Origin of the sequence: Pseudonocardia petroleophila (assembly GCF_014235185.1) — a bacterium.
In the GTDB taxonomy this organism is placed as follows: Bacteria; Actinomycetota; Actinomycetes; order Mycobacteriales; family Pseudonocardiaceae; genus Pseudonocardia; species Pseudonocardia petroleophila.
Map to the genome: position 1 here is coordinate 5,363,452 of NZ_CP060131.1, position 55,206 is coordinate 5,418,657.

Genomic DNA, 55,206 nt, shown 5'->3' on the forward strand with positions numbered 1-55,206 from the left:
GCGGTAGTCCTGGCGCATCGGGGACCAGTCGATGCCGTAGCGGTCACCCAGCGCCGCCTCGGCGATCCCGGTGATGATCGCGACCTCCGAGCGCAGCAGCGGGCCGGCGGGCGGCAGCGGGCCACGGCTGGAGTGCACCGAGCACGTCGAGTCCTCGACGGAGATCCACTGCGGGCCGGTGGCCTGGACGTCCTTCTCCGTGCGTCCCAGCGTCGGCAGGATCAGGGCGATCTCGCCGCACACGAGGTGGCTGCGGTTGACCTTCGTCGAGATCTGGACGGTCAGCCGCGTCCTGCGCAGGGCCGTCGCCGTGACGTCCGTGTCCGGGGTGGCCTGCGCGAAGTTGCCGCCGAGCCCGACGAAGACCTTGACCTTCCCGTCGCGCATCGCCCGCACCGAGTCGACGGTGTCGAGCCCGTGCTCGCGCGGCGGGTCGAACCCGAACTCCGCCTGCAGCGAGTCGAGGAAGGCGTCCGGCACCCGCTCCCAGATGCCCATCGTGCGGTCGCCCTGCACGTTGGAGTGCCCGCGGACGGGGAACAGCCCGGCCCCGTCGCGCCCGATGTTGCCCTGGGCCAGGGCGACGTTGGTGATCTCCTTGATCGTCGCGACGCCGTTGCGGTGCTGGGTGACGCCCATCGCCCAGCAGAACACGGTGCCCCGGGAGTCGCGCAGCATCTCCGCGGCGCGCGTGATCTCCTCGCGGGTCAGCCCGGTGGAGGCCAGCACCGCGTCCCAGTCCAGCGCCTCGACGTGCTTCTTCCAGGCGTCGAAGCCGGTGGTGTGGCGCTCGATGAAGTCGTGGTCGAGGGCGTCCCACTCGACGAGCAGCGACCCGATGGCCTGGAACAGCGCGAGGTCGCCGTTGATCCGGATCGGCAGGTGCAGGTCCGACAGCGCCGTGCCGTGACCGACGACGCCGCTGGGGCGCTGCGGGTTCTTGAACCGGGTCAGCCCGGCCTCGCGGAGCGGGTTGATCGTCAGGATCTTCGCGCCGCGCTCCTTGGCCATCTCCAGGTGCGTGAGCATGCGCGGGTGGTTGGTGCCGGGGTTCTGCCCGGCGATGATGATCAGGTCGGCGGTCTCCAGGTCGCTCATCACGACGCTGGCCTTGCCGATCCCGATCGACTCCTGCAGCGCGATCGACGTCGACTCGTGGCACATGTTCGAGCAGTCCGGCAGGTTGTTCGTGCCGAAGGCCCGCGCGAGCAGCTGGTAGGCGAACGCGGCCTCGTTCGACGCCCGGCCCGAGGTGTAGAACGTGGCCTCGTCGGGGCTGTCCAGCGCGCGGAGCTCGCGCCCGATCAGCGCGAACGCGCCCTCCCAGTCGATGGGCCGGTAGTGGGTGTCACCCGGCTGCTTGACCATCGGGTTCGTGATGCGGCCCTGCTGCCCCAGCCAGTACTCGGAGCGCTCGTCGAGCTCGGCGATGCTGTGCCGCGCGAAGAACTCGGGGGTCGCGCGGTCGGTCGTCGCCTCCTCGGCCACGGCCTTGGCGCCGTTCTCGCAGAACTCGGCGAACGAGCGGTGCCCCGGGTCCGGGTCCGGCCACGCGCAGCTCATGCAGTCGAAGCCCTCGGCCTGGTTGAGCTTCGTCAGCGTGCGGGCGGTGCGGGAGGCCCCCATCCGCTCGAACGACCGCTTGAGCGACACCGCGACACCGGGCACCCCCGCCGCCCAGTGCTCCGGGTGGGTCACGCGCAGGTCCGACTCGTCGTAGTCCGTGGTCCGGCGCTTGGGCTGCTTCATGGGGTGGACGTACCCGCTGCGCCGCCGCGCAACCCGGAGAGGTCCGGATTCCCGGCCGTCCGGCGCACCGGGCTGCGGGTCCGGGGCGTAGCGTCCGGTCACCGGCAGCCCGACGACCCGGGGCCGACGGCCCGGGGCCGGCGGGCGGGTCGCCGGAATCGGAGGCTGCGCCGTGTCGACCGTCCTGCCCGACGCGGCGGTGCTGCGCCGGGCCGTGGAGTACGCGATCCACGCGCCGTCGGTCCACAACGCCCAGCCGTGGCGGTGGCGGATCGGCCCGGACGGCGTGGACCTGTTCGCCGACCCCGACCGGCGGCTGCCCGCGACCGACCCCGACGGCCGGGACCTGCTGCTCAGCTGCGGCGCCGCCCTGCACCACCTGCTCGTCGCGCTCGCCGGTCTCGGGTTCTCCGCGCGGGTCACCCGCTTCCCCGACCCCGAGGACTCCGGGCACCTGGCCCACGTCCGGCCGACCGACGACGTCCCCTCCCCCGGCGCGGTGCGGCTGGCCGGGGCGATCCCGCGGCGGCACACCGACCGCAGGCGGTTCGCCGCGCGCCACGTCGAGGCGGCCCTCCTCGACGCGCTGGTCCGCACGGCCGCCGGATGGGGCGCCCACCTGCACGTCGTCGGCCCCGGCGACGCGCGCCGGAGGCTGCTGGAGATCCTCACCCGCTCCGCGACCCTGCAGCGCCAGCAGGCCGGGTACGCCGCCGAGCTCGCGATCTGGACCGGCCGGCACTCCGGCTCCCGCGACGGCGTCCGCCCCGACGTCGTCGCCGCGGTCGGCGGCGGACGGCCGGACGACGTCCCGATGCGGCCGTTCCCGCGCGCCGGGCTGGTGCAGCCGCCGCACAGCGTCGAGCACGTCGACGCGTCGGTGCTGACGGTGCTCTCGGCGGCCACCGGCGACGCACTCGGCACGCTGCGCGCGGGCGAGGCGACGAGCGCGGTGCTGCTGGCCGCGACCGACCTCGGCCTGGCCACCACCCCGTTGAGCCAGCCGCTGGAGGTCGCCGGCACGCGGACCGCGATCGGCCGCAACGTCGTCGGGCCCCAGCGCTTCCCGCAGATCGTGCTGCGCGTCGGCTGGGCCCATCCCGACTCCGCGGCGCTGGTGTCCACCCCCCGGCGCGCGCTCGACCACGTCCTGCGCACCGGCTGAGGCTCACCCGCCGAGCACGCGGCGGGTCTCGCGCGCGATCTGCCGGTCCTCCCGCGCGGTCACCACCAGGGTGCGGACGCGCGCGCCCGGCGCGCTCACCTCGGCGTCGCCGCGGGCGGCCGCGTTGAGGGGGCCGTCGATCCCCACCCCGAGGAACCCCAGCCCGCGCGCCACCCGCCCGCGCACCGCCGCCGAGTTCTCCCCCACCCCGCCGGTGAACGCGAGCGCGTCCAGCCCGCCGAGCGCGGCGGCCATCGCGGCCACGCCGGCCACCAGGCGGTGCGCGTGGACGTCGAGGGCGAGCCGGGCGTCCGCGTCGCCGCGGTCCGCGGCCGCCTCGATCACCCTCAGGTCCCCGGACCCGCCGAACGCGGCGAGCCCGGAGCGGTGCTCCAGCGCGGCGGAGACCTCGTCGACCGGCAGCCGCCCGCACAGCCACAGGACCAGGCCGGGATCGACGCTGCCGGACCGGGTGGCCATGACCAGCCCGTCGAGCGGGGTGAAGCCCATCGTCGTGTCGACGCTGCGGCCGTCGAGGACCGCGGCCAGCGACGCCCCCGCCCCCAGGTGGCAGGTGACGAGCCGGTGGACCGGCCCGCCGAGGAGCTCCCCGACCCGGGTGGTGCAGGAGGCGTGGGACAGCCCGTGGAAGCCGTAGCGGCGCACCCCGAGGTGCTCGCGCCACCCGCGGGGCACCGGGTAGGTCGCGGCCGCGGGCGGCAGCGTCGCGTGGAAGGCGGTGTCCAGGCAGGCCACCGCGGGCACGTCCGGCAGCAGCGCGGTCACGGCGTCGAGCGCGGCGAGCGCCGGGGGCTGGTGCAGCGGGGCCAGGTCGGTCAGGTCCGCCAGGCGCGCGCGGACCGCGGCGTCGACCCGCACCGGCCCGGTGAACGACGTCCCCCCGTGCACGACGCGGTGCCCGACGGCGTCGGGCCCCGGCCAGCCGCGCAGCGCGTCGGTGACCTCCGCGGGGCCGACGCCCCCGGGCAGGTCCGCGCTCCGCTCGACGGCGTCGCGGGCGTCGAGCAGGCGCAGCTTCATGCTCGACGACCCGGCGTTGACGACCAGCACCCGCACGTCAGGACCGGTCCGGCCACACCCAGTCGGCGATGGCGGGGTCGTCCTCGCCGTGCTCGCGGGTGTGGGCGCGGGCGGCGATCCGGGCGTCGACCATCCGCTGCCGCACCGTCGCCCCGGCGGCGCCGAGCCCCGGTACGCGGTCGATGACGTCCATGACCAGCCGGAACCGGTCGAGGTCGTTCATCATCACCATGTCGAACGGCGTCGTGGTCGTGCCCTCCTCCGTGTAGCCGCGCACGTGGATGTTGCGGTGGTTGGTGCGCCGGTAGGTCAACCGGTGGATCAGCGACGGGTAGCCGTGGTAGGCGAAGATCACCGGCTTGTCGGTGGTGAACAGGGCGTCGAAGTCGCGGTCGGGCAGCCCGTGCGGGTGCTCGGTGGCGGGTTCGAGGCGCATCAGGTCCACGACGTTGACCAGCCGCACGCTCAGCTGCGGCAGGTGCGTGCACAGCAGGTCGGCCGCGGCCACGGCCTCCAGGGTCGGGGTGTCGCCCGCGCAGGCGAGGACGACGTCGGGGCCGGTCTCCGTTCCCGGGGCGTCGGCGGTCCCGGCCCACGGCCAGATCCCCAGTCCGCGGGTGCAGTGCGCGACCGCCTCGTCCATCGTCAGGTAGTTCAGCGCCGGCTGCTTGCCCGCGACGATCACGTTGACGTACTGCCGGCTGCGCAGGCAGTGGTCGGCCACGGAGAGCAGCGTGTTGGCGTCCGGCGGCAGGTAGACGCGGACGACCGCGGCCTTCTTGTTGACCACGTGGTCGATGAAGCCCGGGTCCTGGTGGGACAGGCCGTTGTGGTCCTGGCGCCAGACGTGGCTGGTCAGCAGGTAGTTCAGCGACGCGATCGGGGCCCGCCACGGGATGTGGTTCGTGGTCTTGAGCCACTTCGCGTGCTGGTTGACCATCGAGTCGACGATGTGCACGAACGCCTCGTAGCAGGTGAACATGCCGTGCCGCCCGGTCAGCAGGTAGCCCTCCAGCCAGCCCTGGCACAGGTGCTCGGACAGCACCTCCATCACCCGTCCGTCCGGGGCGAGGTGGTCGTCGCCGGGGACGGTCTGCGCGACCCAGGCGCGGTCGGTCACCTCGAACACCGCCTGCAGCCGGTTCGACGCCGTCTCGTCCGGGCCCATGAGCCGGAACCGGTCCGGGTTGGCGACGATCACGTCGCGCAGCAGGCCGCCCAGCACGCCGGTGGCGCTGCTCGACCCGGTCCCCGGCCGCTCGACGGGCACGGCGTGGGCGCGGAAGTCCGGCATCACCAGGTCGCGCAGCAGCAGCCCGCCGTTGGTGTGCGGGTTGGCGCTCATCCGGCGGGACCCGCGCGGGGCCAGGGCCCGCAGCTCCGGCAGGAGCGCACCGGTCGCGTCGAACAGCTCCTCGGGGCGGTAGCTGCGCATCCACTCCTCGAGCAGCGCGCGGTGGGCCGGGTCCGTCCGGGTCTGCGCGACCGGAACCTGGTGGGCCCGGAAGGTGCCCTCGACGGGGAGCCCGTCGACCTCCTTCGGGCCCGTCCAGCCCTTCGGGGTGCGCAGGACGATCATCGGCCACGCCGGACGCGTCACCGCGCCGCCGCTGCGGGCCGCGCGCTGGATCGCGGCGATCTCGTCGAGCACCGCGTCGAGGGTCGCCGCGAGCCGGGCGTGGACCGTCATGGGGTCGTCACCGGAGACGACGTGCGGCGCGTAGCCGTAGCCGCGCATCAGGTCGAGCAGCTCGGACTCCGGGATGCGGGCCAGCACCGTCGGGTTGGCGATCTTGTAGCCGTTGAGGTGCAGCACCGGGAGCACCGCCCCGTCGGTGACCGGGTTGAGGAAGGTGTTCGAGTGCCAGCTCGCCGCGAGCGGGCCGGTCTCGGCCTCTCCGTCGCCCACGACGCACAGCGCGACCAGGTCGGGGTTGTCGAACACCGCGCCGAACGCGTGCACCAGCGCGTAGCCCAGCTCGCCGCCCTCGTGGATCGAGCCGGGCGTCTCGGGCGCGACGTGGCTGGGGATGCCGCCGGGGAAGGAGAACTGGCGGAACAGCGCGCGCATGCCGTTCTCGTCGGTGCCGATCGACGGGTACACCTCGCTGTAGGTGCCCTCGAGGTAGGCGTTGGCGACGAGCCCGGGCCCGCCGTGGCCGGGACCGGTGACGTAGAGGGCGTCGAGGTCGCGGTCCCGGATCGCCCGGTTCATGTGCGCGTAGAGCAGGTTCAGCCCGGGTGTCGTGCCCCAGTGCCCCAGCAGCCGCGGCTTGACGTGCGCGGCGGCGAGCGGCTCGCGCAGCAGCGGGTTGTCCAGCAGGTAGATCTGGCCGACGGACAGGTAGTTGGCGGCCCGCCACCAGGCGTCGATCAGCTCCAGCTCGGCGGTGGTGCAGGTCGGGGTCGGCGCGGGGGTGTGCAGCACGGCCCCACCGTGACCCGGGTGGCGCGGGCGCCGGTACCGGCGAAGGTCCCCGCCCGCCGGGCCGGTCGGGCCTAGCGGGCCACGAGCTCGTCGACGACCCACCGCGCGACGCACGCCGGATAGGGCGCCGGCAGCCCCAGTACGACGTGGGAGAAGCCCGCACCGACCGCCTCCCGGATCGCGTCCCGGGTGGCGGCGGGGTCGTCGTAGGAGACCGGCAGGTGGATCGAGCGGGTGATCGAGGCCGGGTCGCGGCCGATGTCGGCGCAGTAGCGATCCAGGAGCGCGCTGCGGGCAACGGCGTCGGCGAGGTCGCCGCCCGGGATGTTCCACAGGTCGGCGTGCTCGGCGACCACCCGCAGCGTCGACGCGGCCCGGCCGCCGATCATGATCGGCGGGTGCGGGCGCTGGACCGGCTTGGGGCTGGCGAAGGCGCCGGTGAGGCGCACGTGCGCGCCGTGGGCGTCGAACGGCTCGTCGGAGGTCCAGAGCCGCCGGATCACCGTGAGCGCCTCCGCGAGCCCGGCGACGGCGTCGGCGGCGTCGTGGAAGGGCAGCCCGTGCGCGTCGTACTCCCGGCGCGCCAGCGGGTGACCGGGCCGGGACCCCACGCCGATGCCGAAGTCGAGCCGGCCGCCGGAGACGACGTCGACGGTCGTGGCGATCTTGGCCAGCACCGCGGGCGGGCGGAACCGGTTGCTGGTGACGAGGACGCCGAGGCGCAGCCGCTCGGTGTGCGCGGCCAGTGCCGAGAGCAGCGTCCAGCCCTCGAACGTCGGTCCGGCCGGGTCGCCGAAGATCGGCATGAGGTGGTCGAACAGCCACGCGTGCTCGATCTCCGGGAGCGCGTCGGCCTCGCGCCAGACCCGGAGGAGGTCGGGGTAGGCGACCTGGGAGGGGGCGGTCATGATCCCGAACCGGGTGGGGTGCGACATGGTGGGGCCTCTCTGGCACGCTCACAACAAGTGGAACAACGTTCCGTTCACACGATACGGAACCGTGTTCCGTATCGCGAGGAGGGGCGAGATGCCGAGGAAGCGGGCCGACGCACAGCGCAACGAGGCGTCGCTGCTCGACGCGGCGGCCGCCGCCTTCGTGAACTCCGGCGTGGGCGTCCCGGTCCGCGACGTCGCCGCGGCCGCGGGCGTCGGCGTCGGCACGATCTACCGCCACTTCCCGACGCGGGCCGACCTCATCGTCGCCGTCTACCGGCACCAGGTGCAGGCGTGCGCCGAGGCGGGGCCCGCCCTGTTGGCGGGAGGCGCGGGCCCGCACGCCGCGCTGGCCCGCTGGATCGACCTGTTCGTCGATTTCCTGGTCACCAAGCATGGCCTGGCCGCCGCGCTGCAGTCCGACGACGCCGCCTTCGCGACCCTGCACGCGCACTTCCTCGACCGGCTCGTGCCGGTGTGCGCCGACCTGCTGTCCGCCGCCGCCGCGGCCGGGGAGATCGCCCCCGGCCAGGACCCCTACGAGCTGCTCCGCGGCGTCGGCAACCTCTGCGCCGGCGCGGAGGACGACCCCCGCTACGACGCGCGGCGGATGGTGGCGCTCGTCATCGCCGGGCTGCGCAGCGGTCCCGGCGTGAGGCCGCTCAGCGACCCGCCGCCGCGATCTCCGCGACGATCCCGCGGGTGACCGGGGCGCCGTCGGGGGCGGCCCGCAGGATCGGGCCGGCGATGGCGTCGAGCTCCAGCACGGCCCCGGCCTCGGCGTCCTTGAGCATCGACGAGCGCATCGTCGCCGGCATCCCGCCCAGCCGGGCGCGGACGGCGGCCCCGTCGGGGGTCGCCCCGGACGCCGTCGCGGCGGCCACGGCCTCCTCCACGAGGGCGTCCAACCGCGTCGACCCGGCCTCGCGGGCGGGCCCGATCGGCTCCATCGCGCGCGTGGTGAGCAGCGCGAACGGGCCGAGGAAGCACAGCTTGCGCCACAGCAGGGTGGCCTCGTCCGGCGCCGAGGTGTCGACGTCGAGGCCCGCGTCGCGCAGCAGCCCGCCGGGGTCGACGTCCCGGTCCCCCGCGGTGATCGCGTAGTCGGCGAACGGGGACAGGTGCTCGACCACCCCGGGCGCCACCCGCGTCGCCTCGACCGCGACCGTCATCGGCACGACGTCGGCCCGCGGGTACGCCGCGCGCAGCAGCGGCACGTGGTCGACGCCGTTGAGCAGCGGCACCACCGCAGCCCCGTCGACCAGGCCGGCCGGCACCCGGGAGAGCGCGGCGAGCAGGTCGGGCGCCTTGACCGCGACGAACAGCACGTCGACGGGCGCGGTCAGCCACGGCCGCGCGGGCACCCGTGCGGCGATCTCGCCGTACCGGCCGCTGCGCAGCGTCAGGCCGCCGACGTTGATCGCGGTGCCGGTGCGCTCCGACGCCAGCACGGTCACCTCGTGTCCGGCCTCCGCGAGCAGCACCGCGAGCATCCCGCCCACGGCCCCGGCCCCGAGCACCGCGATCCTGTCCGCCATGCCGCCATCGTCGCAGGTGCCGGGAGGCGGCCGGTCAGAACATGCCGTTGTCGTTGGCCGAGGTGGCGGGGACGACCTGCAGGACGTCCCAGTGCTCGACGATCCGGCCCCCGTCGTCCAGGCGGAAGATGTCGATGCCGGCGTAGTCGTCGCTGCCGGGCCAGGTCTGGTGGCAGTGCAGGACGACCAGGTCGCCCTCGGCGATCACCCGGACGAACCGCACGTGCTTGCCGGGGAAGTCCTCGGCCATCCGCTCGAAGTACGCGACGAAGGCCTCCTTGCCGTCGGCGACGTGCACGTTGTGCTGGGTGTAGGTGTCCCCGGCGTAGCGCTCGAGCGCCTCCGCCGGGCGGCACCGGTTGAACATCAGGTCGTAGAAGGCGAGGACGGTGTCCTTGTTGCGCTGCAGATCGGGCACGGGTCCGATCGTGCCGCGGGGCGGGCTCACAGCGTGCACCGGGCGGCGGCCGGGCTCATCGCCGGTCGACGGGGGCCGGGGTTCGGTGGGGCCGGCGTTCGGTGGGGCACGGGGGATCTCCTCGGCGGGTGGGTCGCGGCGTCAGCCGCGCGGGAGGACGGCGGCGACGGAGAGGGCGTTGGTCACGACCGCGGTCACGGTGCGGGCGACCGCTGCCCCCGCGGCGGCGGCGCCCCAGTCGCCCTGTTGGAGCGCCGCGGCCCGCGCGATGACGGGGCGGGTCCAGGGGATCTCGCGGTGCAGCGTCGGCAGCGCGCCGCTCGCCGACAGCAGCGCCGCCGACGCCGCGGTGCGCGGGTCGGGCTCCACACCGTCGACGAGCACGGCGCGCACGCGCTGCACGAGGGCCGCCCGGCGGCCGGTGTCCCCCAGCCCCAGCCGCGTCGAGGTGAACAGGCCGAGGGTCCGGCGGGTCGACCGGGTCAGGTCCCCGCGCCCGACGAGCCGGTCGAGCACGGGCCCGCGCAGCGGCGGGCCGATGGCCGCGAGCACGGTCTGCACGTCGCGCGGCTTCTCGGCCACGTGGTCCCGCGCGGAGCGCAGGAGCGCGTCCGCGGGAGGGCCGTCCCCGGCCGGGTGGACGAGGGTGCCGCGGAAGCCGGCGTCCTCGGTCCGGGCCAGCCCGAGCAGGGCGAGCTCGGCGAGCAGCGCGCCGCCGAGGAGGTAGAACAGCGTCCCCTCCCCCGCGATCGTCCCGGACGACGGGTCGAACAGCAGCAGCACGACGTCCTCGGCCAGCAGCGGCGCCGCCGATCCCGGTTCCGGGGCGCTCATCCCCGGCCGCCGAGGTGGGTGGCGAGGTGCTCCTCGATGGCGCGGAACAGCATGACCTGGTTCTCCGGGTTGTCGAAGCCGTGTCCCTCGTCCTCGGCGACGAGGTACTCGACGGGGACCCCGCGCTCCCGCAGCGGGGCGACGATGTTGTCGGACTCGGCCTGCACGACCCGAACGTCGTTGGCGCCCTGGGCGACGAGCAGCGGCGTGCGGATGCGGTCGACCATCGTCACGGGCGAGCGGCGGCGCATGTCGGCGAGCGCGTCGGGGTCGTCGGGGTCGCCGACGTAGGCGATCCAGTTGTTGGTCATGTTGGCCCGGACGAACGGGGGCAGGGTCGACAGGAAGTTCGCGAGGTCGGAGATGCCGACGTAGTCGACGGCCGCCGCGAACTTCTCCGGTGTGACGGTGATCCCGACGAGCGCGGCGTACCCGCCGTAGGACCCGCCCACGATCGCCAGGCGCTCCGGGTCGGCGTATCCCTGCGCGACCGCCCAGTCGACGGCGTCGATGAGGTCGTCGTGCATCGCCCCGGCGAACTCGCCGATCGCGGCGGTCAGGTGCCGGCGCCCGTACCCGGTCGACCCGCGGAAGTTGACCCGCAGCACGGCATGGCCGCGGTCGGCCAGGAACTGCACGGCCGCGTTGTACCCCCAGGTGTCGTGCATCCACGGTCCGCCGTGCACGAGCAGCACCAGCGGCAGGTCACGCGGCTCGACGCCCACCGGCAGGGTGAGGAACCCGTGCAGCGGCAGCCCGTCGCGGGCCGGGAACCGGACCGCCGTCGTCGGGGCGAGGGCGGCCGGGTCCAGGCGCTCGTCGCGGAACAGCAGGCGGCCCCGCCCGGTGGAGTGGTCGTAGAACCACGTCGTCGGGGGTTCGCGGTCGTGGACGAAGGTCGCGACCCAGCGCTGCTCGCCCAGGTCGGAGCTCACCCAGCCCAGCACGCCGTCGGTGAGCCCCTCCAGCGCGGCCTGGACCTGCGCGAAGTGCGGGTCGATCGCCACGACCTGCGGCCGGTCGCCGGTGAAGCGGGCGGCGAGGACCTCCCCGGTGCGGCGGCTGGCGAACACCGTCGGCGGCAGGGTGTCGGAGGCGGAGCTGAGGGTGTCCAGGCTGTGCCCGTCCACGGCGGCGACGACGGTGAGCTCGCCGGTGTCGCGGTCCAGGCGGACCAGGCGCAGGTCGTCGGAGTCGTGGTGGTCGCCGAGCAGGGCACCGCTGCCGTCGGGCAGCGGGAGGAGGAAGAAGCCCACCGGGTGCGACGGACCGTCGAGCCGGTGCAGCAGGCGGCGCACGCCGGTCGCGCGGTCGACCGCGTGGACCTCGTGGGTGCCGTCCTCGTCCTTCGACACGAACCAGGTCGCCTGCCCGTCGCGGTCGAGCAGGAAGAACTCGCTCGGGTCGTCGCGCTCGACGAGCGGGGTGGTCCGGCCGGTGGCCAGGTCGAGGCGGAACACGTCGACGAAGAGCGGGCGGGGGTTCATCCAGACGATCGCGGTGCCGGGCACCGTGGTCTCGGTGTCGACGGCGAACACCCGCGATCCCGGTTCCATCGGGGTGAGGTCGACGGCCGGGACGTCCGGGGCGTCCAGGTCGACCCGGTGCAGGTGCCAGTCCTCGTCGCCGTCGGTGTCCTGCAGGTAGACCAGCCAGCGGGGATCGTCGGTCCAGTGGTAGGTGGTGATCCCGCGGCGGGTGTCGTGGGTGACGGCGACGGCGTCGTCATGGGTCCGGTCGATGCCGCGGACCCAGACGTTGCGGCGCCCGCGGTGCGGGGCGAGGTAGGCGATCCGTGTCCCGTCCGGCGAGATCGACGCGTGCGAGAACGGCGGGTCCGCGAACAGCGTCTCGACGTCGATCGGCGCGGGCCGGGTCTGCACACTGCTCTGTTCGTCGGTCACGGCACCATCGGACACCGTGCCGTTGCGGCAGGGTCAAGCCCGGCGGCCGGACTTGACCCTGCCGTGGCGGCACGGTGTTGCGTGGATCCCGCCACGAGCCGCACCAGCACGGGAGAACCGATGACCACCGCACCGCTGCCCGATCTCCTCGACATCGACGAGTTCTTCGGCGACCCCGAGTTCGCCGTCGCGTCGATCTCCCCCGACGGCACGCGGATCGCCTACCTCGCCCCGCACCGGGGGCGGCGCAACGTGTGGGTCCGCGGGATCGGGCAGACCCACGACGAGGCCGTCCCCGTCACCCAGGACGCCCGGCGCGGGATCACGACCTACCACTGGACCGACGACCCGCGCTTCCTGCTGTACCTGCAGGACACCGACGGGAACGAGGACTGGCACCTGTTCCGGGCCGATCTCGGGCATCCGGACGAGCCGGCCGTCGACCTGACGCCGATGGACCCGGGATCGCGCGTGGTCGGCGTCGCGCCGCACCCGCCCGTCCCGGGAACCGTCCTGGTCTGGATGAACCGGCGGCCACTCGTCTTCGACGTCTTCCGGGTCGACGTCGCCACCGGCGAGACCGTCGTGCACCTCGAGCAGGACGACCCGACCACCAGCGTCCTGCTCGACCGCGACGGCCGGCCGGCCTTCCGCACGGCGCAGGCACCGGACGGGACCATCGAGTTCTCCGCCGTCGACCCCGTGACCGGGGCGGCGCGGCCGCTGCGGACCACGGGCGGCGTGGAGCACCCGATGGGCGTCCATCCGCAGCTGGTCACCGCCGACGGCCAGGGCCTGCTCGTCGGGTCCTACCAGGACTCCGACGACCTGCGGCTGGTCCGCATCGACCGCACGACCGGCGAGGAGACCGTCGTCGCCGCCGTCGAGGGCCTCGACCTCGACGTCACCGGCACGATGCTGCCCGGCGTGCTCCCGCCGACGGTGTACACCCGCCGGAACGGGGAGGTCCTGGCCGCCCGCTTCGTCGGCGACCGGCCGCACGTCGAGGTGGTCGACCCGGCGTTCGCCGAGGTGTACGCCGCACTGGAGAAGCTCTCGGACGGGGTGCTGGGCACGCTGTCCTGCGACGACGCGGAGCAGCGCTGGGTCGCCACGTTCGTCCACGACCGCGACCCGGGGGTCACCTGGTTCTACGACCACTCGACCGGCGAGGCCCGCCTGCTGTTCCGCCGCAGGCGGTCCCTCGGCCCCGAGACGCTGGCCCCGATGACGCCGGTCCGGTTCCCGGCCCGCGACGGCCTGCCGCTGCACGCCCTCCTCACGCTCCCCGTCGGGGTGGCGCCGCAGGGCCTGCCGCTGGTGCTCCTGGTCCACGGCGGGCCCTGGTACCACGACTCGTGGGGCTTCAGCCCGGACGCGCAGTTCCTGGCCAACCGCGGGTACGCGGTGCTCCAGGTCAACTTCCGCGGCTCGCTGGGCCACGGCCGCCGCCACGTCACCGCCGCGGTCGGCGAGTTCGCCCGCGCCATGCACGACGACCTCATCGACGCCGCCGACTGGGCCGTGGCGCAGGGCTACGCCGACCCCGGCCGCATCGGCATCTACGGCGGCTCCTACGGCGGGTACGCCGCGCTCGTCGGCGTCACCGTGACCCCGGACTACTTCGCCGCCGCCGTCGACTACGTCGGCGTCTCGGATCTCGTGAACTTCCTGGCGACCCTGCCCCCGTTCGCCCGGGCGGCCCTGACCAACAACTGGATCGCCTACGTCGGAGATCCCGACGACCCGGAGCAGCGGGCCGACATGCTGGCCCGCTCCCCGATCACGATGGTCGACCGCATCCGGACCCCGCTGCTCGTCGCCCAGGGCGCCAACGACGTCCGGGTCGTGCAGGCGGAGTCCGACAACATCGTCGCGTCGCTGCGCGAGCGCGGTGTCCCGGTCGAGTACCTGCTCGCGCCGGACGAGGGCCACGGCTTCGAGAACCCGGAGAACCGGGCCCGCCTCTACCGGGCCGTCGAGCGGCACTTCGCCGAGCACCTGGGCGGGCGCCGGGCGCCGGACGACGACGACCGGTGACCGGGCGGGTTCAGCCCTCCCGCTCGGCCCGCAGCACGTCCCGGGCCCGGCGGAAGACGTCGAGCTGGGCCGGGTTGTAGAGCTCCCGCATCGCGGCCGCGGCCACGTCCGAGACGAACCGCGCGCCGCGCGGGGCGTCGGTGTGCGGGTCCGCCAGCCCCGGGTGGTCTTCCTGGATCCTGCGCAGGTGCGGGGCCATGCGCTCGGCGAGGTCCTGCCGGGTCGCCTCGTCGGCGTCGGCGGGCAGCGCGTCGAACTCGCCGTCGGTGGGGTCGCGCGGCGCGGCGCGCAGCAACTCCGCGTAAGCCTCCAGCCGCTGCGGGCCGAGGACGCGGCTCATGACCGCCACCAGCGACCGGTCGGCCTCCGACATCCGCACCGCCGCGTCCGGCGGGGCGACGTCGGCGGGCCAGTCGGCCGGGACGTGGTGGCGCAGGATCAGCCCGAGCTCCGTCCGGGCCCGCTGCAGCCGCTCGATCGTCGCGGCCAGTTCGGCGTCCAGGGCCCGCAGCGCCTCGGCGGGATGGTGGTCGTCCTCGCCGAGCTCCGCGATCCGGCTCAACGAGAAGCCGAGATCGACCAGACGCTTGATCCGCAGCAGCCGGACGAGATGGGCGACGCCGTACTGCTTGTAGCCGTTGGAGCGTCGCTCGGGCTCGGGCAGCAGGCCCACGTCGTGGTAGTGCCGGACCGCCCGCAGGCTGGTCCCGGCCAGGTCGGCGATCTCACGGGTGCTCCAGGACATGGCCCCCACCCCACACCGTGCCGCAGCGGCACGGTCAAGGACGACCCTGACGGTCCGCGGAGTGGCGGTCGGTCAGAGGATGCCGAGGGCCCGTACCGCGACGACACCCCCGACGAGCAGCAGCATGAGGGCGAAGCTCCTGGTCAGGGCGTTGCCGGAGAGCCGCTCCGCGACCCGCTTGCCCAGGACGCTGCCCACGACGGCGAGCAGGGTGAAGGGGACGACGATCCGCCAGTCCAGGTCCAGCGGGGCACCCAGCCGCGATGCCATCGACGACACCGCGTTGAGGCTGATGATCAGCAACGAGGTGCCGACGGCCTGCGACACCGGCATGCGCAGGACGATCACCAGGGCCGGGACGACGAGGAACCCGCCGCCGACACCCAGGAACCCGGTCATGAAGCCGACGACGAGGCCGCTCAGAACGATCTTGGCCGCGGTGCCGAGCCGGCGGCGTCGGGTGGGCACCGGCACCGCCATGCGCACGGCGGTCGACACGGCGCCACCGGGCGGCGCCGACGAGGGTTCGCCGGCCGGCCCCGTGGTCGTCGGGCGACCGGGGCGGCCGTCGACCAGCATGGCGGCGGCGGCGAGCGCGGTGACCGCGGCGAAGGCCAGGAGCAGCACGCGCTGGTCGACGTGCCGGTTGAGCAGCGTGCCCAGGAACGCGGCGGGGACACCCAGCGCCCCGAAGGTCAACCCGGTGCGCCAGTCGATGCGGTCCCCGCGGAGGCGGGCCAGGGTGCCGGCGAGCGCGGTGATGCCGACGATGACGATGCTGCTGGTCGTCGCGCTCTGCGCGGTGAACCCGAGGAGGTAGACCAGCAGCGGGACGGTCAGGACCCCGCCGCCCCCGCCGAGCGCGCCGACGACCAGGCCCATGACCAGGCCGAGCGCCGCCGCGAGGACCGTCATCAGCCGACCGCGCCCGGTGCGCCGTCGTCGGTGGTGATCGGGAGCCCGGCGTCGGCCCAGGCCTTCATGCCACCTGCCATGTTGCGGACGTCCACCCCGGCGGCGGCGAGCGCGACGGCCGCCCTGCCCGACCGGTTGCCCGAGCGGCACACCGCGATCACGGTCCGGCTGCGCGGGACCGACGCCGGCTGCAGGTCGCCCAGCGGCAGGTGGACGGCATCGGCGATGTGCCCGATGCGCCACTCCTCGGGCTCGCGGACGTCCAGGAGCAGGGCACCGCGCGCCGCCATCTCGTGCGCGGTCATCGGATCGACCTCGGCGATCGGGTCAACGGCGGCCATCGGCTCTCCCCTGCCACATCGTGGACTGACGCGGCAAATGTACGTTCATTTATCCGGGGCAGCAAGGACCGGCGCGCACGGCTCCCACCACCTGGGCCGATGCGTTGCCCAGCGGGTCGGCGGGGTGGTCGAATGGGCCGTGACCACGGTGAAGTCCTCGACGCGCCACACGTTCTGCGTGTGCCTGCTCGCGACGGACCAGCTGTCGGTCGACGATCGTCGCTGTCGGGCGGGCCTCGAGTCCCGGTGATCCGACGGTCCGGCACGCGCCGGGACCCGGTCACCCCCCGACCAGCGGAAGCGTTCGCCCGATGAGCACGACAGACGCCCGTTCCCCCCACCCCGCGGACCGGTCTCCCGACCCGGTGGCCCGCGAGGAGCACGTCGACGGCCGTGAGTCCGTCGACGCACCGCGGCGGCCCGTCCTGGGTCGTATCGCCGACGCCGTGCGTGCTGCGCACGCGGCGTCGGTGCCGTTCTGATCCGTCCGGCCACACCGGTCCGACGACGACCACGCGACGCCGGGCGGCGTCCACCGCCGACGCGGGCACGCCCGCCGCACCGCTCGGGGCGACCCCACGTCCCACCGCTCCGGGGCGGCGTCGGTCGGCGGGATCGACGGCGTCGACGCACGGGAGCAGTCGTCCCGACACGTGACCCGGTACGCGGTCGATCCGCGAGCCGGCCGCGTCACGGCGTTCGACGCCGGGGAGCCCCTCCCCCGTCGACGCCCGATCCGCCTTGACCGGAGACCCGGGCAGCCCTACCGTCACCGTCAGATGTACGTACATTTGAACGGGGATTCCGCATGGTGAACGTCGAGGTGATCGCCACCGAGGAGCTGGGCGACCGCAGCTACCTGGCGCACGACGGCTCCGTCGCGGTGGCCGTCGACCCGCAGCGCGACATCGACCGCGTCGAGGCCCTGCTCTCCGCTCTCGGACTGACCCTGGAGCTGGTGGTCGAGACCCACATCCACAACGACTACGTCACCGGTGGCCGGCAGCTCGCCACCCGGACCGGCGCGCGCTACGTGGTCAACGCCGAGGACCCGGTCGCCTTCGACCGGGTCCCGGTCCGGGCGGGCGACGAGATCGCCGTCGGGGCGATGACGGTCCGGGTCGTCGCGACCCCCGGCCACACCTTCACCCACCTCTCGTACGTGATCAGCGACGGCGACCCCGCCGCCGCGCCCGCGGTGTTCACCGGGGGGTCCCTGCTGTACGGCAGCGTCGGGCGCACCGACCTGGTCGACCCGGCCCGCACCGACGAGCTCACCCGCGCCCAGTACCACTCGGTCCGGCACCTCGCCGAGAGCCTGCCCGGCGAGACCGCGGTGTACCCGACCCACGGCTTCGGCAGCTTCTGCTCGGCCGCCCCGACGACCGGCGGCCCGAGCGGGACCATCGCCGACGAGCGGGCGCGCAACGACGCCGTCCTCGAACCCGACGAGGACGCCTTCGTGGCCCGCCTCGTCGCCGGACTCACCGCCTACCCCGCCTACTACGCCCACATGGCGCCGGTGAACCTGCGCGGGCCCGCGCCCGTCGACCTCTCACCGCTGCCGGTGCTCGATCCCGCCGAGCTCGCTGCGCGGATCGACGCCGGCGAGTGGGTGGTGGACCTGCGCGACCGCACCGCCTACGCCGCGCAGCACCTCACCGGCAGCGTCGGCATCGGGCTGGGCCCGCAGTTCGCCACCTGGCTCGGCTGGGTCATCCCCTGGGACACCCCCCTCACCCTGATCGGCGAGAGCGCCGAGCAGGTCGCCGACGCCCAGCGCCAGCTCGTCCGGATCGGCATCGACCGCCCCCGGGGACGGGCCACCGGCACCATCGACGCCCTCGCCGACGGCCGCCCCACCCGCAGCTACCCCACCGCCACCTTCGACGAGCTCCGCACGGCGCGCGGCGAGGACCCCGTCATCGTCGACGTCCGACGCGACGACGAGTACGCCGTCGCGCACATCCGCGGCGCACTGCACATCCCGCTGCCGGAGCTGGCCGACCGCCTCCACGAGCTCCCCGACCGCCGCCTGTGGGTGCACTGCCAGAGCGCCTACCGCGCCTCCATCGGCGCGAGCCTGCTCGACCGCGCCGGCTTCGACGTCGTCCTCGTCGCCGACGAGTTCCCGCACGCCCAGGAGCTCGGGCTCACCGACTGAGGGGGACCAGAGCCGAGTCGCCGGCCGTCAGCGGGGAGCCGGTCTCACCGCCGGCCCCGTTGACCGCCCGACTGAACCGTGGTTCAGTCGTGAATCGCCGTTCAGTCATCCCGCGAGAGGCCGGCCCGAGGAGCGCACGTGGTCGCACCCGCCGGGCCGGCGCCCGTGGCCCCCGGCCGGAGCCCCCGGGTGGCCGCCCGCCAGGCCGACGCCCGGCGTCGGATCCTGGAGGCGGCCCGGGTCGTGGTGGCCGAGCAGGGCTTCGCCGCCGCGCAGGTCGCCGTGGTCGCCTCCGTGGCCGAGGTGGCGACCGGGACGATCTACCGCCACTTCCCGTCCAAGGCGTCGCTGTTCTCGGAGGTGCTGCGGGTCGTCTGCGTGCGCGAGCTCGAGGTCGTGCACGCCGTCGCGGCCGAGCACGGGCGGAGCGCGACCGACCGGATCGGCGACGCCGTCGCGACGTTCGTGGACCGGGCGCTGCGCGGCGACGGGCTGGCCTACGCCGTGATCGCCGAGCCGATGGACCCCGCCGTGGACCAGGTGCGCCTCGAGGCCCGGGCGGGGCTGGCGCAGGCCTTCGCCGGGCTGATCCAGGAGGGCGTCGACTCCGGCGAGTTCGCCGAGCAGGACGCGCGCATCCGTGGGGCGGCGATCGTCGGGGCCTTCCTCGAGGGCGTGGTCGCCCCCCTGGCCGAGCGCGCCGTACGGCCCGCCGACCGGGACGCGATCAGCGGCGAGATCGCCCGCTTCTGCCAGGCGGCGGTCGCGGGCCCACCCCCACCGACCGGACAGGACCGAGCATGACGATCACCGGCACGAACCCCGACTTCACCACGCAGCGCCCGATCCCCGACAACCTGGTCCCGGACCTGAACGGCGTGAACGCGTTCACCACGGACGCGGTCGCCGCGGGGATCGTGCGGACGCACGCCCCGTGGGCGTGGGGACGCGCCGAGGAGCTCGGGTCGAGGGTGTGGGACCCGCAGGTGCTCAAGGCCGCCCGCGACGCCCAGCGCTTCACCCCCGAGCTGCGGACGCTCGACCGCATCGGCCGCGAGGTCCACGACGTCGACTTCCACCCCGCCTACCACGAGCTGATGGCGCTGGGCTTCGGCTCGGGGACGCACTCGCTGGCCTGGACCGCGACCGAGCCCGGCGGGCACTCGGCCCGGGCGGTGCTGTCCTACCTGTGGAACCAGATCGACGGGTCGACCGCGTGCCCGATCGGCATGGCCTACGCCTCGATCCCGGTGCTGCGCGACCAGCCCGAGCTCGCGGACTTCGCCCGGGCGATCGAGACGGAGGGCTACGACCCGGCCGACCTGCCGATCGGGCGGAAGACCGCCGGCACGATCGGCTACTTCATGACCGAGAAGCACGGCGGCTCGGACCTCCGTGCGAACGTCACCGTCGCGCGCCCCGTCGGCAGGCGCGGGCCCGGCGAGCGGTACCTGGTCAACGGGCACAAGTGGTTCGCCTCGGTGCCCATGGCCGACGGCTACCTGACCGTCGCGCACACCGAGGGCGGGGTGTCCTGCCTGTTCGTCCCGCGCCGGCTGCCCGACGGGGACCTGAACCGGATCAGGATCAACCGCCTCAAGGACAAGCTGGGCAACCGCGCCAACGCCTCCTCCGAGATCGAGTACCACGACGCCGAGGCGCTCCTCGTCGGTGAGGAGGGCAGGGGGATCCGCACGATCCTGTCCTCGGCCGAGTACACGCGGCTGGACTTCGCGGTCGGTTCGGCCGGTCTGATGCGGGCGGCGCTGTCGCAGGCGCTGCACTACAACGACCACCGCGACGCGTTCGGCGCACCGCTGTCGCAGCTGCCGATCCAGGCCCCCGTGCTCGCCGACATCGCCCTGGAGTGGGCGGGTGCCGCGCACCTCGGGTTCCGGGTCGCCCGCGCCGAGGATCTCCCGGGCGACGTGTCCGAGCGCCTGGTCAGCCGGCTGCTGACGCCGGTGGCGAAGTTCTGGAACTGCCGACGGGTGGCGGGCGTGACGGAGGAGGTCATCCAGTCGATCGGGGGCAACGCCTACATCGAGGAGCACCCGTGCCCCCGCTACTACCGGGAGGCGCCGCTCAACGCGATCTGGGAGGGCACGTCCAACATGATGGTGATGGACGTCGGCCGGGTGCTGACCCGCGAGCCCAAGGCGATCGAACCGGTCCTCGACGAGATCCGGCCCGCCGCCGCCGAGCACCCGCTCCTGGCGGCTGCGCTCGACGAGATCGAGGAGCTGGTCACGGCCCCCGACCAGGTCACCCGCTACCTGGTCACGAAGATCGCGCTGGCCGTGCAGGCCGCCCTGCTCGTCGAGCACGCGCCCACGGCCGTCGCCGACGCGTTCGTCGCCTCGCGGCTCGGGACCGGGTGGGGGCCGGGCTACGGCACCCTGCGCGGTGTCGACTCCGCCTCGATCATCGACTTCGCCCGGCTCGGCTGAACCGGACTCGCTGATCCGGACCCGCCGGACCGAACGCCCTGGTCGGCAGCGCCGGGGAGGCGTACCGTCACCGCGTAGGAGAGCCGGGAAGCCTGGTCGGCACGTCGATGACCAGCGCCCTCCGGAGGCCGTCGTGCCCGCTGTCCCCGCACTCCGCACCGAGCGGCTCACCAAGCGCTACGGCCGCGTCCTCGCCCTCGACGCGCTCGACCTCGAGGTGGCGCCGGGCGAGGTGTTCGGGTTCCTCGGCCCCAACGGCGCGGGCAAGTCCACCACCATCCGGCTGCTGCTCGGGCTGGCCCGGCCCACCGCCGGCCGGGCCTGGGTGCTGGGCACCCCGGCGTCCGACGTCGCGGCCGCGCACGCGCACCTCGCGCACGTCCCCGCCGACGTCGCGCTGTGGCCCACCCTGACCGGGGCCGAGACCCTGGAGCTGCTCGCCCGGATCGGCCCGGGCACCGACCCGGCGCTGCGCGACGAGCTGGTCGACCGGTTCGAGCTCGACCCGTCGAAGCCCGGCCGGACGTACTCGACCGGCAACCGGCAGAAGGTCGCCCTGGTCGCGGCGTTCGCCACCCGCGCCCCCGTCCTCGTGCTGGACGAGCCGACCAGCGGGCTGGACCCGCTGATGGAGCAGCAGTTCCGGCTCGCCGTCGCACAGGCCCGCGACCGCGGCCGGACGGTGTTCCTCAGCTCCCACCAGCTCGCCGAGGTCGACGCCGTGTGCGACCGGGTCGCCATCCTGCGCGCCGGGCGCCTGGTCGAGACCGCCGACGTCGCCGACCTGCGCGGGCTGCACCGCACCGAGGTCGTCGCCGTCGTCCGCGGACCGGTACCGGCCCTGGCCGGGGTCCCCGGCGTGTCCGGGGTGTCCGTCGACGGCGGACGGGTGCGCTTCGACCTGGTCGGGCCCCCGGCCCCGGCGCTGCGTGCCCTCGCCGCCGCCGACGTCACCTCGCTGCGGATGCGCGAACCCACCCTGGAGGAGATCTTCCTCGGCTACTACGGCGGGACCGGACGGTGACCGCGGTCGCGCCGGTGACCGCCCGGCCGGTCGCCGCACTCGCCACCCGCCTCGTCGCCCGTGGTGCCGGCGTCGTGCTCGCCGTCGCGGCCGGCATGTCCGCGCTGGTCGCCGCCACCTACGCCGAGGTGATCGCCTCGGCGCCCGGCGGCGCGGGGTCCCTGGCCGCGCTCGCCGGCAACCCGGCCATCCGCACCCTGTTCGGCGAACCCGTCGCGCTCGACGACCCCGGCGGCTTCACCGTCTGGCGCACCGGCACCGTCCTCGCCGTGCTCGTCGTGGTCTGGGCCGCGCTCTCGGCCACCCGGATCCTGCGCGGCGAGGAGGACGCGGGCCGGTGGGACCTGCTGCTCGCCGGACGGGTCCCGGTCCGCACGGTCGTCGCGACACATCTCGCCGTGCTCCTCGGCGCCGTCACCGCGATCGGCGCCGCCGTCACCCTCGCCCTGATCGCTACCGGCACCGCACCGGGCGGCGCCGCCGTCCACGGAGCGTCCCTCGCCCTGATCGGTGCCGCGGCCGTCGGGACCGGCGCCGTCACCTCGCAGGTCCTGCCCGATCGCGGCCGGGCCGCCGCCGCGGCGGTAGCGCTGCTCGTGTCCGGGCTGCTCGCCCGGATGGTCGCCGACGGGGTGCCGGCGCTGGAGTGGCTGCACTGGGTGTCCCCGTTCGGCCTCGCCGCCCTCGCCCGCCCGTACGGCGGCGACCGCGTCCTGCCGCTGCTGGTCCTCGCAGCGGCCGTGGCCGCGCTGCTCGCCGCCGCCACCGCGCTCGCGAGCCGCCGCGACCTGCACGACGCGCCGCTCGGCACGGGCGGTCCCCGACCTCCGCGGACGCGGCTGCTCGGGTCCCTGCCGGCCTTCGCGGTCCGCAGGCTGCTCCGCCCGCTCGTCGGCTGGACCGTGGGCATCGCCGCGTTCTTCCTGCTCATCGGCCTGATCGCGGAGTCGATGACCACGTTCCTCACCGACAACCCGCTGTTCGCCGAGCTCGCCGCCCAGGCCGGTCTGGCCGAGCTCGGCTCGGTCGAGGGCTACGCGGCCACCCTGTTCGCGCTGCTCGCGATCCCCCTCGGCGGGTTCGCCTGCGCCCGCATCGCCGGCCTCGCCCGTGCCGAGTCGGCCCGGCACCTCGACCTCCTGCTCGCCGCCCCACGCACCCGCCGCCACCTGCTCGGTGCCGAGACCGCCGCCACCGCGGCCGGCGCCGTCGCGCTGACCGTCACCGCCGGACTCGCGACCTGGATCGGCACCACCGTCGCCGGGGCGCCCCTCGCCGTCGGCGCCGCACTGGCCGGGGCGCTGAACACGCTGCCGGTCACCGCGCTGGGCCTCGGCGCGGCGCTCCTCGCCCTCGGCCGCGCACCGACCCTCGTCGTCCCTGTCGGGATGCTCCCGACGGCGGGCGGGTTCGTGCTCGACGTCGTCGCCGACAGCGTCGACGCCCCGGCGTGGGTCCGCTCGCCGTCCCCGTTCGACCACCTCGCCGCGGTACCCGTCGAGCCGCCCGACCTGCCCGCGGCCATCGCGATGCTCGGCGTCGCCGCGGCGTTCGCGCTCGTCGGGACGTGGAGCCACTCCCGGCGCGACATCGGCTGACGATCGGCCGTCCTCGGTCAGCCGAGCGCTCCGCTCCCCTCGGAGTGGGCGGTCACGGCGGCCGCCGTCACCCGGCGCAGTCGTACCGCCGCCGGGTCCGTCGCGCGCGGCAACCGCGCGCCGACGACGGCCGCGGGCAGGACGCGGCCGCTCGCCGGGGTGATGACGTGCGCGTAGTAGCGGAACAGCAGGTCCTCCTCCTCGGCACCGAGATGGCCGGACGGGGCGACCGGCGCCTCCTCGACCGCCCGCCGGATCACCGCCACCACCAGCCGACGATCCGGGTAGAGCCAGGACCGGGCGAGCGGGACGAGCCGTTCCCCGTCCGCCGGATCGACGAGGATCGAGACCCACGCCGGGCGGTCGGTCTCGTCGACGTAGACTGCGGCGATCGGCCCGATCCGCCGGCCGCCGCCCGAGTAGGCGGTCGCCCGGAGCAACCGCGGGACCTGGTCACCCGTATCCACGTGGTCACCCTAGGGACGGGGTGCGCCGCTTGCGCGCCGCGCCGCAGATCGTCAGGTCGTCGTCAGGTCGGCGTGGGCCGGGCTCCCCGGCGTCAGCACGCCTCCGTCGTCGGCGGGGCGGTGGACGGCCGTTCCTCCGCAGAAGGGGTCGGGGTCGGGGTCGGGGTCGCCGGGCGCGACCGGGGCAGGCACACGGCGGACCGGTCGTCCGGGCGCTCGACCACGGTCGGTGCGGGCTGGAGGGGGCCGACGGAGATCGGTTCCAGCGGCCGGGGCTCGGCGTCGACGCCGACACCGCACCCCGAGCCGACGGCCAAGAGGGCCACCGCGACCAGGACGGACCGACAGCGGATCATCGCGGGGCCTCCGGCAGCTCGACGACGAAGCGGGCTCCCCCACCGGGACGGTCCTCGACCCAGACCGCGCCGCCGTGGTACCGCACGTGCTGGGCGACCAGCGCCAGCCCCAGGCCGCTGCCCCCGTCCCCGCCCCGGCGACCCGCCTCCGCACCGCGGGCGAACCGCTCGAACACCACCTCACGGTACTGCTCGGCCACCCCCGGACCGGCGTCGTCCACCTCGACGCGTGCCTGCCCGCCGCGGCGCAGCACCGCCACGCGCACCGGCCCTCCCCCGTACCGGTCCGCGTTGTCGAGCAGGTTGGCCACCACCCGGTCGAGTCGCCGCCGGTCGCCCTGCACGATCGGGGCCGGATCGGCGGACTCGACGACGGGCCGAGCGGACGCCCGGACCCCGACGACGTGGTCGACGAGGTCGACGAGGTCGACGAGGTCGACCGACTCGCTGGGGCCGTCGTCCCGGTCACCCGAGATCTCCAGCAGGTCCACGACCATGCGCTGGAACCGTCCGGTCTCCCCGAGCAGCAGGTCGAGGGCCCGGCCCGCGACGCCGGAGATCTCGCCGCGGCGGCGCACGAGCACCTCGGCCGCGTTGGCCATCGTGGTCAGCGGCGAGCGCAGCTCGTGGCTGACGTCCGCGGCGAAGCGGGCGTCGCGGCGCACCCGGTTCTCCAGCGCCTCGGCGGTGCGGTTGAACGTGACGGCGAGTGGGGCGAGGTCCGGGTCGCCCTGCTCGGGCAGGCGGGCGCGCACGTCACCGCCCGCGACCCGCGACGCCGCGGCGGTCAGCTCGGTCAGCGGCCGCAGCGCCCGCCGGCTGGCCCAGGACCCCAGGGCCACCCCGAGCAGCGCGCTCAGTGCGACGCCCGCGGCCAGCACCGTGCTGATGAACCGGAACGTGCGGTCGAGCTGCGAGAGCGGGAACAGCTCGACGTACGCGGTGCCGGCCGAGGTGACGGGATGGGTGACGGCGAGCACGGGCACCCGGTCGACCATGAGCCGCTGCAGCGCCGGCGTCCCCCGGCGGGCGAGCTCGCGCAGCGCGGTCGGGAGCCGCTCGGGGTCCACCTGGCGACCGCTGGTGATCCACCCCTCCGGGCGGCGCAGCAGCACCGTCGACTCCGAGTCGGTGCTCAGCCCGGTCAGCAGGTCGTCCAGTCCCTCCGAACCCGACCGCAGCGACGCCTCCACCAGGCGCACGTTGAGCTCGGCCTGCAGGGACGCGCTGGTCTCGCGCTGGCGCAGCATGTAGCCGGACGCGAGGTTCCACGTGGCGGTGGCGAACACACCGGTGAACAGCAGGGCGCCCAGACCGAAGGCCAGGGCCACCCGCCACCGCAACGACAGGCGGGTCACCCCGCCGGTCCCACCTTGTACCCCCGGCCGCGGACGGTCAGCACGCACGTCGGGGCGTCGGGGTCCCGCTCGATCTTGCGGCGCAGCCGGCGGATGTGCACGTCGAGCAGGCGGGTGTCCCCGAAGTAGTCGTAGCCCCACACCCGCCGCAGCAGCTCCTCGCGGGTCACGACCCGGCCCCCGGCCCCGGCGAGCTCGAGCAGGAGCCCGAACTCGGTGCGGGTCAGGTGCACCTCCTCGCCGCACCGCCGGGCGACCTCCTCCTCGGGGGAGATCTCGACGTCGCCGACGCGGAGCGTCCGCGGACCCTCCGGCCCCGGCTGGCGCCTGCGGAGCAGGGAGCGGATGCGGGCGGCCAGCTCACTCGCCACCAGCGGCTTGGTCACGTAGTCGTCGGCTCCCGCCTCGAGACCGGCGATCACGTCGGCGGTGTCGGTCCGCGCCGAGACGATGATGATCGGCAGATCGCCGCGGGACCGCAGCAGCCGGCAGACCTCCAACCCGTCGATGCCGGGGAGCATGAGGTCGAGCAGCACGACGTCGACGTCCGTGGTGCCGATCAGCCGCAGGGCCTCCTCGCCCGACCCGGCCTCCACGACCTCGCAGCCCTCGTCGGCGAGGGCCAGGCCCAACGCCTGGCGGATGCGTTCGTCGTCCTCGACCATCAGCAGTCGCGCATCCATCGTGCTCATACTGCCGGGCGGGCCGTCGGCCCGCCCGGAGCCGGTGCTCACGACGGCCCGCCGTCGCGGCGCTGCCGCAGACGCTGCGCGGCCAGCCGGTGCATCAGCTCCTCGAACGCGCCAGCCGGCACCTGACCGCTCAGCTCCCGCCGCGCCACGCCGACCTCGTGCCGGACGACGGTCCGCGGCAGCGCACCGGCGAACTCCTCGCCGAGCAGACCGGCCACCCGGTCGACGTCGCCGTGCTCCTCGATCCGGGCAGTCATCGCTCACTCCCTCCGTCCGACCCGATAGTGGCGCACGACGCGCCCGTCGGGGCGCCGCGGGACGCATGCGGCCGCTTCCGCAAGCAGATCGTCAGCTCGACGACTCCCGGGCCGCCGGCCGTCACGGTCCGGCGTCGACGAGCCGCGTGGTGGGGACCCGGTCGACGAGCCGGGCGACCGAGGCGGCCAGCCGCAGCGACCCGATCCCGGTCGGATGGAACGGCTCGGGGTCGGCGAGGCCCTGGAGATCGCGTCCGAGCCCGTCGGTGGCCCCGCCGCACAGCGACGTGATCCGCGGCCGGGCGACCGTGAACCCGTACTGCTTCGCGCCGGCCTCCAGCACCGAGTTGAGCCGTGCGTTGCGCACGGCCAGCAGCGCGATCTTCTGTGCGTCGAGCCCGGGGACGCCGTCGGGGCCGCGCACGTCGGGGCACTGCTCGTCGGCACCCGGCGCGAACGCGTCGTAGGAGGTCATGACGATGACCTGGGGTGCGCCCGGCAGGTCGTTGAGGTCCTGCAGGAGCGCGGCGTAGTCCTGGTCGAACGCGCCCAGGCGGTAGTCGAACTCGCCGCTGGTCAACCTGTCGTCACAGGTGGCGAGGCCGTAGCAGTACAGGAGGAAGTCCGACCAGTGCAGGTCGTTGGGCCCGATGGCGACGACGACGAAGTCCAGCCCCTGCACCTGCTTGAGGCGGCCGACCTGCGGGGGTGCCACGGCGCCGGGGAGCTGCTGGCCACCGCGCAGACCCTGGTCGATGCTCGCCCCGGAGCAGGCCAGGTTCAGCACCGGCGCAGCGAGCAGCCCGGTCAGCTCCACCGCGAGCGAGTCGGCACTGCGCCGGCACCCGAGGTCCTCCCCCGTCGCGTCCGCGGGCGGCGGGCCACCGAGCCGCGCGACCCGCGAGTCACCGATGACCGCGCCCGAGTACCCCGTCACGACCGGGCCGACCGGGGACGGCGTCACGCGGGTGGAGCCGGCGAGGTCGGCCAGCGAGGTGACGCCGGACAGCCCGTGCACGGTCCCGGCGTAGGCGAGTGCGCCGCAGGCACCCCACGCGAGGACCGAGGCGGTGATCGTGATCGCGGTCGTCCGGCGGACCGATGCGGAGCACGCGTGCCACAGGTCGGCGACCGGCACCGCGTCGCTCCCCCGGCGACGGCCCTCCCGGCGCAGCACGGCGAGCATCCGGAGGCATCCGGTCAGCGCGCTCACCGCGAGGGCGACCACCACGGCACCCAGCGCGCCCCAGAGGTACCACCGGGCGAACGCCTCGACGAGGGTGCGCGACGCGCCGGAGGCGACCTCCGCGGTGCGGGCGGGGTCGAACACCTGCATCGCGTCGGCGTTGCGCTGCACGGGGCCCAGCGACAGCCGCGGCCGCAGCGGGCCGTAGACCTGCACGCCCGTCAGGTCGAGCTCGGTGTTGCCGATCTGCACCAGCTGCGCCGGTCCGACCGCGGTGAGCTGCGGGTCGCGGGCGCCGACGCCGACCGACTGGCCGGCGATGCGCACCTGCTGGTCCGGGTTGAGCCAGACGACAAGCGGGACGCCGACGAGCACGCACAGCGCGACGGCCAGTGCCGTCGACCACGACCGGGCCGCGACGACGGCGCGGCTCATCGACCGTCGGCGGCGGGCTCGCGCGGCACGTCGGGGGTCGCGACCGGGACGTCGACGACCAGTTCACCGGCGCGCTCGAAGCCCAGGACGACCGGGTAGGTCAGCCCCGACCGGATCGGCACCCGCAGACCCGTCAGCGCCAGCAGTCGCGCGTCGTCCTCGGCGGGCACCTCGATCGACGACAGCCCGGTCTGCCCGGCGGTCAGCGTGGCTCCACCCGGGACGACGAGGCCGTCGGCCACGACGACGCCGGCGTCCGCGGCCGGGCTGGACAGCCGGACCAGCCGGTCCGCGGTCGGGCCGTTGTTCACGATGGTCACCGACAGCGGTGCCGTGTCCCCGACGCCGTACACCTCGTCGCCCGCGACCGGCGGGCTGAAGCGGAACTCCACGTCGAGCACCGAGATCGGACCGACCTGCCCCACGGCGCCCGAGGCGTGGGTGGCCTGCGTGCTCGTCGCCGCCTCCTGGCCCGCCCCGCAACCGGCCACGACCAGCAGGAGTACCGCGGCCGTCACGGCACGGACGGCGATCCGACGGATCGGCGTGGGCAGGGACGGGCGCTCGTGCACGGTGGTCGGTCCTCCAGGGTCATGGCGGGGCGGACCGGCGTCGCCGGTCCGCGCTGGACTACCCCGCCCGTGCCCTCTCCTCACCCCGCCTGCCTTGCGGTCACCTGACGGTGTGCCCGGGCCCGTGTCGGTCGGTGTCCGCGGTGGGGACCCTGTGGCGAGGAGGTGGTCCGGATGTGGTTCCCGTACGGAGCGGGCCGGTGGTCGTGGATGCACGGCGAACGAGCCGACCTCCCGGGTGAGGCGGCACCGCGGCGCCCGCACACCGGGGGCGACGGGGCCGCGTCCCCGGTCGGACCCGGCGACGGGGCGACCGACGAGACCCCGGTGTCGGCCTGGGAGGCACTGTCGATCGTGCTGGGGCTGGCGGTGCTGAGCGGAGCGGTGGCGGCGGTCGTGGTGACCGCGTTCGTCGCCGTCCTCGGCTGGCTCGTGGTCATGGCGGCGGACGAGGCGGCGCGGCAACGACCCCCCGACACCCCACCGCGGAGGTGGTGAGCCGCGCGGTCGCGGACTCTCCGGCGATCGTGCCCTCACCGGCGCAGCAGCCGACCGAGCACCCCGCGCAGCGCGCCGAGCACCGTCGCGGCCGGCCCCATCGCCGCCCGGGCGGCGGGCGCCCCACCGCACCGCTCGTTCCATAGGTGGAACGCCTCGGCCAACTGCGGATCGTCCGCGGCCAGCTGCCGCGCGATCGCCGCGAGCCGGCGCGCCTCGCGGATCCTGTCGCGCACAACCCCTCCCCGGCTCGTGCCCGGTGGACGGGTCCAGACTGCGGCATCGGGCGGTGATCGCGCCTGACGACATCCTTGCGGTCGGCCTGCTCGGGGCGCATCGTGCAGTGCGCCGCCCGCCCGCGATCCGTGGACAGCGCCCGGTGCCGGGCACCGTCCGGCGGCCGCCTGACGAACGGCTGACGATGTCGTCCGCGCTCTGGTCGGCACCCGGACCGCCCGGCTACAACTGGTGCAGCGGCCGGCGGACCCGGCGGCGTGACCCGGTACCGGGGCGGCGGACGTGCGCGAGAGCTGGGGAGCACCTCGCGGACCGGAGTCCGTGCACTCGGTGACCGGCGGGGAGTCAGCGGGGGTCCGCCGGCCGCTCGGACCGCGCACGGCTGCGCCCCGGTCGGATGCCCCGGCGCGGTACCGGCTCAGTACCAGCCGAGACCGGCGTCGAGGTCACCCTCGGGGGTCTCGCCCGCGGCCTCGGAGATCGCCTGCAGTGCCGTGATCACCAACGCGTGCTGGTCCGCGGGCAGCGCCGCGAACAGCCGCTCGACCTCCGCCCGGCGCCGCCGCGTCACCTCCGCGACGAGGTCCCGCCCGGCCGGGGAGAGCGCCACCCGCAGCGACCGGCGGTCGGCCCGCAACCGGGTCCGACGGATCAGACCGGCCACGGCGAGCCGGTCCAGCAGCCGGGTGGCCGAGGACGGGTTGACCCCGAGCGCGGTCGCGAGGTCGACCGGCCGCTGCGGCCCGCGGGTGGCCAGGACCACCAGCGCGCGGTACTGCGGCAGCGTGACCTCGCCCGCGGCGGCCAGCGACCGCGCCGCGATCGCGACGAGCGCCCGGCTCGCCGTCATCACGGCATCGACGAGCTCGCGGCCGTCGGATCCAGGGGTGGACGGCACCCCCGGCCGCGGCGTCGCATCGCTCACCGCTGCAGCCTGTCATGCCCGACGGCCGGGACGGTGGGGGCGGCCACAACTGCCGCTCCGCACTCGTTGCTCTATGCAAAGATATGTCGATGCATGCTTCTCTGCTGCACCGGCGTGTCCGTGTCGTGCACGACCTGCTGCGCGGCTCCGCACCCGGCCTGGTCGGGCTCGCGCTGCTGGTCGGGGCGGGTGCGGGCCTGGGGGCGGTGGTGTTCCGCTGGTTGATCACGGTGTTCACCGAGCTGTTCACGGGCACCACCGACTACAGCGCGACCGGCGGCACGGCCCACCCGGCGTTCCCCTGGGCGGGCGCGTGGTTCGTGGTGCTGGCCCCGGTGCTGGGCGGCCTGCTGTACGGACCGCTGGTGCACCGCTTCGCCCGCGAGGCACGCGGCCACGGCGTGCCCGAGGTCATGCTCGCCGTCGCCCGCAACGGCGGCCGGATCCCACCCCGGGTGGCCGTGGTCAAGTCCCTGGCCTCGGCCCTGTGCATCGGCTCGGGCGGGTCGGTGGGCCGCGAGGGCCCCATCGTCCAGATCGGCGCCGCGCTGGGCTCGTCGATGGGGCAGTGGCTGAGGGTGCCCCCGCACCGGCTCGGCCTGCTCGTCGCCTGCGGCGCCGCCGGTGGCATCTCCGCGACCTTCAACGCCCCCGTCGCCGGCGTCTTCTTCGCCCTCGAGCTCATCCTCCGGTCGTTCACCGCGGAGGCGTTCGGGGTCGTCGTGATCGCCTCGGTGACCGCCTCGGTCGTCGGGCGCGCCGTGATGGGGGACGAACCGTTCCTGGTCCTGCCCCCGTTCAGCGTCGGCTCGCCGGTCGAGTACCTGCTCTACGCGGCGCTCGGGCTGCTCGCCGGCCTGCTGGGCTGGGCGTTCGCCCGGTTCCTCTACCGCGTCGAGGACGCCTGCGACCGGGTGTGGCGCGGCCCCGAGTGGCTGCGCCCGGCCGTGGGCGGCCTGCTGCTGGGCGGGGTGCTGCTCGTCCTGCCGCAGATGTACGGGGTCGGCTACCCGGTCCTGCAGAACGGGATCGACGGCGGGTACGCGCTCGGCTTCCTGCTCGTCCTGCTCGCCGGCAAGATGCTCGCCACGAGCCTGACCATCGGGATCGGCGGCTCGGGCGGGGTCTTCGCGCCGTCGCTGTTCATCGGCGCCATGGGTGGCACGGCGTTCGGGCTCGTCGCCCAGGCCGCGTTCCCCGGTCTGGACATCTCCCCCGGCGCCTACGGTCTGATCGGGATGGCCGCGGTGTTCGCCGGAGCGAGCCACGCCCCGATCGCGGCGCTCGTCATCGTCTTCGAGCTGACCGGGCAGTACTCGATCATCCTCCCGCTGATGGCCGCGGTCGCGCTCGCCACCGGGATCAGCCACCTGGTCTCCCGCGAGACGATCTACACGCTGAAGCTGCTCCGCCGGGGCCTGGACATCACCGCCGAGCCGGCCCCGGACCTGCTGCGCAGCCTGACCGTCGGGCAGGCGATGGGCCCCGTGCCCGAGCCGCTGGAGGGGAGCTGCCGCGTGCCCGAGATCGTCGCCCGACTCGAGTCGGCCCGCTACGGCGCCGCGCCGGTCCGGGTCGGTGGTGACCACCTCGGCACGGTCGTCGCGGCGGACGCGCTGGCCCCCGCCGGTCCGGGTGTCACGGCCGCCGACCTGGCGCGCACCCTGCCGCCGTTGCACGCCGGGACGCCGTTGCACGACGCCGTGCCGGTGCTGCACGAACACGCGACGACCGGCCTGCCCGTCGTCGGACCCGGGGGCCGGGACCCGATCGGCTGGGTGGACCACCGCGACGTGGTCGCCGCCTGCGCCACCGCGCGATCCGCCGGAGGCGCCCGTTCCGCCGGCTCAGGCCACCGGGCTGAACCGCCGGGCCGCGACGTGTGACGGCCGCGGGGCCGGGGCCGCGAACGGCTCCTCCAACCGGTTCTCCACGCTGTTGAACACCACGAAGATGTTCGACCGCGGGTACGGGGTGATGTTCCCGCCGGAGCCGTGCATGCAGTTGGAGTCGAACAGCGTGGCCGACCCGGCCGCACCGGTGATCATCGCGATCCCGTGCCGGTCGGCAAGAGCGGTGAGGCTCTCCTGGTCGGGGGTGCCGACCTCCTGCTCCTTGAGCGAGTCCTTGTAGTGGTCGGCGGGGGTCTCCCCCACGCAGGCGACGAACTCCTTGTGCGACCCCGGCATGATCATCAGGCAGCCGTTGTGCGCGTAGTTGTCGGTCAGCGAGATCGAGATGCTCACCGCGCGCGGGGAGGGCATGCCGTCCTCGGCGTGCCAGGTCTCGAAGTCGGAGTGCCAGTAGAACCCGCCGCCGCCGAAGCCGGGCTTGTAGTTGATCCGGCTCTGGTGGACGTAGACCTCGGAGCCGAGGATCTGCCGGGCCCGGCCGGCCACGCGCTCGTCGGCGATGAGGTCGGCGATCGTGCGGCTCAGCGCGTGCACCTCGAAGACCGAGCGCACCTGCCCGGAGGACTTCTCGGTGATCGTGCGCTCGTCGGCGTGCACCGCGGGGTCGGTGGCGAGGCGGTCGAGCTCCGCGGAGAACCCGACCACCTCCTCGGGGGTGAGCAGTCCCGGGACCGATACGAAGCCGTCGCGTTCGTGCGCCGCGAGCTCCTCGGCCGAGAGCAACCCCGGTGCCGTGCTCCACACCGCGGGTTCCGCCCGGTCGATGATCACCGGGCGGTCCGCCACCCGCGTGGGGTAGCGGTCGCCGTGGCGTGCCGTCCGTCGGTCCGTGACTGCCATGCCCTACGAAGCCTCCTTCTCCTCCTCGTCCACCGTGATCAGCGGGTACACGCCGTTCTCGTCGTGCACCTCGCGACCGGTGACGGGAGGGTTGAACACGCACACCGTCCGCATCTGCGTGCGCGGACGCAGCTGGTGGCGCTCGTTTCCGTTCAGGACGTAGATCGACCCGGGCGCGAGCGCGTAGGTCGTGTCGTTGTCCTTGTCGTACAGCTCGCCCTCACCCTCGGTGATGAAGACGGCCTCGATGTGGTTCGCGTACCAGAAGTCGTTGACGGTGCCGGCCTTGAGCACCGTCTCGTGCACCGAGAACCCGACGCGGTCGCCGCCGAGGACGATGCGCTTGCTGCGCCAGTTCTCGGTCTTGACGTCGCGTTCGGTGTCGGTGATCTCGTCGAGCGTGCGGACGATCATCTACTGGGACATCCCTTCGGTGACGGCGGCCACGGACTCCGCGACGATGGCGAGACCCTCGTCGAGCTCGGCATCGGTGATGGTCAGGGCCGGGAGGATCTTCATGACCTCGTCGGACGGGCCCGAGGTCTCCATGAGCAGTCCCCGTTCGAACGCCGCGGCACACGCCTTCGCCGCGAGCTCCGGCTGCCCGAACTGCAGACCGCGCGCCAACCCACGACCCTTCGGGGTCAGCTCCACGGTCTGCGAACGCGCCGCGATCTCGGAGAACGCCTCGTGCACCCGCTCCCCCTTCGCGATCGTCGACCGCTCCAGCGCGTCGTCGGACCAGAACTCCTTGATCGCCGCCGTCGCGGTGACGAACGCGGGGTTGTTGCCGCGGAAGGTGCCGTTGTGCTCGCCGGGACCCCACACGTCGTGCTCCGGCTTGATCAGCGTCAGCGCCATCGGCAACCCGTAACCGCTGATCGACTTGGAGATGCACACGATGTCGGGCTGGATACCCGCGATCTCGAAGGAGAAGAACGGGCCGGTGCGGCCGATGCCCATCTGCACGTCGTCGACGATCAGCAGGATGCCGTTGCGCTTGCACAACGCGTCCAGGCCCTGCAACCACTCCACCCGCGCCGGGTTGATCCCGCCCTCGCCCTGCACCGTCTCCACGATCACCGCAGCCGGCTCGTTCAACCCCGAACCGGAGTCCTGCAGCAGCTTCTCCATCCACAGGAAGTCCGGCTGCGTACCGTCGAAGTAGTTGTCGAACGGCATCGGCGTGGCATGCACCAGCGGAATGCCGGCCCCGCCGCGCTTCATCGAGTTACCCGTCACCGACAACGCACCCAGCGTCATCCCGTGGAACGCGTTCGTGAAATTGATCATGGCCTCTTTGCCGCTGATCTTCCGCGCCAGCTTCAACGCCGACTCCACCGTGTTCGCACCCGTCGGACCGGGGAACTGCACCTTGTAGTCCAACCCACGCGGCTTGAGGATCCCGTCCTCGAACGCGTGCAGGAACTCACCCTTGGCCGTGGTGTACATGTCCAGCCCGTGGGTGATCCCGTCCCGGGCCAGGTACTCCAACAACGGCTTCTTCAACGCCGGCGGGTTGTGCCCGTAGTTCAACGCCCCCGCCCCGGCGAAGAAGTCCAGATAGGTGTTCCCGTCGACATCGGTGAGGCGCGAACCGACCGCGGTGTCGAACACGACCGGCCAGTTCCGGCAGTAGCTGCGGACCTCGGACTCCAGGTCTTCGAACACGGTCATCGGCTACCCCATCCTCCTACGTCCGTCGCAGGCCGGGCGGACCCCGTGGAGCGGTCCGGACCGGTGGCCCGGGAGTCCACCGAGGCGGCACGGGGTACCGCATCCGGCCCCTGATCGGTCGCCGACGCTACCCGCCGGATCCGGGCTGCCCCGGCTTCGTCAGGTCATCGCAAGGTTCGCGACGCGGCCGTCTTGCAATGCCCTGACGGTTCACGACGCCCGGCCCCGGGAGGACCGCCGCCCCGCTAGGAAGGGATCCGGCGGTCGACGGACGTCCGGCCCGAACCGGTCGGCCCGGGCCGGTGCCGGGACCCGAGCGGGCGTCCGCCGACCGTCGTCGGCCTGCGCGTCCCCGTCCTCCCCGCGACGCGGCGCCCGCGAACGGGCCGCCGCGCGGTCCGCCCCGGTTCCCGCGGGCGGGGCGGGGCGGGACACTGCCGGGATGGATCCCGATCTCGCGCACCGGCACGCGCAACGGCTGCACCGGGCGCACCGCGCGGGCGAGGTGCTCGACGCGGCGGCCCACGACGTCGCCGCCACCATGGCCGAGGCCTACGCCGTGCAGGACCGGCTGACCGACCTGCGGCTGGCCGACGGCCGGCGCCTGGTCGGCCACAAGCTCGGGTACACCTCCGCGGCGATGCGCGAGCAGATGGGCGTGGCCGAGCCGAACCACGGCCCCCTGTTCGACGACATGCTGCTCCCCGGGGTGGCCACCGGGTTCGTCCAGCCCCGCGTCGAACCGGAGATCGGGGTGGTGCTGGGTCGGGACCTGCACGGCGACGACCTGGACCTCGATCAGGTCGCCGCGGCGGTCGCCGAGGTGCGCCCCAGCCTGGAGGTCGTCGACTCGGTGTGGGCCGACTACCGCTTCACCGTCGAGCAGAACACCGCCGACGGGTCGTCGGCCGCCGGCGTCGTCCTCGGCCCGCCGCTGGACGTCGACCCGCTCGGGTGCCACCGCACGTCGGTCCGGCTGCTGCACGACGGCGTCGAGGTGGCCACGGCCACCGGGGCGGCGGCCGGCGGCCACCCGCTCGCCGGGGTCGCGTGGCTCTGCGCCCGGCTGGCGCAGGCCGGGCGCGGGCTGGCGGCCGGTCAGCTGGTGATCACCGGAGGCCTCACCGCCGCGGTGCCGCTGCGCGTCGGCGGCACCGTCGAGGCGGTCTTCGACGGGCGGACGGCGGTGCGGGTCACGCGGGACTGACGCGGGCCGATCGATCGTGACCCCGCGGTGCGTCCGCAGCTCGGAGGGGGCGCGGCCGCTGGGCTGCGCGACCCGGTGGCCCGGCCCCCGCCCGAGGCGCTGCTGGTGGCGGCGCACGCCCCCGGCGGAGGCCGGGTGCTCGGCGGTGCTCAGTCCTCCGCGGTGAGGATGTGGATCGAGCAGGCGCCGTTGTCGACGCCGTAGATGCCGCCCCCGGTGGTGTGGGCCAGTGCCACCTCCGCACCCGGAACCTGCAGCGCGCCCGCAGCCCCGGTCAGCTGCCAGTGGCACTCCGCGAGCTGGCTGGCACCGGTGGCACCCACCGGGTGGCCACGGGAGAGGAGCCCACCGCTGGGGCTGACGGCGACCCGCCCGTCGCGGTGGAACTCGCCGCCGGCGACAGCCTTGTGGGCCGTGCCCCGGTCGGCGAGGCCGAGAGCCTCGGCGTGCAGGAGCTCGGCGATGGCGAAGGCGTCGTGCAGCTCGACGAGGTCCAGATCGGCCGGGCCCAGCCCGGCCATCCCGTAGGCCGCCCTGGCGGAGCGCTCGGTGATGTCCGGCCAGGTCATGTCCCGGAACGAGGTGTGGAACCGCCCGGACCGGATCACGCTGGCCCGGATGCGGGTGCGCGGCGTCCCCAGCTCGCGGGCGAACCCGTCGCTGGTGAGCAGGACGGCGGCGGCACCGTCGGTGTTGGGGCAGCAGTGCATGAGCTGCAGCGGATCGGCCACCGGGCGGGACGCGTCGACCTCCGCGGCGGTCACCTCCTTCCGGAAGTGCGCACGAGGGTTCAGCGCGCCGTTGCCGCGGTTCTTCACCGTGACGGCGGTGAGGTCGGCGACGGTCGCGGTGGTCTCGTGCAGGTACCGCTGCGCCCGCATCGCGTACGCCGCGGGCATGACCTGGCCCTGCTCGACCTCGATGTCCGCGCTGGTCAGCGGCAGCGCCCCACTGCCGAACGCGGTCAGGTTCTCCACCCCGGCCACCAGCACGCAGTCGTACACACCGGCGGCGATCGCCTGCCACGCCAGGTGCGCCGCCGCCCCGCTGCTGGCGCAGGCGTTCTCGACGGAGAACACCGGCGGGCCCGAGACGCCGACCCGCTGCAGCACCCGCTGGGCGATGAGCGACCCGCCGTAGACCGCGCCGACGAAACCCGCCTCGACCGCGTCGGGGGACAGCCCGGCCCCGCGCAGCAGCTCCGCCGCGGCCGCGGCGCCGAGCTCGGCGGCGGGGCGGCCGGGCTGCTTGCCGAACGGGACGACCGCGGCCGCGGAGACGTAGACGGGCCTCATCGGTCCCCCTCCGGGGTCGTGACGGGACGGACCCGGTAGGACCACAGCTCGACCCCGCCCACGGTGCCGGTGGGTCCCGCGGTGAGGACCACCGGCGTCCCGGGCGCCAGCGGCGCGGGGTCGGACGGGTCCGTGCTGTCGGTGTGCGCCGTGTCGGTGTGCGCGAGCAGCCGGACGCCGTCGACGTCGACGTAGGTGAGGACGTACGGCGTCGGGAACCCGGGCGCGCCGATCCGGACGACGGTCGAGGCGTAGGCGACGCCCTCCGGCCCGGCCTCGACCGGGTCGAGGGCGTCGTGGGCGCAGGCCGAGCAGACCTCGCGCGGAGGGAACCACCGGCCCGCGCAGCGCGCGCACACGGAGATCGTGAGGACGGGGGTGCCGTCCGGGCGGAGGTCGTCGACGCCGACGAGCCTGCGCTCCGGTCGGCCGGAGGTCTGGGTGGTCACGAACGGCTCCTGGGCAGGTGGAGGTCTCCGGTCCCCGCGTCCGCGGACACGGGGACCGGAGACGGTGGGGGTCATGCGCGGACCGCGGCCACCTGACCCGACAGGGCGGCCTCGCGCAGGACGGGCAGGACGATCTGCTTGAACCGCGCCGGGTTCTCCGACATCGGGAAGTGGCCGATCCCGGTCATCGGCACGAAGTGCGAGCCCCGGACCTCGGCGGCGAGCGCTGCGCAGGCCGCAGGCGGCGCCGCCCAGTCGTACTCGGCGCTGAGGACCCAGACGCCGACCCGGTCGGTGTCGATCTCCCGCGCCGACTCGGTGAGGTCGTGCCCGACCATGTAGTACTCGAGGTCTCCCTTGAACACCGGCGGTGCGCCCTGGCTGTAGACCCAGACGGTCTCCCGGACGAACTCCTCCGGGCTGTCGGGAGCACAGAGGGTGTGCATGAGGGCGGGCTTGGTGTCGTTGCCGATCTCGGGGTGGTAGAGCCAGGGCAGGATCCGCTCCATCCCGTGCGAGTGCAGGGTCGCCTCGATCCCCACCACGGCGCGGTAGCTCCCGGGGTGCCTCAGTGCGAGGTCCGCGGCGAGGTGGCCACCCATCGAGCAGCCCATGTAGACGGGCCGGTCGAGCTCGAGCGCCTCGACGAACGCGACGTGGAACGCCAGGAGGAACTCCTCGGTGAGCGTGTACTCGGTCGTCCACCACCGCTCGGAGGTCGGCGGCAGGGACTTGCCGTGGTAGGGCAGGTCCACCGCGATCAGCCGGAAGTCGGCGGTGACGTCCGGGTCCTCCAGCAGGTGCCGCCACTGCCGGTTGTCGCACCCGGCGGTGTGCTGCAGGACCACCGGGGTCCCGGAGCCCGCCTCCTCGAAGTAGACGCGGTACTCGACGCCCTGCACCGTGAGGTAGACGTAGCGTCCCGCCACGTCGGCGAACCGGCTCATGCCGCGACCTCCTGACGCGCCACGACCTGGGCCAGCACCTCGCGCGTCCGACGGATCGCCGGGTAGTACGCCATGATCGTCTTCATGTTCCCCTCGATCCGGAAGCCGTGGTAGAGCATCGCGGCGTAGTAGTCCTGGAAGAACGGCGGTGGCACGGGGGCCAGCAGGTTCGCCCAGTGCTCGGCGGTCCCCGCGAGCTGGAAGTCCCAGGTGTCGAAGGGGGTGGCGCCCGCGTCGACGGCGGTCACCTCGCCGTCGGCGAGTCTCACGAGCAGGTTCTGCGACTCCGTGACGATCCGGAACTGGGTGTTCCAGTAGCGCGCCTGGAGCCGGAACTCCGGGTCGGCGTTGAGCGCGTCGCGGAGGCGATCTTCGTTGATCTCCATGGTTCCTCTTCGTCGTCGGTCGGCTTCGTGGCGGTCCGGGCGGCGGATGCCGCTCGTCAGTCCAGGGGGCTCGGTTCGTGGGTGCGCGCCGCCGCGATGGAGGAACCCGTGCGGCGGCTCAGCTCCATCGCCTCCTCCCAGGAGGTGTTCACCATCGAGCGGAAGGCGCGCTTGCCCCAGTCCAGGGTGATCGCGTCGAACGACCCGATGCGCTCGGCGATCTCGAACGCCCGGGGCAGGAGCCGGTCGTCGGGGACGACCTCGTTGACGATGCCCATGCGCAGGGCCGTCCCGGCGTCCACCCGCTGCGCGAGGAAGATCAGTTGCGCCGCGTGCTTGGGCAGCACCCGGTTGACCAGGGACGGCCCGGACAGCGCGGCCCACGCACCGAACGCCATCTCCGGGGTGCCGATCGAGGCGGACTCGGCCGCGATCGCCAGCTCGCTGTTGTGGACGAGCGTCGATCCCCCGCCGAGCGCGTAGCCGTTGACGGCGGCGATGAAGACGGCCGGGTGGTTGCGGATCTCCTCGTTGACCTCGGCCCAGTTCCCGATCGATGAGCTGGCGCGGCGGACCGGCTCCGTCGGCGGCAGCTCCTCGGTGAGGTCGATGCCGGAGCAGAAGCTCGTGCCGACGCCGGTGACGACCACGGCCTTCTTCTCGTGCACCGCGGCCAGCGCCGCGCGGAGCCCGTCCTGCGCGGCCCGGTTCATGGCGTTGCGCTTCTCCGGCCGGTTCAGCGTGATCACGGCCCAGTCGCCGCGGTCCTCGACCCGGACGAGCTCGTCGTCGGGGGTTCCGGCGGCCTCCCGCGGCTCCCGCGCGGTGCCGGCGGTCACGAGGCGACCCGGTCGGTGCCGAAGGCGGACCGCTGGTGGGCGAGCCCGTCACGGACGTCGTCGCCGTGCTCGTCGAGCAGGGGCGCGCGCCGGTCCGGCCGCGCCGGGGTGCGGGAGAACTTCAGCGGCTGGCCGGCCACCCCCAGCGTTCCGTCGACGCCCGGATGCTCCGTGCCGGACGGGGACGGGGAACGCGACGTCGTCCAGGCCGATCTCGCGGACCGCCCGGCCGGTGGTGTCCTGGGTCGCCAGACCGATGGCGAGCGAGAGGGTCAGGACGTGATCCCGTGGCGTCCCCAGTGGTGCTCGAAGACCCGCCCCACGACGTGGTCCTCGAACGGGCGACGCCCCTCCACAGGATCGTGCCCGTGCTCGCTCCGGATCCGGCACCTCACGAGGCCCCACGCCGATCGGTCCGGCAGGTAGCCCCTCGCACGACTTCTCACGGAACGCCCCCGCTCGCGCCGACCACGCTCAGGCCACGTCAGAAGAGTCCCTTCTGGCACATCTCGCTGCCTGTGGTCTCTGTCTGACGACCACGCCGCCACCACGCGGCGGAGGGCCTGATCATGATCAGCCGATGAGGACCTCCTTGCCGAGGTACTCCTCGATCAGCCAGATCAGACGGTTGCCATCGATCAGTTGCATCCGGCCGTGATCACGGGCCTGCTGCTCGCATCCGACGGTGAATCGGGATGTCGTGACCAGCACTCCCCAGCCGGCCCTCTTCTCCTCCATCGTCCCGGCCAGCTTGCGGTAGTGGCTGGGCCCGAGCACGTTCTCGGGCTTGCAGCGCTTGGCCTGCACGACGGCGAGGCCGCCGATGAGGTTGCTGCGATTCACGATCACCGCGTCAACTCCGTCGTCGTTGCTCTGCGTCGTGGTCCACCCCTCCGCGCCCTGGGCCTCGAACAGTTGCCGCACGAGATGCTCGAAGTTCGTCGGACTCATGTCCAACAGGTTCGGCCGGGAGTCGAGGGTCGCCACGGCGTCCAGTCCTTCCACGAAGGCGTACTCGGTGAGGTCGAAGACCAGGACCGGTTCGATCGGCTCCAGGGCGTACGGGTGGTGAGAGACGATCGCCTTGAGCCGGTGGAGGCACTGCACCGCATCGACGTTCCGCAACGCGTCCTCACGCGGGAAGTCCTCACGCGCCACGTCGACGCTCACCAGGCAGGGGTACTCCCACTCCCCCGTCGCCGGGTCGATAGCGTGGACATGTGCGTTCACACCCACCCGCACCAGCGCCTTGTCCGAGCCGAGGACGTGTCGCAGTGCCAGGACCACGACCTGGGCGACCACGCTGCGATACACCTCGGCGACCTCCCGTCGGGCTCGCGCAGCCACCCGCTCCGAGTCCGACCGCTCGACGTAGGTTCGCGACTTCACCGTGGGCACCACGTCCCGCGACCGAAGCGTCAGCTGCACCAACGCCTGTACCGCGCTGGGACTGAACACGACGTCGACCTCGTGGGGGAAACCCTCCGGCAGCAGCAGTCCGAGGAGGACGTGCCGCAGGAACGATCCGACCGCGGCCTTGTCCCGGGCCGGCAGCCCGTCGCGCATGCGATCCACCTCGGCGTTGTGCCGAGCGGCCTCGTCGAGCGCGGGTCGGGTCCGCTCATCGTGCTCCCGCTGCAGCCGCCCGACCTTCTCCAGGCGGTCGCTCTCCCGAGGACCGCACCCGCGCCGCGATCGACGCCGTCCTCCGCCCACCGCCTCAGCGGACCACCCCCGACCGGCGACCACGCCACGGACCACCGCTGGACGACACCGAAGCCACGGTGGCTCGGCCCTCGGGTGACCCCGTACCGACGCTACCCACATCGCGATAGCCCGCGGGCGCCGACGCAGGAGGCCGAGCAGTCGGCGGGCTCGCGATCGCGCTGGGACGGGCCGCACGACGGCGCGGCCGCGGTCCTCGAACTGTCCCGTCCGATCCCGCTCGACGGATCATGCGCCGGATCGTCCACAGTGGATGGGAGTCCGGCGAGATCGATCTTGCTCGACCAAGATCTTCTATTCTTGAGCCATGTGTGTGCCATGCGAGCGATCATGAACCGCGTTTCCGCAGTTCAGATCGATGGAGTGGGACGAGCTGGCCTGTAAGCCGGATCCTGTGAGCGGAGCGCCTTGCGGCGCACCGCCCGGCGACCATCCATCTAGGCCTGCCGTCGCCGGCAGGCTCGTGCGACCTACCCGCAGACTCGGACGGGCCGCCCTCGAACGCCTGCGCAGGCCCCGCCGGAGCGGGGCCCTCTTGGTCTTGCTCCGGGTGGGGTTTACCGAGCCACCCCGGTCACCCGGGGTGCTGGTGGTCTCTTACACCACCGTTTCACCCTTACCCCCGGGTTGCCCCGGAGGCGGTCTGTTCTCTGTGGCACTGTCCCGCGGGTCACCCCGGGTTGCCGTTGACAACCACCCTGCCCTGCGGAGTCCGGACTTTCCTCGGCGACGGTCCGGAGACCGTCGACGCGGCCGCCCGGCCAGCTCGTCCGCGCGCCCAGTGTAGGGACCACCTCACCCGAGGCGGGGGTCGGGGATGTTTGCCCGTCGACCGGCCTGGTCACCCGGCCGTGTGACATCTTCCCGGGACGCCGCCGCCGGACTGCTGTTCCGGCCCGGCGCCGTCGTGGAGGACGAGCCGGTCCCGGCCCCCGCGCCACCTCCGCCGGCGCGCAGCCGGGTCGGCACCGTGGTGTGCCTGGTGCTCGGTCTGCTCGCCGTCCTGCGCGTGGTGGTCGCGGCCGTGCGGCTGCCGCCGCTGCCGGCCGAGTCCCGCATCGTCGACGGCGCCTTCGCGACGATCGCCGGGCTGCCGGTCCCGGCCGACGGGCCGGGTGAGGTCGCGGCCCGGCTGCAGCTCACCGCCCACGCCGCCCTGACCGGGGCGTTCGGCCGCTACCCCGACGTGCTCGGCGGCGCCCGCGAGCTCGCGGTGGTCGCGTTCGTGGTGCTCCTCGTCGCGGTCGCCGTGGTCGCCGGGGCCGCGGCCCGCCCCGGGGCCTTCGCGGCGCTCCTGGCGCTGTTCGTCCTCGCCGAGCCCGCGGTCGTCGCCGTGGCGACCCTCGGTCCGGGCCTGCTCGGCGCGACGTGGCTCGCGGTGGGGGCGGCCCTGCTGGTGCAGCGGGCGACGCCGGTGCGCGTCGCGGGGGCCGTCGCCGTCGTCGCCGGGGTCCTGACCGCTCCCCCGCTGATCGTCGCCGTCGTGCTCGCTCTCGCCGTCGTCGCGGCCCGGGACCTGCCGACAGCGGCGCTGGCCGTCGCGTCCGTCGCGGCCGTGCTGGGCGGCACGCTGCTGCTCGTCGGGCCCGCGACGGAGGGACGGGTCCACGTCCCGCTGCTCGTCGCCGCGGCCGCGCTCGCCGTCGTCGGGATCGTCCGGGGTCGACGACGGGCCGCCGCGGCACTGGTGGGAGTGGGGCTGCTCGTCGTCGCGCTGCCCGGGGACGTCGCGCTGCCGCTGCTCGTGGCGACGCTGCTGGTGGTCGGCACGCAGGTCGTCGACGACCTCCGCGTGCCCGGCGGCGTGGTGCCGCTGGCCGCGGCCGCCGGGACCGGGCTGGCCGCGGTGGTGCTCCCCGCCGCGTGGAGCGGTCCGGGCCCGGACCGGCCGCACCGCGCGCTGGCGACGTGGATCGGCACGGCGACCGAGCCGGGCGCGGTGCTCACCGTGCCGCCGGGGGTGTGGTCGGACCTGGTCCGCGACGGGGTGCCGGCCCGGCGGCTCGGACCGGCCGGGACGCTGGTCGTGGTCGAGGGGACCTCGACGGCGCAGGACCGGCTCGCGCGGTTCAGCAACGGGTCGACGCAGCTGACCGTCTCCCCCGCGACGCCGGTCACGGCGGTGCCCGAGGGAGCGGCCCGGGCGAGGGCGGGCGCCCAGCTCGACGCCAACCCCCGCTTCGACGCCCCGGACGACGTCCGCGCCGTGATCCGCACGGGCGGCGTGGACGCCCGCGCCCTCCTGGTGCTGGGCGGGTTGGCCGGGCGCACCGACGTCACCGTCACGGCCCTGCCCGTCGTCGCGGGCGAGGACCCGGCCCGCCCGCGCCACCAGGTCGTCCTCGGCGGCGCCGACCCGGCTGCCGTCGACGTGCTGCGTGCCCAGCAGGCCCCGTTCGCGCCCCTGATCACCGGGACGCCCGACGCACTCGTCCTCACCTGGACCCTCCCGGCACCGTCCGCGGTGTTCGGCCGATGAACCGCCACCCCACGAGGGAGACCCCGCCATGACCGCTCGACCGCACCGCCTGCTGGCCGCCGGGCTCGTCGCCCTGCTGGTCGCCGCTCTCTCGGCCCTGGCGGTCCAGCCGGCCGCCGCGGCCACCGGCACGTACCTGCGCCTGGCCCACCTGTCCCCCGACACCCCACCGGTCGACGTCGTCGTCACCTCCTTCAGCGGCGCGACGTCCGAGCTCGACGGCGTGGCCTACGGCGACGTGTCGTCCTACAAGCGGATCGAGCCGGGCGCCTACACCGTGCAGATGCGCCCGGCGGGCGAACCGGACGCCGTGCCGATCGTCACGGGCACGCTGGAGGCGGAGCCCGGCCGCGCCTACACCGCCGCCGGGCTCGGACCCAACGCGCAGCTCGCCGTGAACGTCCTCGTCGACGACCTGACCCCGCCGCCCGCCGGACAGGCCCGGGTGCGGGTGGTGCAGGGGGCGGCGGAGGCGGGTGACGTCGCGATCCGCTGGAACGGCACCCCCGTGCTGGAGGCGGCGTTCGGCAGCGCCACCGAGTACGTCACGGTGCCGGCCGGACCGGGGTCGTTCGACGTGCAGCGGGCCACCGGCGACCCGGCCGCGGTCGACGTCGAGCTCGCGGCGGGCGGCGTCTACAGCGTGATCGTCGTGCAGCAGGACGGGGAGCTCACCGGACAGCTCCGGACCGACGCCCTCGGACCGGACGTGGCTCCGGCCGGCGGGATCGACACCGGTCTCGGCGGCACCGCCGCGCCCGGCGTGACCCCGGCCGTCGCCGTGGCGCTCCTGGCCGGTGCGGCCGCCGCCGGGGTCGCGGTGTCGCGCCGGCGGGCGCGCCTGCGGTGACGCGGCTCCTGGCGGCGCTGGCGCTGGTGCTCACGCTGGCCGCGTGCGGGTCCCCGCCCCCGCCACCCGCGGTTCCGGCGGCGGCCCCGACCCCCGTGACGACCGGGCCCCCCACGACGACCGGGACCCCCGCGACGACCGGGGACCCGGCCCCCGAGCGCCTGCGCATCCCCGCCATCGGCGTCGACTCCTCCTTCGTCGACCTCGGCCTCGACCCCGACGGTGCGCTCGCCGCCCCGGAGTCGACCGACGTGGTCGGGTGGTTCGCCGCCGGGCCCGCTCCCGGCGCCGACGGCCCGGCTCTCGTGGCGGGCCACGTCGACTCCCGGGCCGGGCCCGGCGTGTTCTTCCGCCTGGGCGAGCTCGCGGCGGGCGACCGGATCGAGGTGCTGCGCACCGACGGCAGCACCGCGGCGTTCACCGTGACCTCCCGGACCGACACCCCGAAGGCCACGTTCCCGACCGAGCAGGTCTACGGCCCCACCCCGGGCCCGGAGCTGCGCCTGGTCACCTGCGGCGGCTCGTTCGACCGGGCGGTGGGCCACTACCGCGACAACGTGGTCGTCGAGGCGGTCGCCGCCGACGCCGCGGAGTGGACGGTCGGCTGATCAGGCCCGCGCCCGTCCGGGTCCGGGCGTCCCGCACCGCCAGCACGCGTCCCCCTGATCCGGTGACGGCATCGCCCCGCACTCCGGGCAGAGCCGGTCGAGCCAGCAGACGGGATCGCCGCCGTCGCCGGTGTGCTCGTCGTCGGCGTCCATCAGAAGTGCCGCGGCAGCTCGCGCAGGGAACCGACGGTGAGCACCGCCGGGTCGTCGACCTCGGCCTCCTCGTGCGCCCAGGTGTGCGGGTGCGGGACGAACACGGCGTTCAGGCCGGCGGCCCGGGCGGGGAGGATGTCCGAGCGCGGCGAGTTGCCGATCATCCACGTCGCCGACGGGTCGAGGGCGAGGTCCCCGGCCAGCGCGCGGTAGGTGGTGACGTCCTTGCGCGCCACCACGTGCACGCTGCGGAAGTGCCCGGCCAGGCCGGAGATCTCGACCTTGCGCTGCTGCTCGACGGGGTCGCCCTTGGTCATCAGCCGCAGCTCGTGGCGGGTGCCGAGCTCGGCGAGCACGTCCTCGACGCCGGGCAGCAGCTCCACCTCGTGGTGGCGCAGCGCGGCCGCGAGCGCGGCGATCTCGGCGCGCTCGGCGTCGGTGACGGGTCGGCCGCGCAGCCGGGTGACGCAGTCGTGCAGCGAGCGCAGGAACACCGCGCTGCCGTAGCCGTGGGCGGCGATGTTGGCGGTCTCGATCTCCTCGCGCACGGCGCGGGCGTGCGCGGCGTCCGGGTGGGCGAGCCAGGCGAAGAAGTCCTCGCTCACCCGCTCGAACAGGACGTTGTTCTCCCAGAGCGTGTCGTCGGCGTCGAAGAGCAGGGTCAGGGCCACCGGGCGACGCTAGCGCGGGGCGCATACGGTCGCACCCGTGATCGACGTGTCGTCGCCGGGTGCGCTGGTGTTCCTGCTCGTGGCCGGGCTGCTGGCCGGGAGCGTCAACGCGGTGGCGGGCGGGGGGTCCCTGCTGGTCTTCCCCGCGCTGCTCGCCGTCGGGTTCCCGCCGCTGGCCGCCAACGTCACCAACTCGGTGGCGCAGTGGCCCGGCTACCTGGGGATCGTCGCGGGCGCCCGAAGGGAGCTGCGCGGGCAGGGCCGGCGGATCCTGCTCACCTCAGCGGTGGCCGCGGTCGGCGCGGCGATCGGCTGCGTCCTGCTGCTCGTGCTGCCCGGCGAGGTGTTCGACACGGTCGTGCCGGTGCTGGTCCTGCTGGCCAGCGTGGTGATGGCGCTCGGCCCGTGGATCAAGAAGCGCATCGGCACCCCGGACGCCGGGGCGCCGGACCGCAATCCCGCGCTGCTGACGTCGGTCTTCCTCGCGTCGGTCTACGGCGGCTACTTCGGCGGCGCGCTCGGCGTCATCCTCGTCGCCACGCTCTCGCTGTGCGTCGGGGACGAGCTGCGCCGCGTCAACGCCCTCAAGGGCCTGCTGTCGCTGGTCATCGCCACCGTCACCGTCGCGGTGTTCGCGTTCGGCGCCCCCGTCGACTGGCTCGCCGTCGCCCTGCTCGCCCCCACCACCCTGATCGGCGGGTACCTCGGCGCGAAGCTGGCCCGCCGGCTGCCGGAGAACGTGCTGCGCTGGGCCGTGGTGGTGCTCGGCGTCGGGGTCGCGGTCTACCTGTTCCTCACGTGAGCCGCAGGCCCACCCACAGCGCGAGGACCGCCGCGACCAGCCCCAGCGGGACCGTGAGCAGGCCGAGCCCCGTGAACTCCCGCACCGACGGCGCCGCCTCCGTCCCGGACAGCACGCGCCGCCACAGCAGCGTGGCCAGCGACCCGACGTAGGTCAGGTTCGGCCCGACGTTGACGCCGATCAGCACCGCGAGCACCAGGCCGGGGGCCGGGGCGTCGCCGAGGACGGCGAGGAGCACGAGCGTGGCCGGGATGTTGTTGACGACGTTGGCGAGCACCGCGGCCAGCACGGCGAGCCCGAGCAGGCCGGGCAGCGTCACCGCCGACGGCACGACGGCCGCCAGGGCCGCTCCCAGCCCGTTCTCCGTCACCGCCCCGACGACGACCCCCAGCGCCAGGACGAACAGGCAGAACAGCGGGTCGGCCGCGCGCAGCAGCGCCACCGGGCGGGCCCGCCGCGCGAGCAGGACCCGGACCCCGAGCACGACGGCGCCGGCCGCGGCCACCCACACCGGCTCGATCCCGAACAGCGACGACACCCCGAACCCGACGAGCGTCGCGGCGAGCACCGCCAGCGCGAACCCCGGCGTCGCGACGTCCGGGGCGGGCGCCGGGGCCGCCGGGGCCGCGCGCAGGTCGCCGCGGAACCACCACCGGAACGCGGCGTACTCCACGGCGATCACCACCAGCCACGGCACCGCCATCAGCGCGGCGAACCCGAGGAAGGTCAGCCCGGACGCGGCGAACGCGAGCAGGTTCGTCAGGTTCGACACCGGCAGCACCAGCGACGCGGAGTTCGCGAGGTGCGTGCAGGCGTAGACGTGCGGGCGGGCGCGGACGGCGAGCAGCCGGGCGGTCGCGAGCACGACCGGCGTCAGCAGGACGACGGTCGCGTCCAGGCTCAGGACCGCGGTGGTGGCCGAGGCGGCGACGAACGTCAGCCCGAGCAGCCGCTGCGGGCTCCCCCGGCCGGCCGCGGCCATCCGCGCACCGAGCCAGGAGAAGACGCTCTCGACCTCGGCCAGGTACCCGAGCAGCAGGATCGCGGCCAGGAAGGCGATCGTCGGGCCGAGCTCGACGATCTCCTCCAGCGCCGCGGCCGGCGTCGTCAGCCCGAGCAGCAGCACCAGCCCGGCGGCCGGGACCGCGACCAGCGCCTCGGGCAGCCCGCGCGGTTTCGCGACCGCGAACGCCAGCACCACCCCGAGCAGGACGACGGCGGCGACGCCGCCGGTCACCGCCGGTCAGGCAACGGCGTCGTCCCGGTCCTCGCCCTCCTCGTGGACCTCCAGCAGGTGGAAGTCCTCCAGGTCGAGCACGAACCCGCGGATCGGCGTACCGGGCAGCAGGAACGGGTCGCGCCGCAGCAGCGCCATGTCCCGCCGCACGCTGACCACCGGGTCCCGGAACGCGTGCGTGCGCCACGGCGGCCGCATCCCCGTCTCCTCGGCGAGCTCCTCGGCGAAGTCGTCGTCGGCGAACGTGGTGAGACCGCAGCCCGCGTGCTGCACGAGCAGGATCTCGCGGGTCTGCAGCTTGCGCTGGCTGATCGTCAGCGAGCGGATGACGTCGTCGGTGACGACGCCGCCCGCGTTCCGCAGGACGTGCACCTCGCCGAGGTTCATGCCGAACAGGGCGAAGACGTCGATGCGGGAGTCCATGCAGGTCAGCAGCGCGGTGTGCAGCGCGGGCGGCACCGGCAGACCCTCCGCGTTCGACGCGGCCAGGCTGCCGCCGCCCGCCTCGTAGCGCGCCAGCAGCTCCTCGATCGCCATGGTCGGTACCCCTTTCGCTCCGCGGTTCACGAGACGATAGGCCGAGGGGGACGCCGCGGTCTCCCCGGCGTGCCGTGCACCACCCCGACGATCATCCCGCCGGGTGGTGGCTCGTGTCGTTGACCAGCCGCACGCTGGTGCCGCCGTCGGGGTAGTAGGCGACCTCGGACAGCCCCGCGAGGTCCAGGTGCATCCGGTAGAGGATCTCCGGGCCGGCCCCCAGCGCGTCGCGCAGCAGCATCTTGATCGGGGTGACGTGGCTGACGACGACGACCGTGGTGCCCGCGTACGCCGCGAGGATCGCGTCGCGCTCGGCCGCGATGCGCGCCGCGACCTCCGCGAAGCTCTCCCCGCCGGGCGGGGACACGTCCTGGTTGCCCAGCCACAGCGCGTGCAGCTCGGGGTCGCGCAGCTTGGCCTCGCCGAACGTGAGGCCCTCCCAGGCGCCGAAGTCGGTCTCGATCAGGCCCTCGCGCACCTCCAGGGGCGCGTTCGTCGCCTCGGCGACGGTGGCGGCCGTCTGGCGGGCCCGGCGCAGCGGCGAGCTGACGATCACCCCGATCTCGTGCGCGATGCGGCCCAGCCGGACCGCCGCGCCCGCGGCCTGGGCGTGCCCGAGCGCGGTGAGCTCGGGGTCGCCGTGGCCGGAGTAGCGCCGGTCGACCGACAGCTCGGTCTGCCCGTGGCGCAGCAGCAGCAGCCGGGTCGGGTCGCCCTTCTGCCCGGTCCAGGAGCCCGACGCCGTCACAGGCCGGACTCCGGGGTGCGCACCAGGATCACGCCGCACTCCTCGCAGTGCACGATCTCGTCGGGTGCGGCGGCCTTGAGCGCGGAGATCGCGGTGCGGTCGAGGTCGAGCCGGCAGGCCTGGCAGCGGCGGGCCAGCAGCAGCGCCGCCCCGGTGCCCTGCTGGGCGCGGCGGCGCTCGTAGGCGGCGAGGAGGTCCTCGGGCAGGGTGGCGACGACCTCGTCGCGGGCCCGTCGGCGGCCGGTCTCGCCCGCGTCGATGTCGGCGAGGGCGGTGTCGCGGCGCTCGGTGATCGTCGCGATCTCCTTCTCCGCGGCGTCCAGCGCGGCGCGCGCGTGCCCGAGGTGGGCCTCCAGCGCCTCGCGCTGCTCCATGATCTCCAGCTGCTCGTCCTCGAGCACCGACTGGCGCCGGGCGAGGGTCTCCAGCTCGTGCTGCAGCTCGGAGGCCTGCTTGGCGCCGATCCCGGCACCGGCGAGGAGCTCGTTGTCGCGGGCGGTGCGCGAGCGGACGCCGTCGACGTCGCGCTCGATGCGGCGGATGTCGCGGTCGAGGTCGCTCGCGTTGGTCTCGGCCTCCACGACCGCGTCCTTCGCCGTGCGCACCGCGGCCTCGGCGGCCGTCAGCTCGGCGTGCTCGGGCAGCGACGTGCGGCGGTGCTGGAGGCGGTTGAGCTCGGTGTCGACGCCGGCGAGGTCGAGCAACCGCCGCTGGACGGCGGGTTCGGCTTTCATGGGGAGGTCCTTCCAGAGGCGACGGTCCACGGATCGGTGCGCCGGTCCGAGACGTGGACCTCGACGCTACCGCCCGTGGCCGCGCGCACCACGGCCGCGGCCTGCGCGCACCACGGCCACTCCGACGCCCAGTGCGCCACGTCGACGAGCGCCGGGGTCGGCCCCGCGGGACCGGTGCCCGCGAGCAGGTGCTCGGAGGCCGGGTGGTGGCGCAGGTCGGCGGTGACGTAGGCGTCGACGCCCGCCCCGACGGCCGCCCCGAGCGCCGAGTCGCCGGCCCCGCCGCACACCGCGACGCGCTCGATCACCCGGTCCGGGTCGCCCGCGGCGCGCACGCCCCACGCGGTCGGCGGCAGGGCGTCGGCGACCCGCTGCGTGAACGCGCGCAGCGGTTCCGGCTCCGCCAGGCGGCCGACCCGGCCCAGCCCGAGCGCGGACGGGATCTCGGCGAGCTCCAGCAGGTCGAACGCCGGCTCCTCGTAGGGGTGGGCGGCCCGCAGCGCCGCGACGACCGCGGCCCGCCTCCCCCGGGGCAGCACCATCTCCAGGCGGGTCTCCGCGACCCGCTCCAGCCGCCCGACCTGTCCGATCGCGGGCTGGGCCCCGTCGAGCGGCTTGAACTGGCCGGTGCCCGCCGAGGCGAACGAGCAGTGGCTGTAGTCGCCGATGTTGCCCGCGCCCGCGGCCGACAGCGCGTCGTGCACCGCGGTGATGGCCGGGCCGACCGGGATGAACGTGACGATCTTGTCGAGCGGCGGCAGCGGGGCCCCGACCAGCGGCCCCTCGACGGTCAGGCCGAGTGCGGCGGCGAGGGCGTCGGAGACACCGGGGTCGGCGGAGTCGGCGTTGGTGTGCGCGGTGAACAGCGCGGTGCCGCCGCGGACCAGCCGGTGCACCAGCGCGCCCTTGGGGGTGTCGGCCCCCACCCCGTGCACTCCCTTGAGCAGCAGCGGATGGTGGGTGACGAGGAGCTGCGCGCCGATCTCCGCGGCCTCGGCGACCGTCTCGGGCACCGGGTCGACCGCGAACAGCACCCGGGTGACGGGTTCGGACGGGTCGCCGCAGACCAGGCCCACGGCGTCCCAGTCGGCGGCGAGGCGGGGCGGGTAGGCGGCCTCCAGGGCGGCGACGACGTCGGCGACGGTGGTCACGGCGTCCGTGCCGGTCACCGGGCCCCTCCCGATGGCAGCATGGCCACCTCCACGCCGTCTGGTTGCGTGAAGGTGGCCATGCTGCGGTCCAGGGGCGCCGCCAGTGCCGCCGCCAGTGCCGCCGCCAGCTCCGCCACCGCCGCGGCCGGACGGACCGCGACCCGGAGGTGGTCGGGACCCAGGCCCGGGAACGTGTCGCCGCGGCGCACCGCGATCCCCGCCTCCCGCAGCTCGGCCCGGACCCGCTCGCCGTGCCCGTCGGGCAGGCGCAGCAGCAGGTAGGGGGCGCGGCCGGGCAGCACGGTGACGCCGTCGACGGCCGACAGCGCGGCGGCCTGCTCCGCGCGCAGCAGCGCGAGCGTGGCCGCGGCCTCCTGCGCCTGCGCGACGGCGGCGGGCTCGCAGCAGGCGATCACGGCCTCCAGCGCGGGCGTCGACACCGGCCACGGCGGGCGGGTCCGCGCCAGCCGGGCCAGCAGCTCGGGCGAGCCGAGGGCATACCCGGCCCGCAGGCCCGCGAGCGCCCAGGTCTTGGTGAGGCTGCGGAACACCAGCGGCCCCGGCTCCCCGGCCAGCGACTCGGTCTCCCCGGGCACGGCGTCGGCGAACGCCTCGTCCACCAGCACGACGCGTCCGGGCGCGGCGAGCGCGCGCACGTCGTCGGCGGGGTGCAGGACACCGGTCGGGTTCGTCGGGTTGCCGACGACGACCAGGTCGGCCCCGGCCGGCACGGCGGCGGGGTGCAGGCGGTGGCCGTCGGCGGCGTCGGTGAGCACGCGGGAGACCGGCACGCCGGCGGCGCGCAGCGCGGCCTCGGGCTCGGTGAAACCGGGGTGCAGCACGGCCGCGAGCCGCGGGCGCAGCGTCGGGAGCAGCGCGAAGCCCTCTGCACTGCCCGCGAGGACCAGCACCTCGTCCGGCCGCCTGCCGTGGCGGGCGGCGACGGCCTCGCGGGCCGCTCGGTCGTGCGCGGCGCTCGGGTAGCGGCCCAGGTCGTCGAGCACGGCGGCGATGCGGTCGCGCAGCCAGCGCGGCGGCCCGGTGCCCTGCACGTTCACCGCGAAGTCCAGCAGCCCCGGCTCGGCGTCGACGTCGCCGTGGTGACGCAGCCCATCATGCTGCGGGGCGTGATCCATGTCCCGCACCCTACGGTGGAGCGGTGCATGTGGTTTTCGTCTGGTCGAGCCCCACATGACGGCACCGCGGAGTAAACTTGAAGTCACAGCAGCTGCGGATGACACAGGGTAAAAGCAAGACTCGCTTCACCGATCCGGACCACCAGCCTCAGGGCTTCGTCTCGATCACCTGCACCGAGCACGGCAGGTTCATCGCCTGGTGCTCTCCTCCCCCGCCCTCGTGCCGGGTGGCCTGTTCGCCCGCGTGCGCGGAGGACAAGGCGTGACCCGCGTGGCGATCTACCTCCGGATCAGCGACGACCGCCGAGGGCTGGAAGAAGGAGTCGACCGCCAGCGCGAGGACTGCCTCCGCCGGGCGAGCATCGAGGGCTGGGACACCGCCCACGTCTACTCGGACAACGACGTGGGCGCGAGCACCCACTCCAAGAAGCCGCGCCCCGGGTACGCCAGCATGCTCGCCGCAGCACGGCGCGGGGAGTTCTCGGTGATCCTCGCCTACAGCAACAGTCGCTTGACTCGACGGACCCGAGAGCTCGACGACCTGATCGACCTCTACAAGGACACGGGCGTTCGCATCTGCACCATCGTCTCCGGCGACGACGACCTCGACACCGCCGACGGCCGCATGGTCGCCCACATCAAGGCCAGCGTCGATGCGGCGGAGGCCGAGCGGACGGCCGAGCGCGTGACCCGAGCAGCGCGGCAGCGGGCCGAGCGAGGAGGCAACCACGGCGGGTACCGGCCCTTCGGGTGGAACCTCGACGGCACTCCCCGGGAGCCCGAGTTCTCGGCCCTCCGCGACGGCATCCTCGCCGTCACCCGTGGAGCCAGCATCCGTTCGGTGGCGAAGGCGTGGGACGCGGCCGGGTTGCCGCCGACGGGCACGGCCAAGCTGTGGACGCCGAGCATCACCTCGACCCGGAACGCGCTGACGAGGTGGCGGAACGCAGGTATCCGGGTCCATCGCGGACAACCGTTGTTCGACGCACCCCAGCTCTGCGAGCCGGCCGTCACCCGCGACGAGCTGGAGGAGTTGCTGCACCACCTCGACGACCGCCGACGTCGCACGAACGGTGGCCGGGTGGCGCAGTCCGCCCTGCTGGGGAGCCTCGCCGACTGCGGCCACTGCGGCGCACCGCTCCGGGCGTCGACGCACGAGATCAGTCAGTTCAACCCGAACCGGGTAGGCACCTACCGCTGCTCCCCTCGCGGGTGCGTCACCATCCGCCGGGCCTCGCTCGACGAGGCGGTGATCGAGGTGGTCCTCGCCGAGCTGCTGTCCGCTGACCTGACCGTGCTCGCCGACTCAGCCGAGGACCGGGCGCGGCTGGTGTGGCTCCGGGCGCAGCTCGCGGAGCTGGCTGCTCGGGAGGCCGGGATGGCGGCCGACTACGGCGCGGGCGAGATGAGCCGGGCGGCGTGGAAGGCGGCCGACGCCGCGTTGCAGGTGAAGAAGACCGAGGCCGAGTTGTCGCTGCGGGAGATCAGCGACCGGTTCGCGCCAGCGGAGTTCGCCTCCCGGGAGCGCGAGCTGCTGGAGCTGTCAGACGTGGAGCGTGACCGGGAGGCGAAGGACGTGCTGGAGCGCTTCGACGACCTGGAGCTGCATCGACGCCGGGAGATCATCCGAGGGCTGGTCACCATCACGGTCAACCCCGGCCGGGTCGACGACAGGATCGTGATCTTCGCCCGGGCGTCCAAGACCCACATCACGCTTGGGTGGAACCCCGAGGTCCGATTCGTGGACGCCGCGCCGTGATGGACACACCGGGGTTGGAGGAGGCCCGGGCTCTCCGTGAGTGGGCGTACGAGGCATTCGGACACGATCACTGGATCACCCGTCAGGCAAACCTGACCGTGATCGCGGAGACCTACATCGGCTACGTGACCTCACTGCCACCCCGACCCGCCATGTCGGAGGACCAGAACGCCCGGGTGGACGCGCTGCTCGCCAAGCACACGTGGCCACCCGGGCTCCTTCAGCCTCCGTGGGACTGAGGCCCGGGCTCACGGCGCGATCTCCCGGGTAGGACACCTGGGACCGCAAACTCAAACCGAAACTGGGCGACGATCACGTGGATGACAACGACCTGATTGAGATGTTCGACAACGTACTCGACCACCTGTGGCTTCGCGTGCAACACGAAGTCCGGGCACACCTGAAGAACCTCATCTCCATCGAGATCGGGTTCAGCCACCTCGACCCGGCCGAGATCGACAAGCTCGCCCACCGCCTACTCGGCTAGCCGGACCGGCCGACCGTCGCCCGGGTCTCCGCAGCTCAGAGACCGAATCCGAATGATCACGGTAACCTGATACCTGTCAGGTACCAGATTCTTCGGGAGACCCGGATGGCTCGACTGCGCACCTCATCGCCGGAATCCCGGGCGGCGCAGGCCGCGATGGCGACAGCCGACCGCGAGGCGGAGCGGGCCCGGGTAATCGCGGAGGACTACAAGGCCCGGTTCCTCGACGGGACGGCGACACGGGAGCAGGCAGCAGCGGCCGGTGCCCGGGCGGGGAAGCTGGCGCGGAGCGCCGACTCCTTGCGCC

General features: G+C 74.4%; 56 protein-coding genes and 1 other RNA gene (2 of these 57 cut by a window edge). 19 read left to right on the forward strand and 38 right to left on the reverse strand.

All coding sequences use genetic code 11. The features are described 5' to 3' along the window. On the reverse strand, positions 1–1,749 hold the 5' portion of the coding sequence (locus H6H00_RS26345) for an FdhF/YdeP family oxidoreductase (protein WP_185718344.1). Its footprint begins 627 nt before the window's first position; only the first 1,749 of its 2,376 coding nucleotides appear in the window; its start codon is at positions 1,747–1,749; its stop codon lies off the left edge, out of view. 172 nt (positions 1,750–1,921) lie between these two features. On the opposite strand from H6H00_RS26345, the gene H6H00_RS26350 reads away from it, so the two are divergent. Then, positions 1,922–2,914, forward strand: coding sequence for an Acg family FMN-binding oxidoreductase (locus tag H6H00_RS26350; protein WP_255425386.1), 993 nt, complete (start codon positions 1,922–1,924; stop codon positions 2,912–2,914). 3 nt (positions 2,915–2,917) lie between these two features. On the opposite strand, the gene H6H00_RS26355 is transcribed toward H6H00_RS26350, so the two are convergent. The 3 genes from H6H00_RS26355 to H6H00_RS26365 all read right to left on the reverse strand — a co-directional run bounded on the left by H6H00_RS26355 (position 2,918) and on the right by H6H00_RS26365 (position 7,318). Next, positions 2,918–3,991 (reverse strand): acetate/propionate family kinase, encoded by a 1,074-nt coding sequence (locus tag H6H00_RS26355; protein ID WP_185718345.1) that lies wholly within the window; start codon positions 3,989–3,991, stop codon positions 2,918–2,920. A gap of 1 nt (position 3,992) precedes the next feature. Then, positions 3,993–6,383 carry a phosphoketolase family protein gene (locus tag H6H00_RS26360; RefSeq protein WP_221775678.1) on the reverse strand — a complete coding sequence of 797 codons (2,391 nt, stop codon included), beginning with the start codon at positions 6,381–6,383 and terminating at the stop codon, positions 3,993–3,995. Between the two features lie 71 nt (positions 6,384–6,454). Further along, complete coding sequence (locus H6H00_RS26365; protein ID WP_185718346.1) at positions 6,455–7,318, reverse strand: LLM class flavin-dependent oxidoreductase; 864 nt, start codon at positions 7,316–7,318, stop codon at positions 6,455–6,457. A 91-nt stretch (positions 7,319–7,409) separates the two neighbouring features. Here H6H00_RS26365 and H6H00_RS26370 point away from each other — a divergent pair, with 91 nt between their 5' ends. Further along, on the forward strand, positions 7,410–8,021 hold the full coding sequence (locus H6H00_RS26370; RefSeq protein ID WP_185718347.1) for a TetR/AcrR family transcriptional regulator: 612 nt from the start codon (positions 7,410–7,412) through the stop codon (positions 8,019–8,021). Here H6H00_RS26370 and H6H00_RS26375 read toward each other — a convergent pair. The 4 genes from H6H00_RS26375 to H6H00_RS26390 form a co-directional block, all read right to left on the reverse strand. Then, on the reverse strand, positions 7,978–8,853 hold the full coding sequence (locus tag H6H00_RS26375; protein WP_185718348.1) for a ketopantoate reductase family protein: 876 nt from the start codon (positions 8,851–8,853) through the stop codon (positions 7,978–7,980). The genes H6H00_RS26370 and H6H00_RS26375 overlap by 44 nt on opposite strands. Positions 8,854–8,887: 34 nt before the next feature. Continuing rightward, a complete protein-coding gene (locus tag H6H00_RS26380) occupies positions 8,888–9,271 on the reverse strand; it encodes a nuclear transport factor 2 family protein (protein WP_185718349.1) in 384 nt (127 codons plus the stop codon). 141 nt (positions 9,272–9,412) lie between these two features. Then, positions 9,413–10,105, reverse strand: coding sequence for a GOLPH3/VPS74 family protein (locus tag H6H00_RS26385; protein ID WP_185718350.1), 693 nt, complete (start codon positions 10,103–10,105; stop codon positions 9,413–9,415). Next, positions 10,102–12,009 carry a S9 family peptidase gene (locus tag H6H00_RS26390; protein WP_185718351.1) on the reverse strand — a complete coding sequence of 636 codons (1,908 nt, stop codon included), beginning with the start codon at positions 12,007–12,009 and terminating at the stop codon, positions 10,102–10,104. Before H6H00_RS26390 ends, H6H00_RS26385 begins: the two co-directional genes overlap by 4 nt. A gap of 120 nt (positions 12,010–12,129) precedes the next feature. Here H6H00_RS26390 and H6H00_RS26395 point away from each other — a divergent pair, with 120 nt between their 5' ends. Then, positions 12,130–14,049, forward strand: coding sequence for a S9 family peptidase (locus H6H00_RS26395; RefSeq protein ID WP_185718352.1), 1,920 nt, complete (start codon positions 12,130–12,132; stop codon positions 14,047–14,049). Between the two features lie 10 nt (positions 14,050–14,059). Here the strand turns inward: H6H00_RS26395 and H6H00_RS26400 are convergent, their stop codons facing one another. The 3 genes from H6H00_RS26400 to H6H00_RS26410 form a co-directional block, all read right to left on the reverse strand. Beyond that, positions 14,060–14,794, reverse strand: a complete 735-nt coding sequence (locus H6H00_RS26400; protein ID WP_185718353.1) for a MerR family transcriptional regulator — start codon at positions 14,792–14,794, stop codon at positions 14,060–14,062. A gap of 72 nt (positions 14,795–14,866) precedes the next feature. Beyond that, complete coding sequence (locus H6H00_RS26405; protein ID WP_185718354.1) at positions 14,867–15,709, reverse strand: sulfite exporter TauE/SafE family protein; 843 nt, start codon at positions 15,707–15,709, stop codon at positions 14,867–14,869. Beyond that, positions 15,709–16,050: a rhodanese-like domain-containing protein gene (locus tag H6H00_RS26410; protein WP_185718355.1), complete on the reverse strand. Its 342-nt coding sequence runs from the start codon at positions 16,048–16,050 to the stop codon at positions 15,709–15,711. Before H6H00_RS26410 ends, H6H00_RS26405 begins: the two co-directional genes overlap by 1 nt. Before the next feature lie 311 nt (positions 16,051–16,361). Between H6H00_RS26410 and H6H00_RS26415 the strand changes: the two genes are divergently transcribed. The 6 genes from H6H00_RS26415 to H6H00_RS26440 all read left to right on the forward strand — a co-directional run bounded on the left by H6H00_RS26415 (position 16,362) and on the right by H6H00_RS26440 (position 23,286). Next, a complete protein-coding gene (locus tag H6H00_RS26415; protein ID WP_185718356.1) occupies positions 16,362–16,532 on the forward strand; it encodes a hypothetical protein in 171 nt (56 codons plus the stop codon). A gap of 326 nt (positions 16,533–16,858) precedes the next feature. Further along, positions 16,859–18,214 carry an MBL fold metallo-hydrolase gene (locus H6H00_RS26420; protein ID WP_185718357.1) on the forward strand — a complete coding sequence of 452 codons (1,356 nt, stop codon included), beginning with the start codon at positions 16,859–16,861 and terminating at the stop codon, positions 18,212–18,214. A gap of 138 nt (positions 18,215–18,352) precedes the next feature. Further along, entirely contained in the window at positions 18,353–19,018 is a 666-nt protein-coding gene (locus H6H00_RS26425) for a TetR/AcrR family transcriptional regulator (RefSeq protein WP_185718358.1), read from the forward strand. Then, positions 19,015–20,664 (forward strand): acyl-CoA dehydrogenase family protein, encoded by a 1,650-nt coding sequence (locus H6H00_RS26430; RefSeq protein ID WP_185718359.1) that lies wholly within the window; start codon positions 19,015–19,017, stop codon positions 20,662–20,664. Before H6H00_RS26425 ends, H6H00_RS26430 begins: the two co-directional genes overlap by 4 nt. Positions 20,665–20,797: 133 nt before the next feature. Further along, the gene (locus tag H6H00_RS26435) at positions 20,798–21,688 is read left to right on the forward strand and encodes an ABC transporter ATP-binding protein (protein WP_185718360.1); all 891 of its coding nucleotides are present in this window, start codon (positions 20,798–20,800) and stop codon (positions 21,686–21,688) included. Then, positions 21,685–23,286 (forward strand): efflux permease Rv1217c-related protein, encoded by a 1,602-nt coding sequence (locus H6H00_RS26440; RefSeq protein ID WP_185718361.1) that lies wholly within the window; start codon positions 21,685–21,687, stop codon positions 23,284–23,286. The genes H6H00_RS26435 and H6H00_RS26440 overlap by 4 nt, the downstream gene beginning before the upstream one ends. A gap of 17 nt (positions 23,287–23,303) precedes the next feature. Here H6H00_RS26440 and H6H00_RS26445 read toward each other — a convergent pair whose 3' ends face one another. The 7 genes from H6H00_RS26445 to H6H00_RS26475 all read right to left on the reverse strand — a co-directional run bounded on the left by H6H00_RS26445 (position 23,304) and on the right by H6H00_RS26475 (position 28,609). Further along, a complete protein-coding gene (locus H6H00_RS26445; RefSeq protein ID WP_185718362.1) occupies positions 23,304–23,753 on the reverse strand; it encodes a hypothetical protein in 450 nt (149 codons plus the stop codon). 51 nt (positions 23,754–23,804) lie between these two features. After that, entirely contained in the window at positions 23,805–23,945 is a 141-nt protein-coding gene (locus tag H6H00_RS26450) for a hypothetical protein (RefSeq protein WP_185718363.1), read from the reverse strand. Between the two features lie 160 nt (positions 23,946–24,105). Further along, on the reverse strand, positions 24,106–25,467 hold the full coding sequence (locus H6H00_RS26455; protein WP_185718364.1) for a sensor histidine kinase: 1,362 nt from the start codon (positions 25,465–25,467) through the stop codon (positions 24,106–24,108). Further along, a complete protein-coding gene (locus tag H6H00_RS26460) occupies positions 25,464–26,150 on the reverse strand; it encodes a response regulator (protein WP_185718365.1) in 687 nt (228 codons plus the stop codon). Before H6H00_RS26460 ends, H6H00_RS26455 begins: the two co-directional genes overlap by 4 nt. Positions 26,151–26,197: 47 nt before the next feature. Then, the gene (locus H6H00_RS26465) at positions 26,198–26,416 is read right to left on the reverse strand and encodes a hypothetical protein (RefSeq protein WP_185718366.1); all 219 of its coding nucleotides are present in this window, start codon (positions 26,414–26,416) and stop codon (positions 26,198–26,200) included. A gap of 121 nt (positions 26,417–26,537) precedes the next feature. Continuing rightward, positions 26,538–28,037 (reverse strand): GDSL-type esterase/lipase family protein, encoded by a 1,500-nt coding sequence (locus H6H00_RS26470; protein ID WP_185718367.1) that lies wholly within the window; start codon positions 28,035–28,037, stop codon positions 26,538–26,540. Then, positions 28,034–28,609 (reverse strand): copper chaperone PCu(A)C domain-containing protein, encoded by a 576-nt coding sequence (locus H6H00_RS26475; protein WP_185718368.1) that lies wholly within the window; start codon positions 28,607–28,609, stop codon positions 28,034–28,036. The genes H6H00_RS26470 and H6H00_RS26475 overlap by 4 nt, the downstream gene beginning before the upstream one ends. Before the next feature lie 174 nt (positions 28,610–28,783). Between H6H00_RS26475 and H6H00_RS26480 the strand changes: the two genes are divergently transcribed. After that, a complete protein-coding gene (locus H6H00_RS26480) occupies positions 28,784–29,107 on the forward strand; it encodes a hypothetical protein (protein ID WP_185718369.1) in 324 nt (107 codons plus the stop codon). A gap of 35 nt (positions 29,108–29,142) precedes the next feature. On the opposite strand, the gene H6H00_RS26485 is transcribed toward H6H00_RS26480, so the two are convergent. Both H6H00_RS26485 and H6H00_RS26490 read right to left on the reverse strand, forming a co-directional pair. After that, a complete protein-coding gene (locus H6H00_RS26485) occupies positions 29,143–29,343 on the reverse strand; it encodes a DUF3040 domain-containing protein (RefSeq protein WP_185718370.1) in 201 nt (66 codons plus the stop codon). Between the two features lie 419 nt (positions 29,344–29,762). Beyond that, entirely contained in the window at positions 29,763–30,269 is a 507-nt protein-coding gene (locus H6H00_RS26490; protein ID WP_255425387.1) for a MarR family winged helix-turn-helix transcriptional regulator, read from the reverse strand. An 89-nt stretch (positions 30,270–30,358) separates the two neighbouring features. Between H6H00_RS26490 and H6H00_RS26495 the strand changes: the two genes are divergently transcribed. Then, positions 30,359–32,155: a chloride channel protein gene (locus tag H6H00_RS26495; RefSeq protein ID WP_185718371.1), complete on the forward strand. Its 1,797-nt coding sequence runs from the start codon at positions 30,359–30,361 to the stop codon at positions 32,153–32,155. Here the strand turns inward: H6H00_RS26495 and thpD are convergent. The 3 genes from thpD to ectB are packed head-to-tail and all read right to left on the reverse strand — an operon-like array spanning position 32,117 to position 34,699. After that, positions 32,117–33,022 (reverse strand): ectoine hydroxylase, encoded by a 906-nt coding sequence (gene thpD / locus H6H00_RS26500; protein WP_185718372.1) that lies wholly within the window; start codon positions 33,020–33,022, stop codon positions 32,117–32,119. The two genes, H6H00_RS26495 and thpD, sit on opposite strands and share 39 nt — an antisense overlap. Positions 33,023–33,025: 3 nt before the next feature. Next, a complete protein-coding gene (locus tag H6H00_RS26505; protein WP_185718373.1) occupies positions 33,026–33,436 on the reverse strand; it encodes an ectoine synthase in 411 nt (136 codons plus the stop codon). Continuing rightward, complete coding sequence (gene ectB / locus H6H00_RS26510; RefSeq protein WP_185718374.1) at positions 33,437–34,699, reverse strand: diaminobutyrate--2-oxoglutarate transaminase; 1,263 nt, start codon at positions 34,697–34,699, stop codon at positions 33,437–33,439. Between the two features lie 442 nt (positions 34,700–35,141). Between ectB and H6H00_RS26515 the strand changes: the two genes are divergently transcribed. Then, complete coding sequence (locus H6H00_RS26515; protein ID WP_185718375.1) at positions 35,142–35,906, forward strand: 2-keto-4-pentenoate hydratase; 765 nt, start codon at positions 35,142–35,144, stop codon at positions 35,904–35,906. A 149-nt stretch (positions 35,907–36,055) separates the two neighbouring features. Here the strand turns inward: H6H00_RS26515 and H6H00_RS26520 are convergent, their stop codons facing one another. The 8 genes from H6H00_RS26520 to rnpB form a co-directional block, all read right to left on the reverse strand. Then, the gene (locus H6H00_RS26520; protein ID WP_185718376.1) at positions 36,056–37,201 is read right to left on the reverse strand and encodes a thiolase family protein; all 1,146 of its coding nucleotides are present in this window, start codon (positions 37,199–37,201) and stop codon (positions 36,056–36,058) included. Beyond that, complete coding sequence (locus H6H00_RS26525; protein ID WP_185718377.1) at positions 37,198–37,650, reverse strand: Zn-ribbon domain-containing OB-fold protein; 453 nt, start codon at positions 37,648–37,650, stop codon at positions 37,198–37,200. The genes H6H00_RS26520 and H6H00_RS26525 overlap by 4 nt, the downstream gene beginning before the upstream one ends. 71 nt (positions 37,651–37,721) lie before the next feature. Beyond that, positions 37,722–38,597 carry an alpha/beta fold hydrolase gene (locus H6H00_RS26530; protein WP_185718378.1) on the reverse strand — a complete coding sequence of 292 codons (876 nt, stop codon included), beginning with the start codon at positions 38,595–38,597 and terminating at the stop codon, positions 37,722–37,724. Continuing rightward, complete coding sequence (locus H6H00_RS26535; protein WP_185718379.1) at positions 38,594–38,983, reverse strand: hypothetical protein; 390 nt, start codon at positions 38,981–38,983, stop codon at positions 38,594–38,596. Before H6H00_RS26535 ends, H6H00_RS26530 begins: the two co-directional genes overlap by 4 nt. A gap of 56 nt (positions 38,984–39,039) precedes the next feature. Then, entirely contained in the window at positions 39,040–39,822 is a 783-nt protein-coding gene (locus H6H00_RS26540; RefSeq protein ID WP_185718380.1) for an enoyl-CoA hydratase/isomerase family protein, read from the reverse strand. Next, positions 39,819–39,962, reverse strand: coding sequence for a hypothetical protein (locus H6H00_RS26545; RefSeq protein ID WP_221775679.1), 144 nt, complete (start codon positions 39,960–39,962; stop codon positions 39,819–39,821). Before H6H00_RS26545 ends, H6H00_RS26540 begins: the two co-directional genes overlap by 4 nt. A 433-nt stretch (positions 39,963–40,395) precedes the next feature. Beyond that, positions 40,396–41,388 carry a restriction endonuclease gene (locus H6H00_RS26550; protein ID WP_185718381.1) on the reverse strand — a complete coding sequence of 331 codons (993 nt, stop codon included), beginning with the start codon at positions 41,386–41,388 and terminating at the stop codon, positions 40,396–40,398. 524 nt (positions 41,389–41,912) lie between these two features. Continuing rightward, an RNA gene (rnpB, locus tag H6H00_RS26555) (RNase P RNA component class A) lies at positions 41,913–42,316 on the reverse strand. A gap of 84 nt (positions 42,317–42,400) precedes the next feature. Here rnpB and H6H00_RS26560 point away from each other — a divergent pair. Genes H6H00_RS26560 through H6H00_RS26570 form a run of 3 tightly spaced genes read left to right on the forward strand, consistent with a single transcriptional unit; the run spans position 42,401 to position 45,484 of the window. Next, on the forward strand, positions 42,401–44,026 hold the full coding sequence (locus H6H00_RS26560; protein WP_185718382.1) for a hypothetical protein: 1,626 nt from the start codon (positions 42,401–42,403) through the stop codon (positions 44,024–44,026). A 28-nt stretch (positions 44,027–44,054) separates the two neighbouring features. Then, entirely contained in the window at positions 44,055–44,876 is an 822-nt protein-coding gene (locus tag H6H00_RS26565) for a DUF4397 domain-containing protein (RefSeq protein ID WP_185718383.1), read from the forward strand. After that, the gene (locus H6H00_RS26570; RefSeq protein WP_185718384.1) at positions 44,873–45,484 is read left to right on the forward strand and encodes a class F sortase; all 612 of its coding nucleotides are present in this window, start codon (positions 44,873–44,875) and stop codon (positions 45,482–45,484) included. The genes H6H00_RS26565 and H6H00_RS26570 overlap by 4 nt, the downstream gene beginning before the upstream one ends. Positions 45,485–45,636: 152 nt before the next feature. Here H6H00_RS26570 and H6H00_RS26575 read toward each other — a convergent pair whose 3' ends face one another. After that, positions 45,637–46,308: an HAD family hydrolase gene (locus H6H00_RS26575; protein WP_185718385.1), complete on the reverse strand. Its 672-nt coding sequence runs from the start codon at positions 46,306–46,308 to the stop codon at positions 45,637–45,639. A 37-nt stretch (positions 46,309–46,345) separates the two neighbouring features. Here H6H00_RS26575 and H6H00_RS26580 point away from each other — a divergent pair, with 37 nt between their 5' ends. Beyond that, a complete protein-coding gene (locus H6H00_RS26580) occupies positions 46,346–47,110 on the forward strand; it encodes a sulfite exporter TauE/SafE family protein (protein ID WP_185718386.1) in 765 nt (254 codons plus the stop codon). On the opposite strand, the gene H6H00_RS26585 is transcribed toward H6H00_RS26580, so the two are convergent. The 6 genes from H6H00_RS26585 to cobC form a co-directional block, all read right to left on the reverse strand. Beyond that, positions 47,103–48,347, reverse strand: coding sequence for an SLC13 family permease (locus H6H00_RS26585; RefSeq protein WP_185718387.1), 1,245 nt, complete (start codon positions 48,345–48,347; stop codon positions 47,103–47,105). The genes H6H00_RS26580 and H6H00_RS26585 overlap by 8 nt on opposite strands. A 6-nt stretch (positions 48,348–48,353) precedes the next feature. Then, positions 48,354–48,884, reverse strand: coding sequence for a beta-class carbonic anhydrase (locus H6H00_RS26590; RefSeq protein WP_185718388.1), 531 nt, complete (start codon positions 48,882–48,884; stop codon positions 48,354–48,356). A gap of 91 nt (positions 48,885–48,975) precedes the next feature. Continuing rightward, positions 48,976–49,632 carry a histidine phosphatase family protein gene (locus H6H00_RS26595; RefSeq protein ID WP_344735729.1) on the reverse strand — a complete coding sequence of 219 codons (657 nt, stop codon included), beginning with the start codon at positions 49,630–49,632 and terminating at the stop codon, positions 48,976–48,978. Continuing rightward, positions 49,629–50,366 carry a zinc ribbon domain-containing protein gene (locus H6H00_RS32520; RefSeq protein WP_255425388.1) on the reverse strand — a complete coding sequence of 246 codons (738 nt, stop codon included), beginning with the start codon at positions 50,364–50,366 and terminating at the stop codon, positions 49,629–49,631. Before H6H00_RS32520 ends, H6H00_RS26595 begins: the two co-directional genes overlap by 4 nt. Then, on the reverse strand, positions 50,363–51,517 hold the full coding sequence (locus tag H6H00_RS26600; protein WP_185722803.1) for a Nif3-like dinuclear metal center hexameric protein: 1,155 nt from the start codon (positions 51,515–51,517) through the stop codon (positions 50,363–50,365). Before H6H00_RS26600 ends, H6H00_RS32520 begins: the two co-directional genes overlap by 4 nt. Positions 51,518–51,531: 14 nt before the next feature. Beyond that, on the reverse strand, positions 51,532–52,653 hold the full coding sequence (cobC, locus tag H6H00_RS26605; RefSeq protein ID WP_185718389.1) for an Rv2231c family histidinol phosphate aminotransferase CobC: 1,122 nt from the start codon (positions 52,651–52,653) through the stop codon (positions 51,532–51,534). A gap of 262 nt (positions 52,654–52,915) precedes the next feature. On the opposite strand from cobC, the gene H6H00_RS26610 reads away from it, so the two are divergent. From H6H00_RS26610 to H6H00_RS26620, 3 genes are all read left to right on the forward strand, one after another. Then, positions 52,916–54,412, forward strand: a complete 1,497-nt coding sequence (locus H6H00_RS26610) for a recombinase family protein (RefSeq protein ID WP_185718390.1) — start codon at positions 52,916–52,918, stop codon at positions 54,410–54,412. 316 nt (positions 54,413–54,728) lie between these two features. Continuing rightward, positions 54,729–54,899, forward strand: coding sequence for a hypothetical protein (locus tag H6H00_RS26615; RefSeq protein ID WP_185718391.1), 171 nt, complete (start codon positions 54,729–54,731; stop codon positions 54,897–54,899). Between the two features lie 105 nt (positions 54,900–55,004). After that, a protein-coding gene (locus H6H00_RS26620; protein WP_185718392.1) for a hypothetical protein crosses the window boundary here: on the forward strand, positions 55,005–55,206 show its 5' portion. The gene runs 125 nt beyond the window's last position; only the first 202 of its 327 coding nucleotides appear in the window; its start codon is at positions 55,005–55,007; its stop codon lies beyond the right edge, outside the window.

What these genes read in the sequence shown, in the direction of transcription:
- H6H00_RS26365 (WP_185718346.1), bottom strand. Translation starts at nt 7,318, where the DNA reads ATGTCGCACCCCACCCGGTTCGGGATCATGACCGCCCCCTCCCAGGTC.
- H6H00_RS26370 (WP_185718347.1), top strand. Translation starts at nt 7,410, where the DNA reads ATGCCGAGGAAGCGGGCCGACGCACAGCGCAACGAGGCGTCGCTGCTC.
- H6H00_RS26375 (WP_185718348.1), bottom strand. Translation starts at nt 8,853, where the DNA reads ATGGCGGACAGGATCGCGGTGCTCGGGGCCGGGGCCGTGGGCGGGATG.
- H6H00_RS26385 (WP_185718350.1), bottom strand. Translation starts at nt 10,105, where the DNA reads ATGAGCGCCCCGGAACCGGGATCGGCGGCGCCGCTGCTGGCCGAGGAC.
- H6H00_RS26395 (WP_185718352.1), top strand. Translation starts at nt 12,130, where the DNA reads ATGACCACCGCACCGCTGCCCGATCTCCTCGACATCGACGAGTTCTTC.
- H6H00_RS26400 (WP_185718353.1), bottom strand. Translation starts at nt 14,794, where the DNA reads ATGTCCTGGAGCACCCGTGAGATCGCCGACCTGGCCGGGACCAGCCTG.
- H6H00_RS26405 (WP_185718354.1), bottom strand. Translation starts at nt 15,709, where the DNA reads ATGACGGTCCTCGCGGCGGCGCTCGGCCTGGTCATGGGCCTGGTCGTC.
- H6H00_RS26410 (WP_185718355.1), bottom strand. Translation starts at nt 16,050, where the DNA reads ATGGCCGCCGTTGACCCGATCGCCGAGGTCGATCCGATGACCGCGCAC.
- H6H00_RS26415 (WP_185718356.1), top strand. Translation starts at nt 16,362, where the DNA reads ATGAGCACGACAGACGCCCGTTCCCCCCACCCCGCGGACCGGTCTCCC.
- H6H00_RS26420 (WP_185718357.1), top strand. Translation starts at nt 16,859, where the DNA reads ATGGTGAACGTCGAGGTGATCGCCACCGAGGAGCTGGGCGACCGCAGC.
- H6H00_RS26430 (WP_185718359.1), top strand. Translation starts at nt 19,015, where the DNA reads ATGACGATCACCGGCACGAACCCCGACTTCACCACGCAGCGCCCGATC.
- H6H00_RS26460 (WP_185718365.1), bottom strand. Translation starts at nt 26,150, where the DNA reads ATGGATGCGCGACTGCTGATGGTCGAGGACGACGAACGCATCCGCCAG.
- H6H00_RS26465 (WP_185718366.1), bottom strand. Translation starts at nt 26,416, where the DNA reads ATGACTGCCCGGATCGAGGAGCACGGCGACGTCGACCGGGTGGCCGGT.
- H6H00_RS26470 (WP_185718367.1), bottom strand. Translation starts at nt 28,037, where the DNA reads ATGAGCCGCGCCGTCGTCGCGGCCCGGTCGTGGTCGACGGCACTGGCC.
- H6H00_RS26480 (WP_185718369.1), top strand. Translation starts at nt 28,784, where the DNA reads ATGTGGTTCCCGTACGGAGCGGGCCGGTGGTCGTGGATGCACGGCGAA.
- H6H00_RS26495 (WP_185718371.1), top strand. Translation starts at nt 30,359, where the DNA reads ATGCATGCTTCTCTGCTGCACCGGCGTGTCCGTGTCGTGCACGACCTG.
- thpD (WP_185718372.1), bottom strand. Translation starts at nt 33,022, where the DNA reads ATGGCAGTCACGGACCGACGGACGGCACGCCACGGCGACCGCTACCCC.
- H6H00_RS26505 (WP_185718373.1), bottom strand. Translation starts at nt 33,436, where the DNA reads ATGATCGTCCGCACGCTCGACGAGATCACCGACACCGAACGCGACGTC.
- ectB (WP_185718374.1), bottom strand. Translation starts at nt 34,699, where the DNA reads ATGACCGTGTTCGAAGACCTGGAGTCCGAGGTCCGCAGCTACTGCCGG.
- H6H00_RS26515 (WP_185718375.1), top strand. Translation starts at nt 35,142, where the DNA reads ATGGATCCCGATCTCGCGCACCGGCACGCGCAACGGCTGCACCGGGCG.
- H6H00_RS26520 (WP_185718376.1), bottom strand. Translation starts at nt 37,201, where the DNA reads ATGAGGCCCGTCTACGTCTCCGCGGCCGCGGTCGTCCCGTTCGGCAAG.
- H6H00_RS26530 (WP_185718378.1), bottom strand. Translation starts at nt 38,597, where the DNA reads ATGAGCCGGTTCGCCGACGTGGCGGGACGCTACGTCTACCTCACGGTG.
- H6H00_RS26535 (WP_185718379.1), bottom strand. Translation starts at nt 38,983, where the DNA reads ATGGAGATCAACGAAGATCGCCTCCGCGACGCGCTCAACGCCGACCCG.
- H6H00_RS26550 (WP_185718381.1), bottom strand. Translation starts at nt 41,388, where the DNA reads ATGCGCGACGGGCTGCCGGCCCGGGACAAGGCCGCGGTCGGATCGTTC.
- H6H00_RS26565 (WP_185718383.1), top strand. Translation starts at nt 44,055, where the DNA reads ATGACCGCTCGACCGCACCGCCTGCTGGCCGCCGGGCTCGTCGCCCTG.
- H6H00_RS26590 (WP_185718388.1), bottom strand. Translation starts at nt 48,884, where the DNA reads ATGGCGATCGAGGAGCTGCTGGCGCGCTACGAGGCGGGCGGCGGCAGC.
- H6H00_RS32520 (WP_255425388.1), bottom strand. Translation starts at nt 50,366, where the DNA reads ATGAAAGCCGAACCCGCCGTCCAGCGGCGGTTGCTCGACCTCGCCGGC.
- cobC (WP_185718389.1), bottom strand. Translation starts at nt 52,653, where the DNA reads ATGGATCACGCCCCGCAGCATGATGGGCTGCGTCACCACGGCGACGTC.